The organism is Pseudoxanthomonas sp. SE1 (assembly GCF_029542205.1).
In the GTDB taxonomy this organism is placed as follows: Bacteria; Pseudomonadota; Gammaproteobacteria; order Xanthomonadales; family Xanthomonadaceae; genus Pseudoxanthomonas_A.
In genome coordinates this window covers 598,015-655,685 of sequence record NZ_CP113783.1, presented here as the reverse complement: position 1 = coordinate 655,685, position 57,671 = coordinate 598,015, and the positions used below count along the sequence as shown (strand labels likewise).

Genomic DNA, 57,671 nt, shown 5'->3' with positions numbered 1-57,671 from the left:
GTCCGCGATCAAGCACATCGATACATATCCGTCCCGCTTCTTCCATACGGAGTCTGGTCTCGACGTCGCCGGCATAGTTGAGCGCGTTGTCGACCAGGTTCTGCAGGATTCGACGCAACACCTGCGGATGGGTGTCATGAGACGCAGAGTCGCCGGCAGAGAGCACCACTGCGCGTCCGGCGTCCTGATAGTCGGCCACGACACTTTCCAGGAAGGCCGTCATATCCAGGCGAACCGCCGGACCCAACGTGACCGACGCGCCGCGGGCGTAGCTCAGGCCTTCGCGCACCAACAGGCTGATGTGGTCGATATCGCCCAGCAGCTTCTCCTGCTCAGCGCTGGCGTCCATCGCCTCCACCCGCAGCCTCAAGCGAGTGATCGGAGTCTGCAGATCATGTGAGATTGCCGCGAGGATCTGCGTGCGCTCGGAGACATGGGTCGCCACGCGGGCCTGGAGAGCATTGAGCGCGCTCGCGGCCTGGGCGACCTCCCATGGGCCATCCTGTGGCAGCTGGGTATCACCGCCTGCAAGATCCATGCGCTCCGCCGCTCTGGCGAGGTGGGCAAGAGGGCGGGTTGCCAGCCGTACGGCAACTGCTACGCACAGCAACAGCAGGATGACCTGGGCCGCAAGCACCCAAGGCAGCCATCGTGCGATCGGCATCAGTGATGGCGTCACCTCGATGGTCAGAAGCTGTCCGTCGCGGAGCGTCAGCTCTACCTCATAGCGTTCCGGTGTCGCGGAAACTGCGCGGGGCCGCAAGGCGTACCGATGCCCCAATGCATCATCGATCAACCCCGTCACCTCGTGCGATCGTGCAGTGGATAGTGGCTCGCCCGGCAGTGCTGGCCGCAGGAGATAGCGGTAGGTCCTGCGCTCGAGGCGCGGAATCCACGCGCCACGTTGATCGGCTGGCAGGCTCTCCAGCAGCGCCACGCTGACGGGAATGTCCTCATAGAGATTCCTGAGCATCATCGAGCGCGTGGCATCGGCCCGCTCTTCGAACAGCAGGCCGAATGACAGGGCGTGCGCGAGCAGCAAACCCGCGCCCAGGATCAGGATGAGGCGCGATCGAAGCGTTCTTGGCAGCCATCGCGTGGTGGCGCTGGGCTGGCCACTCATGGTTCTTCACCCTCCAGCACGACAGCCTGGCTGAATACGTAGCCTTCGCTCCGCACCGTCTTTATGTACGTCTGCTCACGCGCTCCGTCGCCCAGGCGCTGTCGCAATCGACTGACGAGAAGATCGATGGAGCGGTCAAAGACCTCCGCGTCCCTGCCCTGGGTAAGGTTCAACAGTTGGTCGCGGCTCAGTACGCGCTGCGGATGATCGATGAATACACGCAGGAGCCGGAACTCGGCGCCACTCAATGGATATGCCGTCCCCTCCTTGTCCAACAAGTGGCGCGCGGTCGTATCCAGCCGCCAGTCGCCGAACCCGATCCACCTGCTGGCCTCGGAGACCTGCAGATTGGGGGGAAGCATGCGTGCACGCCGGATCACCGCATTGATGCGTGCCAAGAGTTCCCGCGAGGAGAAGGGCTTGGTGACGTAGTCGTCGGCTCCCATCTCCAGGCCGATGATCCGGTCGGTCTCATCGTCGCGGGCCGTGAGCAATACCACGGGAACAGCGCGATGCTTTCCTGCGCGAAGGTTCCTGCAGAGCGCCAGGCCATCCTCACCCGGCATCATCACATCAAGCACGACCAGATCCACGTCGCTCGTATCAAGAACGCCGCGCATCTCGCGCCCATCAGCCGCCAGGCTCACGCGCAGGCCGTTCCGCTTCAGGTAGTCACCCACCATCTGGCGGATGTCGCGATCATCGTCGACGACGAGGATGTGATCTGTGTGGGACGACATGCGTCTGGGCTCCGGAGGTTCGACCACGCGTGACCGTGGATCTGTCGCAGCGGATGGTAGCGCCGGCAGGCCGCCGGGCAGCGGACTGGAGGCCACTTGTTTGTATCGGAATGTATCCATGGGGCGTTTTCAAGAAGAGGCCGACAAATCTCCCTGTGTTCGGACACGTCTCGGATACCGGGTGGGCGCGGAATGCGTCCACCGCCGGCGGGACCACCCGTAGGCACCTACCCGAAGGAAACGACCATGAGCAGGACCGAACTCCCCTCTCCCAAGGCTGCCCTGGTCTTTGGTGGCTCCCGCGGCATCGGTGCCGCCATTGCTCAGCGCCTGGCCCGTGAGGGCTACACCGTCGCCTTGACCTACGCCTCGCGCGCCGACAAGGCCGCCGAAGTCGTCGCGGCGATCCAGGCGGACGGCGGTCAGGCCATCGCGCTGCAGGCCGACGCGGCAGATCAGCACGCGATCACTGCCGCAGTCGCCGATGCCACGGCGAGGCTGGGCACGCTGCACGTGGCTGTCGTCAATGCGGGCATCTATCAGGGCGCTCCGCTCGACCGGTTCCCGGTCGACACGCTCGACCAGATGCTTTCGATCAACGTCCGCGGTGTCTTTCTCGCCATCCAGGCTGCCGCAGCCAGGATGGTCGATGGTGGCCGCATCGTCACCATCGGCAGCAACACGGCACAACGCAGCGGCGCCTTGGGTGGCAGCGTCTACAGCATGACCAAGGCTGCCGTGGCCACGCTGGTGCGGGAGCTGGCGCTGGACCTCGCACCGCGCCGTATCACCATCAACAACATCCAGCCCGGCCCCATCGAGACCGATATCACGGCTGGCTTCCTGGACCACCTGATCCAGCGTAATCCGCTCAAGCGCGTCGGCCGCCCGGAAGAGGTCGCGTCGCTCGCCGCATACCTGGTCAGTGCCGACGCGAGCTACATGACCGGTGCCAGCCTCACGATGGACGGCGGCTACTCCATCTGAATCCCCTTGCGGCGCACGCACGCACGCGCGCCGCACTCCCGTCCTGCTCCCTGCAACCACCCTGCTGGAGGAATCACCATGTCCACGATCACCCCATCGCCCACGTCCCCCTTCCGCCGCAGCCTGCGCGGCCTGTCCTTGCTGATGGCTTCCTGGCTGATGCTCAGCGCCACCGCTCTGGCAGAGCCGGCAGCCCGGACCGCGTCACCGGCACTGCCCCCCGAACTGGTCGCCAACAAGCACATCAATGCCGGAGACCTGCGTATCGGCTACGCCGATCTCGGTCCGGCCAAGGGTGAAGTCATCATCCTGCTGCACGGCTGGCCGTATGACATCAACAGCTATGCGGAGGTCGCGCCGCAGTTGGCGGCGCGCGGCTATCGCGTGATCGTCCCGCACTTGCGGGGCTACGGCACCACCACGTTTCTGTCTGCAGACACGCCACGCAATGGGCAACCGGCCGCGCTAGCGTCGGATGTCATTGCATTGATGGATGCTCTCGAGATCCGCCGCGCGACGCTGGCCGGCTACGACTGGGGTGCACGCTCTGCCGACATCGTGGCCGCCATATGGCCGGAGCGGGTCAAGGCCCTGGTCTCGGTCAGCGGTTACCTGATCGGCAGCCAGGAGGCGGCTCGCACGCCGTTGCCTCCGTCAGGCGAACTGCAATGGTGGTACCAGTTCTACTTCGCCACCGACCGCGGCCAGGCGGGGTACACGCAGTACACCCACGACTTCGCGAAGAAGATCTGGGAACTGGCGTCCCCGCAGTGGAAGTTCGACGACGCCACGTTCAAGCGCAGCGCCAGTGCACTGGACAATCCGGACCATGTGGCCATCGTCATCCACAACTACCGCTGGCGTTTGAGCCTGGCCGAAGGCGAGCCGAAGTACGCAGCGCTGGAACAGCGCCTGGCACAGGCGCCGGTCATCACGGTGCCGACCATCACCATCGAAGGCGATGCCAACGGCGCGCCGCACCCGAAGCCCGAGGCCTACGCGACCAAGTTCGTCGGCAAGTACGAGCATCGCACCTTCACCGGCGGCATCGGCCACAACCCGCCACAGGAGTCGCCCGCCGAGTTCGTGCAGGCCGTTGTCGACGCTACCCGCCTGTGAGCGACAGGAAGAGACGACATGAAATCCGTTCACAAACTCCTGTTTGCATCCCTGGCTGTCGGCATGGCCTTCGGACTGGTGAGCGCAGTGCAGGCATACGACAGTCCACGCCCCACCGCACCGATCTACGGCGTGCAGCTTCCCGACGGTTATCGCGATTGGTCCTTTATCGCGCCGGCACAGGAAGCCGCTCCGCTGGACGAGCTGCGCGTCGTTGTCGGAAATCCCAAAGCCATGCGGGCATACCGCGAGAGCCAGCGCCCGTTTCCCGATGGAACGGTGCTGGTGAAGCTGGCCTGGAAACACGAGCAGTCGCCGGACTTCGCACCGGCCTCTGTTCCCGGTGCCGCCACCACGGTGCAAGTGATGGTCAAGGACTCACGCAAGTACGCCAGTACGGGTGGGTGGGGCTACGGACGCTTCATCGACGGGAAGCCCGTGGATGAGGCCCAACACAAGACCTGCCATGCATGTCACGCGGCCCGTGTGAAGGACCGCGACTACGTCTTCACCCGGTACGCCCGCTAGACCAGACCTCTCTCAACTTCTTTCGACTGGAGACATCCCATGAACGCACTCGATACCGTGTTGTACACAGCAAAGACTCACACCATTGGCGGCCGTGAAGGTCATGCCCGCAGCGACGATGGTCAGCTTGACGTTGCCCTCTCGCCTCCCGGTAGCCGACGTCCTGGCACCAATCCCGAACAGTTGTTCGCGGCGGGCTGGTCGGCCTGCTTCGAGGGCGCAATGGGTATTGCTGCGCGCAAACTCGGCGTCGCCCTGCCATCCGGAACCGCCATCGATGCGGAAGTGGATCTCGGCAAGGTTGGCGAGGAGTACCAACTCCAGGCGCGCCTGGCCATCTCGCTGCCTGGAGTTCCGCCGGCCCAGGCCCAGGCCATCGTCGATGAAGCGCACCGCACCTGCCCGTACTCCAAGCTTTCACGCGGCAACATCGAAGTCCGGATCCGCTTGGTCTGATGAGGTTGTAACCGAGCTTGTCCAAAGAGGTATCAGGGCGACCCGGATACAAAGGGCCGGGTCGCCGGACACAGTGCGCTGACACACGCGCGATGGAATGAGCACCTCCATCGCGCTGCGGAATTTCCCATGATCGAATTTGCATTGGCCGCCCTGGCGGGCATGGCCACCATCCTATCTCCCTGCATCCTCCCGATCCTTCCGATCATCCTGGCAACAGGGGCCGGTCGCGATCGTGGGACACCCTTGTGGATCATCGCTGGCTTCGTCGGCAGCTTTGCCGCCAGTGGCATTCTCCTTGGCGTTCTGGCTGCCTCATCGGGCGAACTGCAGGCGAGCATCCGTACCAGCTCGATCGTGGTGCTGATGTTGGCGGGCCTGACATGCTTCTGGCCGGTGCCCTTCGAGCGCTCGATGGCATGGGTGCAGTCGCAATGGCGTCGGGTGAAGCCCGCTGCCCCGACCCTGGCACACGCCAGCGGTCGACCGGGTGCACTGCTGCTGGGTGCCTCGCTCGGGTTGGCATGGACGCCTTGCGCCGGTCCGGTCCTGGCTTCGGTGCTGGCGCTGGCCGCCAGCTCGCAGGCGCCGGCCAAGGCGAGCGCATTGCTCGGTGTGTACGCGCTGGGCGCAGGCATCCCCATGTTGCTGATTGCCTATGGAGGCCGCTGGATCAATTCGCGCCTCTCGTTCCTGCAGAGACATGCCGGTCTGTTGCGAAAGAGCTTTGGCCTCATCGCCTTCGGTGTCGCCGTCCTCCAGTTGCTGCAGTACGACGTCTTTGTATCCGCTTGGGCCACCCAGTGGCTCCCTCCCCTCTCCCAAGGACTCTGAAACCATGAAGAACCTCGCATCTCTCGCGACCATGCTCGCTGCATGCGTCTTTGCCGCCGCCTGCTCGCCGAATGTGCAGGCCGACCCCGTCCAACCCACACACACCGCGCCCGCACCCATGGCGCCCGACTTCAAGGGCATCAACGCCTGGATCAACTCGCCGCCCCAGAGCGTGCATGACCTGCGCGGGAAGGTGGTGCTGGTGGAGTTCTGGACGTACTCCTGCATCAACTGCGTCCGGGTGATGCCGTACGTCAAGCAGTGGCATGCGAAGTACAAGGACCAGGGACTGGTCGTGATCGGCGTGCATACGCCTGAATACGGCCACGAGAAGAGGCTGGGCAATCTGCGCGCCGCGACGCAGCGTTTCGGCATCACATACCCCGTTGCCCAGGACAACGACTATGAGACCTGGAACGCCTACGGCAACCGGTACTGGCCCGCGATGTACCTGATCGACCAGCAGGGTCGCGTCGTGTATCAGCACTTCGGGGAAGGTCAATACAAGGAGACCGAGGCGAAGATTCGTGCGCTGTTGAGCGCTGGAGCCGACCCACAGCGTTCGGCTGGCGCGAGATAGGAGCTCTGGTCATGAGCGTCCTGCATCTTCCCCCTCTGCGGGCTCGTTGGCGCCACGTTCCGAAGGTACGGACGCTCGAATCCTGGAATCCTGTGAGAAGAACATGAAAAAACGTTGGCTTATAACCGGAGGTTCGCGTGGTCTTGGCTTGGCACTCGCTGAGGCTGTCCTGGCAGCGGGTGATCGCGCCGTGGTGACGGCTCGCGACCCATCACGACTTCACCGCCTGGTCGACCGGCATGGCTCTGCGATCCGCACGGCCAGGCTGGACGTGACCGACTCCGTGGCGGCGGCATGTGCCGTGCAGGTCGCAAAGGATGCTTTCGGCGGCCTCGATGTGCTGGTGAACAATGCCGGCTACGGGGACGTCGCCTCGGTCGAAGACGCAACGCTGGATGACTTCCGGCGCCAGATCGAGACCAACCTTTTCGGCACGATCATCATGACGAAGGCCGCAATACCGGCCATGAGAGCGCAACGGAGCGGCCATATCATCCAGCTCTCTTCCGTGGGAGGGCGAATCGGTGCGCCGGGCCGCGCGGCTTACTCCGCGGCAAAGTGGGGCGTGGAGGGCTTCTCCGAGTCGCTCGCTCTCGAGATGGCGCTCGTGGGGGTCAAGGTCACCCTCGTGGAGCCAGGCGGGTTCCGGACGGACTTCGCCGGCGCTTCGACATCGCTGAAAGAGGGTCGCCCGGAATACGACCAGGTCGTGGGCGCCACCGTCAGGAAGCAACGTGCGTACGATGGCAACCAGCCTGGAGACCCGGCGCGTGCGGCCCAGGCGATCATCCGCATCGCCAGCCTGGAGTCGCCACCGTTGAGGATCGCGCTTGGCACTGATGCGTTTGCCGCAATCGAGCATGCCGACAGAACCCGTCTCGAAGAACGCACAAGATGGCGATCGCTAAGTACGTCGACCGACTATCGTTGAGACCGGCTTCCGGTCGATAGCGATCGTCACTGGATGTCAAAGGCACGGCGTCGTGCAGAATCGGCGGCGACGTCGTGCCGCCATTGTCGTGTTCGCTCCCGTGGGCTCAGGGTGCAGGCACGAAGCGCAACCCCACCCCCGGCTCCGTCGCGATGTAGCGCGGTGCGGTGGCATCGTCGTGCAGCTTCTGCCGCAGCTTGCCCACCAGGATGCGCAGGTAGTGGGTGTCGTGCTGGTGGCTGGGGCCCCACAGCTCGCGCAGGATCTGCGGTTGCGTCACCACGCGGCCCGCATGTTGCAGCAGCAGGGCGAGCAGGGCGAACTCCTTGCGGCTCAGCACCACCGGTTCGCCGTCGAGCGTCACTTCGCGGCGGCCCAGGTCCACGTGCAGGTGGCCATCGTCGAACAGCGGCATCGCCGCATCCGCCGGGGCGATGCGTGCGCGTAGCAGGCCGCGGATGCGCGCCATCAGTTCCTGCACGCCGAACGGTTTGGTGACGTAGTCGTTGGCACCGCCATCCAGCGCGGCGACCTTCTCGCCCTCGCCGCTGCGCACGGTCAGCATGATCACCGGCACCTGCGACCACTGCCGCAGCTCGCGCAGCACCTCATGGCCATCCAGATCGGGCAGGCCGATGTCCAGCACCACCAGGTCGGCGCCGTGCGCGGCCAGTTCCGCCAGCCCGGCGTGTCCACTGTCGGCCAGCGCTACCCGGTAGCCCTGCGCGCGCAGGCTGATGTCGAGGAACCGGCGGATCTGCGGTTCGTCGTCGATGACCAGCACGCGCGCCGGCGGCGCGGAGGCAGGGGGCTGTGGTGCGGTGTAGGTCAAACCGGTTCCTGCGGCGTGGGCGTCAGCAGCGGCAGGGTAATCCGGATCACCGTGCCGCGGCCATCCGGCCCCGGCAGCGCCTGCACGCTGCCGCCATGCGCGCCCACCATGCCCTGGCAGATCGCCAGGCCAAGCCCGGTGCCGTGGCGGCCGCGGTCGCCACGTTCCACGCTGTAGAACATGTCGAAGATGCGTGCGCGTTCGTCTTCCGGAATGCCCGGGCCGCGATCCCGCACATCGACGCGCAGCGCGCCATCGACGAGCTTCGCGTCGAGCTGCACCGGTTCGTCCGGCGGCGAGAACTTCGCTGCGTTCTCCAGCACGTTGAACACCGCCTGCTCGATCAGCGCCGGGTGCACCCAGATCGCCGGCACGTCCGCGGCGACCGTGGTCTGCACGCGCACGTCCGGCTGATAGCGCTGCAGGCGCGACACCGCCGACCCCAGCAGTTCGTCCACGCCGATCCAGTCGCGGTTGAGGGTGAGGCCGCTGTGGCCCAGCCGCGTCATGTCGAGCAGGTTCTGGATGTAGCGGTCCAGCCGCTCGCCTTCCTGCTGAATGGTGTCCAGCAGGGTGCGCCGGTCGTCGCCACCCATTGCGTCCCAGTAACTGGCCAGGCTGCTGGCCGAGCCGATCATCGAGGCCAATGGCGAGCGCAGGTCGTGCGAGACCGACGACAGCAGCGCCGAACGCAGCCGCTCGGTCTCGCCACCGACGCGCGCGTCTTCCAGTTCGGCCACCAGCCGCGTGCGCACCACCGCCTGGGCGATGTCTTCGGCCATCGCCTCGGCCAGGCGGCGCTGCTCCGGCAGCAGCCGCACGTCGTCGTCGAAGCGCAGCCCCAGCACCCCCAGGCTGCCACGGTCGCCCCGCAGCGGCAGGAACCAGCGCCCCGCGCCGGCCAGCGTGTCGGTATGGCGTCCGGTAGGCTGGCCATGCTGCTGCGCCCAGTCGGCGGCGGCGCGGTCGATCTCACTCAACGCGACGCCGTCCGGTTCCTCGCGCCCCTGCACGCGCAGCCACGCCTCGGCGGACAACGCGCGCGCCAGCGCCTTGCGACCGGCAGCCAGCACCTGCCCCAGGTCCGCCGCACCGGCCAGGTCGCGGGCCAGCGCCTGTAGCGCGGTGGCCTGCGCATTCGCCGCGCGCAACGCCACCACCTGCATGCGCAAGCGCGAGGCCAGGCGTCCGGCGACCAGCGCGGCCACCAGGAACAGGAACACCGTGGTCACGCCCTGGCGTGCGCCGATGTTGAAAGTGAAGCGCGGCTCGATGAAGAAGAAGTTGTAGGCCAGGAAGCTCAGCAGTGCGGCTACCACTGCGGCGGTCATGCGCGTGCGCGCCGCCACCAGCACCACCGCCACGATGAACACCATCGACAGATCGTCCAGTCCCACCCAGCGCTCTGCCACCGCCGCCACGCCGACTGCCAGCGCAGAGGCCACCACGGCGAAAGCCAGGTCGTCCCGGCCCAGCAACTCCGACAGGCGTGTCCCGCCGCGACGCGAACGCGCACGCGCACGCGCCTCCGGCGTGCTGATGATGACCAGTTCGTAGTGCGCGCCGCGTTGCAGCAGCTGCTGGGTCAGCGTGCGGTTGAACATGCGCGCCACCGGCCGCTCGCGCGTGCGTCCCAGCACCAGCGTGGAGGCGCCATTCTGGGTGGCGTGGTCGAGCAGCGCATCGGCGATGCGCGTGCCGCGCAGCACATCGGTCTCCGCCCCCAGTCGGCGCGCGAGGGCGAACGCCTGGTCGATCTCGCGCTGGCGCGCCTCGTCCACCGCATCGGACACCTGCACCGTCACCACGCTCCATGGCGCGTCGCGGCGTTCGGCAATGCGGCGCGCGGCGCGCACGAGGTACTCGGACTGGCCCAGCCCGTCGATCGCCACCAGTACGCGCCGGCGCAGCGGCATGCCCGGCAGGCCGCGGGCGGCCTGATCTTCGCGCAGGTCGGCGTCGACGCGGTCGGCCGCGGTCTGCATGGCCAGTTCGCGCAACGCGATCAGGTTGGACGGCGAGAAGAATGCCTGCAGCGCCTGCGATGCCTGTTCCGGCAGGTAGACCTTGCCCTGGTGCAGGCGTTCGATCAGCTCGCGCGGCGGCAGATCGACCAGCACGATATCGCGCAGGCGGTCGAACACGGCATCCGGCACGGTCTCGCTGACGCGCACGCCGGTGATTCGGTGCACGACATCATTGAGGCTCTCCAGGTGCTGGATGTTGATCGTGGTATGCACGTCGATGCCGGCGTCGAGCAGTTCGATCACGTCCTGCCAGCGGCGCTCGTGGCGGCTGCCGGGCGCATTGCGGTGGGCCAGCTCGTCCACCAGCGCGATCTGCGGGCGCCGCGCCAGCAGCGCATCCAGGTCCATCTCTTCCAGCCAGCGGCCCTGGTAGGCCACGCGCTTGCGCGGCAGGATGTCCAGCCCCTCGGTCAACGCCGCGGTCTCGCCCCGGCCGTGCGTCTCCACGATGCCCACCACCACGTCGCGGCCCTGGCGGCGCAGTTCGCGCGCGCGCGACAGCATGGTGTAGGTCTTGCCCACCCCCGGCGCCGCGCCCAGGAAGATCGTCAGCCGCCCGCCCTGCTCGCGCTGCAGATGGTCGATCAGGGCATCGGCCTGGCGGTGGCGGGGGTCGGTCATGGGGATAGTGTGCTCTCAACTGTTATATGAAAACGGAAACGCAGGCGGACGAGCAACGTCCGTCGCGACACGGGAACCGCCCTTGGCATCAGCGCCCTCGCCCCTTGGCCCCGGGAAATCGCCGTCGAGGAAATGTTCCTCGACATCAAAGCAATTTTCCTTGGCCGTGAGGCTTTTCTGTTCCATGAAGCACCTGCGTGCTTCGTCGTCTCACCTATCTGCCTTGGCGTCGCACCTTTCTGGTTCGGGTACGGGATGCTTTTTCCTTGTCAGCGCACCTGAAAGCGTTGCGCGGAAAGAAATATTCCTCGTCGTCTCACTTATCCGCCTCGATGCCGCACCTTTTCGGTGCGTGGGCGAGGAAATTTTCCTTGTCGCCGAGCCTTTGAACCGTGACGCCAGGGAAATTTTCTTCGTCACCTCACCTTTCTGCCTTGATGCCACACCTTTCTGGTTCGCGCGCGAGGGTTCTTCCTGTGTTGTCTCACCGAAGAAGCTCGCAAGCGGGGCGATTCTCCTCGTCGCATCACCCTTGCTCGTAGCAAGCACACCCATGCCTTCTCCCCGCCTGCGGGGAGAAGGTGCCCAACGGGCGGATGAGGGGCGAGCGGAGGCTGGGCTCTGTCCAGTCACGAAGCATCTCCACGTGCGTGCGTGTCGTTTCCCGACACTCGATCCGCCTTGCAATGCCAGCGACCGCGGCTCCGTCTGCCCCTCACCCGCCTTCGGCACCCTCTCCCCGCAAGCGGGGAGAGGGAGGCTGCCGTTGCACATCGCCTGCATACCTCCATCTCCGCGCGCGGGCCGAGGAAGCGTTACATCTCCGCATCCAGCGCAAGATTGAGCTGCAGCACGTTGACCCGCGGCGCGCCCAGTACGCCGAACTGTGGCGCCTCGGTGTGCGCGGCGACGAGGCGCTCGACGTCGGCCGCCTCGATACCGCGCGCACGCGCGACGCGGGCGATCTGGATGCGGATTGCCGTTGGCGAGAGATGCGGATCAATGCCCCCGCCGGACTGGGTCACCAGGTCGCCGGGCACCGCATCGGGCGCCACGCCCTCGCGCGCAGCGACGGCGGCGCGCGCTTCATCGATACGGCTGCGCAGATCCGGATTCGTGCGGGCCTGGTTGCTGCCGGCCAGCGCCATCACGTCGTAGCTTGCGGCGGACGGGCGCGACTGGAAGTAGCGGTCATCGGCGAACGGCTGCGCGACCAGCGATGAGCCGATCACCTGGCCGTCGCGTTCGATCAGGCTGCCGGTGGCCTGGTGGGGAAACAGCGCGCGGCCCAGGCCGGTGCCGGCCAACGAGTACAGCAGGCCGAAGCCGAGCAGCGAGACCGCGGCGAGCATGAGCGACGGGCGTAGCGGGCCGCGTGTGGAAACAGGACGGGAAGCATTCATGGCAAATCCTCAGGCGCCGAACACGGCGGCCAGCAACAGGTCGATGAGCTTGATGGCGGCGAACGGCAGCAGCACGCCGCCCACGCCGTAGACCAGCATGTTCCGGCGCAGCAGCACGGTGGCGCTGGCCGGGCGGAAGCGCACGCCGCGCAGTGCCAGCGGGATCAGCAGCGGAATGATGATGGCGTTGAAGATCAGCGCGGCGAGCACGGCGTTGGTGGGACTGGACAGCTGCATCACGTCGAGCGCGGCCATCGAAGGGATGGCGGCGGCGAACAGCGCCGGCAGGATGGCGAAGTACTTCGACACGTCGTTGGCCAGCGAGAACGTGGTCAGCGCACCGCGGGTGATCAGCTGCTGCTTGCCGACTTCCACGACCTCCAGCAGCTTGGCCGGGTCGGAATCGAGGTCGACCATGTTGCCGGCCTCCTTTGCCGCCTGCGTGCCGGAATTCATCGCCAGGCCCACGTCGGCCTGCGCCAGTGCGGGTGCGTCGTTGGTGCCGTCGCCGACCATGGCGACGAGACGACCCCCGGCCTGTTCCTGGCGGATGCGCGCCAACTTGTCTTCCGGGCGCGCCTCGGCGATGTAGTCGTCCACGCCGGCCTCCGCGGCGATGGCGGCGGCGGTCAGCGGGTTGTCGCCGGTGATCATCACCGTGCGGATGCCCATGGCGCGCATGTGGGCAAACTTCTCCTTGATGCCGTGCTTGACCACGTCGGAGAGTTCCACCACGCCGAGCACGTGGTTGCCATCGCTGACCACCAGCGGGGTGGCGCCGTTGCGGGCGACCTGCTCGACGCGTGCGGTGAGTTCGGCCGGCGCGCTGCCGCCCAATGCCTGCACGTGCTGCAGGATGGCGTCGGACGCGCCCTTGCGGATGCGGCGTGCGCGGCCGGGGCCGTCACCCGCCAGGTCCACGCCGGACATGCGGGTCTGCGCGGTGAAGGCGACGAAGTTCGCGTGCGCCGGTTCCACGAGCGTGGCGCCCTGCTCGCGCGCCAGGCGCACGATGGACTTGCCTTCCGGCGTGGGGTCGGCCAGCGAGGACAGCATGGCGGCATCGCGCAGCTGTGCGTGATCGATGCCGGCCAGCGGGTGGAACAGCGTGGCCTGTCGGTCGCCGTGGGTGATGGTGCCGGTCTTGTCGAGCAGCAGCACGTCGACATCGCCGGCCACCTCCACTGCCTTGCCGGACTTGGCCAGCACGTTGGCGGCCAGCGCACGGTTCATGCCGGCGATGCCGATGGCCGGCAGCAGGCCGCCGATGGTGGTGGGAATGAGGCAGACCAGCAGCGCGACGAGCAGCAGCGGGTCGAGCTTCGCGCCGACGAAGCCGGCGATGAAGGGCAGCGAGACGACGACGATCAGGAACGTCAGCGTCATCGTCATCAGCAGCAGGCCGAGGGCGATCTCGTTCGGCGTCTTCTGCCGGTTGGCGCCTTCCACCAGCGCGATCATGCGGTCGAGGAAGCTGTGCCCGGGCTCGGCGGTGATCTTCACCACGATCTCGTCTGACAGCACCTTGGTGCCGCCGATCACGCCGCTGCGGTCGGTGCCGGCCTCGCGCAGCACGGGGGCGGATTCGCCGGTGACGGCGGACTCGTTGATCGTCGCCAGCCCTTTGACGATCTCGCCGTCGGCGGGGATCTGTTCGCCAGCCGAGACGATGACGTAGTCGCCGGGCTTCAGGTCGGCGGCGGGCATGCGGCGTTCGGCACCGCCGAGCGGCGTATCCACGCGGCGTGCGACCAGGTCCTTGCGGGCTCGCCGCAGCGAGGCGGCCTGGCCGCGGCCGCGCGCTTCGGCAATGGCTTCGGCGAAGTTGGCGAACAGCACGGTGATCAGCAACAGGGCGGTGACCGCCCAGCCGGTGCCGGGCGTCGCCTTGCCAGCCAGCGTGAGCGCAGCGGTAAGCAGCGTGCCCAGCCAGACCACGGCCATCACCGGGTTCCTGAAGGCGTGTTGCGGAGCCAGCTTGGTGAAGGAGGCGATCACGGCAGCGCGGAAACCCGCACGGTCGAGCAGGGCCGGCGCACGGCCGGCGTGGCGTGAGGAGGAGCGGGAGTGGGTCATGTCGGTGTTCTCAGAGCGCGCTCAGGGCCAGGTGGTCGGCGATGGGGCCGAGGACCAGCACGGGCATGAACTGCAGCAGGGTCAGGATGACGACCACGGCGATCAGCGTCAGGGCGAAGGTGGGGGTTTCGATCTGCAGCGTGCCGGGGCCGTCGGGTGCGGCGCGCTTGCGCGCGAGCGAGGCGGCGATGGCCAGCGGCAGGATCAGCGCGGGATAGCGGCCCAGCGCGAGCACCAGCGACGCGGTCAGGTTCCACCAGTACGTGGCATCACCCAGGCCTTCGAAGCCCGAGCCGTTGTTGGCGAACGCGGACGTGTACTCGTAGAACACCTGGCTGATGCCATGGAACGACGGATTGGAGTTGCCGGTGAGCGAGGGCACCGCCAGCGTGAGGGCGGTCAGGCCCAGCAGCACCAGTGGCTGCAGCAGCACCAGCGCGGCCAGCAGCTTCACTTCATGCGCTTCGATCTTGCGGCCGAACAGTTCCGGCGTGCGACCGGTCATCAGGCCGGCCAGGAACACGCTGAGCAGCAGGTAGACGAGGAACTGCTGCAGGCCGCAACCGATGCCGCCCCAGATGGCATTCACCAGCATGTTGCCGAGCGTCACCAGTCCGGTCAGCGGCGCAAGCGAATCGTGCATCGAATTGACCGAGCCGTTCGATGTCTGCGTCGTGAAGGCCGCCCACAGCGCGGACGGCGCGGCGCCGAAGCGAACTTCCTTGCCCTCCATCAGCGCGATGTCGGTGGACGTGCCGGACAGGCTTTCGGACCACACGGCCGCGCCGGCGGAGACCAGCGACATCGTCAGCATGGTGCCGAACACCAGCGCGGTGAATCTGCGGCGCCCGGTGAAGCTGCCGACCATGAAGGCGATGCTGACCGGAATGAGGATGATGGCCAGCGTTTCCAGCAGGTTGGAGAACGGCGTGGGGTTTTCCAGCGGCACGGCGCTGTTGGGGCCGTACCAGCCGCCCCCATTCGTGCCCAGTTGCTTGACGGCGACCATCGGTGCGACCGGGCCGAGGGGGATCTTCTGTTCCGCCATCTGCGCCGAAGCATCGACCGGCGTGGCCACCGGACCACCCTGCAGCGTGGATGGCACGCCCTGCCAGGTCAGCAGCAGCGACCACAGCAGGCACAGCGGCAGCATCACGCGCACGGCCGGACGGAGGACGTCGGCCCAGTAGTTGCCGACGTCGGGTTCGGTTTCCGCCGCGGTGCCGACGGTGTCCTTGCCGCGCCCACCGAACAGTCCACGCAACGTCGCCACCACCAGCGCCAAGCCCATCATCGGCGTGACCACCTGCAGGCCGACGATGCCGGTCATCTGCGCCAGGTACGACAGCTGCGCCTGGCCGGAGTAGTGCTGCTGGTTGGTGTTGGTGAGGAACGACACCATGGTGTGCAGCGCCAGGTCCCAGCGCATGTTGGGCGCGTCGTTGGGATTGAGCGGCAGCCAGGCCTGGGTCATGAAGATGATCCACACCAGCAGGCCGAGCACCAGGTTGCTCAACAGGAAGGCCTTGGCATAGGCCTTCCAGCCCATGCCCTGCGCGGGATCGACACCGAGCACGCGGTAGAGCGGGCGCTCGATCCGGCCGAACAGTGCATCGCCGCGCATCGGCGCACCGCGCATCACCGCGGCCAGGTAGCGGCCCAGCGGCCAGCCCAGTGCGATGGCCAGCGCAAAGACGAGGAGGAATTCAGTCATGGGAGTCATCCATCGGCATGCGCGCACGCCGCGTGATCAGCAGGAACAGGAGGCCGGCGCCGGCGAGCACGCCCGCCAGGGCCAGCAACAGGTGGAGGAAGTCGGTGACCATGGCGGTGCTCAGAACGCGGCTTGCAGTGCTGCTTCCACGCGCGAACCGGCCTGGCCCGGGAACAGGGTCTTGGCGCTGCTGTCGGTGGCGTGCGCAGTCACCCGCAGCTCGAACGGCGCCTTGAACGCCCACACCGCGCCGAGCTGCGCATGTGCGTAACTGTCGTCGTAGACGTCGTGCAGCCAGTAGTAGCCGGCAGCAGCTTCCATACGGAGTTGATCGTTCAGCGGAAACTTCGCGCCGACCTGCGCATACGCACCGGCTTCATCGGTGGCCAATGCTTCGGTGGAGTAACCGAGTTGCGCCCAGTAGTTCTGCTTCCAGGTCAGCGTGCCGATCGCCTCGGTCCAGTCGAGGTCGACGGTGGTGGACGGATAGCGGTAGTGGGTCAGGTTGACATCGAGCGCCCAGTGGTCGGACAGCGCGCCGCCCCAGCCGACGGTGACGTCGATTTCACTGCTGGCCTTGGTTTCCGGTGCGAACTCGACATTCGAGCCCCACACCGCGCCATACAGGCCCTTGTCGGCCGCGGCCTTGAAGCCGGCCTGCACGGCCGGGTCGCCCTGGGTCTGGGTGGTGCCGCGCCAGACATAGTCGGTGGTGAGTGCGCCGGAGCCGGTGAAGGTCGCGGCCTGCACCGTGGACGCCATCGCCAGCAGCAGGCCGGCGGCGACGGTGGAAACGGCGATGCGCGCAGGCATCGGCCTGCGCAGGAGGAGCGAGGAGGAAGACATGGGTGCGATCCAGGCGGAAGACGTTCCGCCGACCGCGAAAGTCTGGTCCCGCCCTGCATAAAGCCGCCATGCGCTTCCCGCGCACCGCCGTAAATTCGGCGTAAAGCGGCGTGCCCTGGCCTCAGCCTGCGTCGCGCGCCTGCGGCGCAGGTGCACCCAGCACGTACTCCGCATCCTGGTCGAAGGTGGGCGCCGCGAATGGCGCTGGCCCGGGCGTGCGACCGAACGCGATCGGCCGGGTGACGCCGCGGTAGCTGCCGACGACGGGATGCGCGATCTCCGCCACCATGTCTTCGGCCAGCACCTGCGGATGTTCGAACATGTCCTCGACGCGACGCGCGGCCGCACAGGGCACCTCGTCGCCGAAGTGCGCTTCCCACTCCATCGCGCTGCGCGCCTGCAACGCCGCATGCAGCTGCGGCACGATCCCGGCGGCGTGCTGGGCACGCTTGCGCACGGTGTCGTAGCGTGGATCGTCCGCCAGTGCATCCAGCCCGGTCAGCCGGCACAGCGCCTTCCAGAAACGCTGCGTGTTCGCGGACAGGTACAGGTAACCCTCGCGGGCGGGATGGATGCCGGTGACGCCGCCGGACCGCATGTCGCGGCCGATGTCCAGGGCCTCGCCTTCGGCCCAGATCATGCGCGCCGACTGCATGGTCAACGCGCTGCGCAGCAGCGACACGCCGACGAACTGGCCAAGCCCACTGCGTTCGCGTTCGTACAGCGCCGACGACACGCCGGCGGCGAGCAGCGCGGCCGCATAGTAGTCCACCACGGAACCGTAGATGATTTCGGGGGCGCCGCCGCGCTTGCCCTGCAGCGTGCACATGCCGGTCATGGTCTGCAGCACCTGGTCGTAGCCGGCCTTGTCCTTCATCGGCCCGTGCTCGCCATAGCCGGTGACCGCGCAGTAGATCAGGCGCGGATTGATCACCGACAGACGGTCGAAGTCGATCCCGAGCCGCTTCGGCACGCTGGGACGGAAGTTGTGCACCAGCACGTCGGCTTCGCGCACCAGCCGCAGCAGCGCGGCGTGCCCGGCGGGCTGCTTCAGGTCCAGCACCACGCCCTGCTTGCTGCGGTTCACGCCGAGGAATGCCCGGCTCTCCTTCTCCAGGGTGGACGGGTACTGGCGCAGGTTGTCGCCGTCCGGCGGCTCCACCTTGATGACGTCGGCGCCCTGGTCGGCCAGCAGCGTGCAGCCGTAGGGGCCGGCGATGTAGGCGCTCAGGTCGAGCACCTTCACGCCGCTGAGCGGCCCCGCCGGACCCTGGCGAAGACGCGAACGGAAGGGAGACGCGTTGTCCATGGAAGAAGCCTCCTTCAGCCGCCGCCGCGACGGCAACGACAAGTCTGTGCCACGCGGCGGGCCGGATACAGCCAGCCGCCATATTTTCTTCTGCCACAAATTATTGCGAGCGCCGGTGTCTTCATGCCGGTGGCAACGCCAGCCAGGTGAGGCGCCATGCACCATCCTCGCGGCCGCCCGCGCGGTAGTAGGGCCAGAACAGCAGGGGCGCGCGATACCCCAGTTGCATGGCGATGCCCGCGCCATCTTCGCCGTCGCTGACGGGCAGCACCTGCAGCCAATCGTCCTGGGGGCCATCCGGCAGCCGGATGGTCTCCTCGGTCTTGAAGCCATCGATCAGTTCGGTGGCGTAGACCAGCGCACCGCGCGTCAGGCCGACGTAGCGCAGGTCCAGCACCTGCTGCCTGACCTCACCCCCGTCCGGCGCGCGCGACTCCTGCACGTTGCGCAGCGCGTGGTGGTGCAGGACCGGCCGCAGCGGGAACACGATGGTCAGCAGGTCGCCCGCGCTCCAGCGCCGTGTCACGCTGGCGAAGGTGCCGGGCACCACGTCCGCGTCCACCGCCTCGCCATTCACGCTGACGGTGGCGCCCTGTGCCCATGAGGGCACGCGCAGGCGCACTTCGAAGCTGGCGTCATGCTCCGGCTCGACGTGCAGCGACACGGTACCGTCGAATGGATACGTGGTGTGCTGGCGCAGCCGCAATGCGCCCGCGCGCGGATGCACCAGACTCGCTTCGCCCGGCCCGTACAGATTGAGGCTCACCGCATTGCCGGCCTGCGTATACGCGATGGACGGCAGTTCTTCCAACGCCATCGCGCCGCTGGACTTGCAGCAACGCCAGTAAGTGGTATGCACGCGCCGTCCGTTCGGGAACGAGTAGTAGCACCAGTCCTCGCCATTGGGCGCGTGGGCACCGAGCAGATCGTTGTAGGCGGTGCGCTCGATCTCTTCGGCGAAGCGCGCCTCGCCGGTGAGTTGCAGCAGTTCGCGGTTGAACTGGGTCCACGACAGCAGCGAGCAGGTTTCCACGTAGGCATTCGGGCTGAAGCTGCCGCGCGCGTTGAACACTTCGCGTGAACGATGGGCGACGCCGCCCCAGGGCCCGCCGCCGAGGGTCAGGTGGTGTTCGCGGATGTTCTGCCAGATGCGCTCCAGCACGTCGCGCAAGCCGGCATCGCCCGTGGCGCGGCACAGCTTGACCAGCGCGACCAGGTTCCACAGCAACTGGTAGGCCTTGCCGGTGGCGATCTCGGAGGCGTCGGCGCCAGCTTCCAGCGCAGGCAGCAGGCGCAGCGCCGGGTGCGCGTTCGCCTGCTCCAGCACCTGGCGCGCCAGCGCGAGGAAGCGTGGGTCGCCGGTCTCTTCGTGCAGTTCCAGGGCCGCGTCCATCAGCACGGTGGCCGACATGCCGTGATGGTTGCCGAGGGTGGTGATGTCGATGCCGGAGGCCAGTGCCTGCGCGCAGAGGTCGGCGATGCGTTCGGCGGCCCGCGTGTAGCGCGGGTCGTGCAACGCGCGCGCGGTTTCGACCAGGCCGAGGATCAGGTAGGCATGCACCCAGATGTCCCAGGTGCGCAGCGCCGGTGCGCCATCCCAGCTCAGCGGCTTCGGCGGCTGAGGATGGGTGAAGCGGCGTTCTTCCGCGTAGGTGCCCAGGTAGCCGTCGGCTTCCTGCACGGAGAGCAGGTAGTCGGCGACACCACGCAGGTTCTCCCCCAACGCCGCATCGCCGCTGCGGGCGTAGGCGCGGGCCGCGGCCGACAGCCATTTGCCGGCGTGCTCGCCGTACCAGTCGCCTTCGGTGTTTCGCGCGCGATGCTCGGGCGAGAACAGCACGATGGCGGGACTGTCCGGCGCGGTGATGAAGTGCGAGAGGCGGCCACGCAGGTTGGCATCGAGGGCTGCGCCGAGGATGCCGCCAAGCACGACGGAGGACGACCCGGCCGCGGTGGTGGTCGTCGTCATGCGGCATCCACCACGCAACGGAAGCCGATACGCCCGGAGCGGTCCTTGCCCGGCGCCATCAGCAGCAGCTTGCCGTGCTGGTCCAGCCGCTTGGCCTGCGGGAAGTACCAGTGCGAGGTGCGCGGCTCGTAGTCGCTGCCGCCGCGCACGATGGCGGCGCGCGTGTGCTCGTCGTGGAACTCGTCGGTCCACTGCCATACATGGCCCACCAGATCCATCACGCCGAATGGGCTGGCGCCGGCAGGATACGCACCGACGTCGGCCGGCGGCGGCAAGGTGCGGCCGCGGAATACCGGCGGTGCGGCATCGTCGCGCCAGGCATCGCCCCACGGATACAGGCGGCCGTCCGTGCCCTGCGCCGCGTACTGCCATTCCCATCCGTGCGGCAGCCGCTTGCCCGCCCACGCCGCATAGGCGCGCGCATCTTCCAGCGACACCCAAGTGACGGGCTTGTTCTCCCAGCCGGCCTGCGGCGAACCGTTGCGCCAGTCGCGCAGGAAGTGCTGTGCGTCGCGCGGCACATAACCGGTGGCGTCGATGAATACTTTGAACTGCGCATTCGTCACCAGGTGGCGGTCGATGTGGAACGCCGCGACCTGCATGCGATGGCGATGGTGGCGACGCGCGGTCGGCTCCCAAGGGAACTGCACGTCGACGCCCTCCCACACCTGTCCTTCGATCTCGATGCCCTGCACGGCGAACAGGAACTCGCCCGCCGGGACCGTCACCATGCCGTCGGGTGCGACAGCGTGCGGCTTGGTCGGCGCGATCTCCTGCAGGGTCTGCGGCAACGCGGTCCATTGCGCGGACAGCGATGCCAGCGGCGTAGCGGCATGCTTCGCCATCTGCGTCAGGAAAGCGTCCAGACTTTCTTCCTGCACGCCGTCGCGCAGCGCCAGCAGCGCGCCGAAGCCGCGGCCTTCCAGCGTCGTCTCCAGGATTGCCTGACCATCGATGATGCGCGGCGACAACGGGATACCGTTCCACAGGTCGATGTAGCGCGTGCCGTCCACATGCGGCACGGCAAGCTGTTCACCCGCGATCACGTACTCGTGGCGATTCACCAGCGTCCACAGCGTGCGGCCCTCGCCCGGGAAGCGGCTGGCGAAGATGCCGGCCTGCAGCGTGCGCTCGTAGGGGCGCCAATCCAGGCTGACCAGCAATGATGGGAAGCGGCGGTAGATCGCGGCGATCCGGCGCAGCGATTCGGCATCGCGCGAGGTCAACTGGTTCCACAGGCCCCAGACGTTCTCCCACGCGTTGTAGCCCACACCGTTGAAGAAGATGTATTGCAGGTCGTGGTTGCGGTCGCGGCCCCAGCGGTTCTCGTAGTTGATCATGTGGCGCGGTTCCAGCCACTTGAACTTCGCCACCGGCGGCACGACTTCGTTCGGCGCCTTCTTGCCCCAGCTCTGCACGTTCCAGATCAGGTGCTCCTCGGCGCTGATCGTGGATTCCGGCTGCACCACCACCGGATGGCCCAGCGCATCGCAGGCGTCGAAGAACGCGCGCGGCACGCCGTTGTAGGTATCGCCGTTGATGCCGTCCGCGCCGACCGCCTTGACGATCTTCGCGATGGCCTGCCAGTCGGGATCGCCTTCGTCGCGGGTGCCGTTGTCCCACGGCATGGTGGTGAGGAACACGCGCACGCCGCGACGGTGGAAATCGTCGATGGCGCCACGCAGCGCCTCCAGCCCGCCGGGCAGACTGCGCGCGAAATCGAACTGGTTGCGGTCATCCACGCCGATGTTGGGATACACGCACCACAACAGCACGCTGTCCAGGCCGCCGAAGCGCGCTTCCAGATCGTCCAGATAGCGATCAACGGTGTAGCGACCGGCAACAGGGTCGTAGAGATACCGATCCTCGACCATGACCTGCGCATGCACGAAGTTGCGCTGCGCCCACTGCAGCTCCGGCCGGCGGTAGTTGGCGTCGTCGTAGCCGATGCGGGTCAGGTGTTCGCGACGCCAGTCCTTCAGCTCGGCCACCCAATCGTCGGCCGAGGCGTTGGCATCGATCTTCCACTGGCCGATGTCGGCGAACGGCCAGCCCGGCGCCTTGCCGGGCGTGGGCAGGTAGCGCTGGGTGGTGACGTGGGAAAACTTGTACTCGGTCTTCACCGGCGATGGCAGCGCGTCGGCGGCGTCCGGTACGTCGGAAGGATCGGGGGACGTGGGGGAGTTCATGGGATGGGTCTTTCAATCGGAATCGGGGATGCCGCAATACGCGGCAAGGGCAGCCTTGTGGTCGGGCGCATCGACCTGCGTGGCCAGCCATGCATCGACCTGGTCGCGTGCCGGGATGCTGGCCTGCGCACCCAGGCGCGTGCATGCCAGGGCCGATGCCGCGCTGGCGAAGCGTAGCGCGTCCGCCAGCGGTGCATGCTGCGCCAGCCGGGCGGCGAGCGCACCGCAGAACGTATCACCCGCGGCCGTGGTGTCGACGGCATCGACGCGGAACGCCGGCTGCAGGAACAGTTCGCCCCCGCGCCTGGCGACACAGCCGCGGGCGCCCAGCGTGGCGACCACGCACGGCACCGGCAGGCGCGACATCTGCGCGACCAGCGTGCCGGGACCGGCAAGCGCGGCGAGTTCGCCTTCGTTGACCACCAGCAGGTCGACGTCCTGCAGCAACAAGGGCGGAAGCGCGGTGGCGGGCGCGGCGTTCAGCAGCACGTGCACGCCGGCGGCGTGCGCCACGTGCGCGAAGCTCGCCACGGCATCCAGTGGCGTTTCGAGCTGCAGCAGCAGGTGGGTGACGCCGAAGAGGGACGGCAGATGGTGCGGACGCAGGGCCGCGTTTGCGCCCGGGGCCACCGTGATCGCATTTTCCGCATCGTCGGACAGGCAGATGAAGGCGGTGCCGCTGGCCACATCAGGCACGGGGACGATGTGTGTTGCCACGCCCGCATCCGCCAGCGCCGCTTCCAGCACGGTGGCGTAGGGATCATCGCCGAGGGCCAGCAGCATGCGCGTCGCCACGCCGCCCGCGCGCGCGCAGGCCACCGCCTGGTTGGCGCCCTTGCCTCCGGGGAAGGTGGCGAAATCGCGGCCAAGCACGGTTTCGCCCGGCGCGGGCACATGCGGCGCGCGGACAACGAAATCCAGGTTGGCCGAACCGGCTACCAGTACCGGCGCCGTCATGGCGACACCGTTGAATGGACCTGCCGGTAGAACGGCGCCGCCATCTTCGGCAGCGCGGGGGCGCCATCCGTCGGCAGGTGCTGCGACATCAGCACGATCACCAGTCCGCGGCTACGGTCGATGGTGAACCAGGTGGACGCCGCGCCGGACCAGCCGAACTGCCCGTGCGAGCCGGGTCGCGTGCTCTTCGCCGTATCGGTGACCACGTAGCCGCCCAGACCGAAGCCCTCGCCCGCTTCCGGGTAGGCGACAGGCGGATCGAAGCGCGCGAGCTGGTCCTGCATCATCTGGTCCACGGTCGATGCCTGGAGCAGGCGGATGCCATCCAGTTCCCCGCCGTTGGCCAGCATGCGCGCAAAGCGCAGGTAATCGGCGGCGGTCGAGTACAGGCCGCCCGCGCCGCTGTGGTAGGCACGCAGCGGAATGCCCGGCTCACGCGCGGAAGGCGTATCCGCCAGCACGCGATGACCCTCGGCGTTGCGCGTGGTCAGCGCCATGATGCGCCCGCGCTGCGATGCCGGCACCTGGAAGCCGGTGTCGCGCATGCCGAGGGGCGCGAAGATCCGCGCCTGCAGGAATACGTCGAACGACATTCCACTGGCCACCTCGATGACCCGCGCCAGTACTTCGCTGTTGACGCCGTCGTACCGGAACCGGGTACCGGGTTCAGCGGCCAGCGGCGCGCGTGCGACACGGCGTGCGTAGCCCGCCAGATCTTCCGCGTCTTCCGGCGCCTGTTGCTGCAGCAATGCCGACGCCACCCGGATATCGTCGCCGCCCGTGGCGAAGCCTGCCGTGTGGGTCAACAGATGGCGCACGGTCAGGGGGCGAAGCACCGCCATCAGGTGCGGCTTCGCTTCGTCGCCACCCGCCACGCGCTGCAGATCGGCGAATTCGGGCAAATGACGTGCGACCGGATCATCCAGCCGCAGTCTGCCCTCTTCCACCAGCATCAACGCCGCCACCGAGGTGATGGGCTTGGTCATGGAATAGATGCGGAAGATCGCGTCTTCGCGCAGGGGTTCCTTCCCGGTCGCGTCGGCATGACCAAGCGCGCCGTGGTAGACGATGACGTCCTTCAGGGACACCATCGCCACCGCACCCAAATAGTCCTTCTCGCCGACGGCACCGGCGAGAAGGGAATCCAGCACGGCGTCGCTTCCGGAAGACGAGGCATGCAGGGGCGTTGTGCAACCTGCCGCGAATGCGACCAGAGTCAGGCCGACAGCGATTCGCACGCCACGCCGCCTCCAGATGGATGCGGCGCGGGCGGACACGGCATGGGGAAAAGCCGGCATCAGTGGATCATGGTTCAGAACGTGTACTCGTAGGTGAAAGAGTACATGCGCCCACGGCCCGCCCAATAATTGCGCCAGCCCGGCACTTGCGACCACGTCAGGATGTATTGCTTGTTGGTCAGGTTCTCGATACCCAGCGAGAAGCGACCGACATTCTGCACTCGATAGTTCATGCCCAGATCGAACAGGGTGTAACCCGTCGTATGCTCTTCATAGGAGAAGTCACGGTTGTCGTATGGCCGTGTATCGCTTCCGGAAAGATCACGCGACAGCAGCGTAGTCGACCCTAGGGTTGCGTCGCCGGCTTCCGAGAACTTCCAGCGCACGGATAGCGCGATTTTGTCCGGGTTCACGTCCAGGGCACCGATGGGCTTGTTCAGCGGACCCGCACCCCAGCGACCTTCCGGATCCTCCGTCCAGAACGACGTCTTGCCGCGGATGCGTGAGTAGACACCGCTGAGCTTCCAGGCGTCATTGACGTTCCAGTCACCGGAAAACTCGAAGCCTTTGATGCGGGTTGGGGCACGGAACAGCATGTAGTCCTCCGTGATCGGATCGATCACGTAGGAGGAGCCCAGCTTCGACCGCGAGTCGTAGTGCGAAGCACTGAACGACGTCTTCGCGCCGCGCCAGTTGATGCCGAACTCGCGGTTGTCGACCACCACGGCCTTCAGTTCCTGGAAGGTGGAGTCGACAGTGGCCAGCGGATCACCGGGGCAGCCATCGGGCTTGGTGTCATTGGGATCGTCAGGGCAGGAGATGTTACGCAGCGGGATACCGACATTGGGCAGGCCGAATCCCTCCCCATAGGCACCGAACACGGACCACTGGTCGGTGATGCGCCAGATCGCGCCCAGGTTGACCAGATTCTCCTGATAGCTCAGCTTGCCGCCTTGTACGAAGCGGCGATCACGATACCAGGTGGTCGTATAGTCGTTGACTGTCAGCTCGCCATCCTCGCGACGGAAGCCGCCGCTCAAGGTCACCGGTCCGATGTCATAGCTCAGCTGCATATAGGGTGCGACGCTTTCGTACTCCATGGGGGGCACCCACAGGCGATTGGTCAGTGCCAATCGCTGGTCGGCCTCGTCGCGCACCCAATCGACCCCGGTGCGCAGCTCCAGGCCTTCGACCCCGAATAGTTCGCCTCGCGTCCACGACGGGCGGAAGCCTACCTTGTCGGAGTTGATTTCGGACTGATCCCAGATCAGGCCATCAGGGCCGTTGGGGGGGATCAGCGGATCCTGACGATCACTGCCGTTCTCCGCCGGATAGCGCATGGCCTGGTCGGCCCAGTAGGCATTCAGACTCAGCGTGCCGCCGAAGAAATTGGCGTCGGTATACAGCACGTTGACCTGCGTGAAGTCATTGAACTCGGCCTTTGTACCGAATAGATGGCCGCGTTCAGAGGTGTTTGGGCTCGGGTTTTCACACCAACCCGGTTCGTAGCGACAACCGTCGACCTGGACGTAGTTTCCATTGCCCTCGATCTTGAAATCGCTGTAGCTGAGCTGCAGGCGCTTCTCCAGATCCTCGCCGAAGTTGATGCCCCCCTTGAAGAACAGGTTGCGCGCTTCGGAGTCGCTGACTGAACCACTCGTGTTCATCCCCAAGCGCAGGCCATTGGCGTCGTAGCCCATGCCGCGATCGATGCGCGAGACGCCGACCACCATGTCGTAGTTGTCCTGCTTGCGTGCGAAATTCATGCCAACCTTCCAGCCGGCGCTGTCGTCCTTGAACTGGGTCGAGTAGCGCGTCAGCAGACGGAACTCGTTGCCTTCCTTGGTTGGCACCGTGGAAATGTAGTTGATGATGCCTCCCGCCGCGCCAATGCCTTCGGACGCCGAGGGCCCGTTGATCACTTCAACGCGCCCAACGATGCCCATGTCGGTGAAGGTGGCGTTGCGACTTCCATCGCGCAGCGGCGAGCCCTGTGGCACACCATCGAACAGGCGCAATGCCACCCGGCCGCGCAGGGTCTCACCGCTATTGCTCATCGCTTGGGACGCCTCGGCGTAGCCCGGCACGGTGCGTGCGAGCACAGCAGTCGCGTCGTCTGTCATCAGCAGGGTGTGCGCGATCTCCTCCTTGGTCACGAGCGAAACTGCGCCAGGGATCTTGTCGACGGATTTTGCCGAACGCACACCCGTCACGATCACCTGGTCCAGGTCGACGGCATCCTTCGCCCGCTCTTCTTCGGCTGGCGCGTCCTGCGGCAGCGGGGTGTTCTGTTGGGCCTGGACGCTGGCGCTGACGGCGGCAGCCAGCAGGAAAACGCCGAATGCGGCGGGTACCTGTTTCATGGTCAGTTCTCGGAATGCTTCGGTGGACGGCACGGCGGCACAGCAGGCGACCGTTCCGTGACAGGGATGTGCGTGCAAGAAAGGCCGCCAGGGACGGCCGGCGTGCCCAGCGTTCCTCCCAGACGCTTGAACCCGACGATGCTCAAAGCCTAGGTGGACGGCCGTCACGGAAGAATCGCCCGCGGATATGTTCACAGGCTAGTTTTTGTAGCGTGCACTGCAACATCGCGCGGCGATCAGGCCTGCCCGGTGGCGACGCGGCTCTCCTGCAGCAGCACGGTGACCAGGCGGATGCGCACCGTGGAACGCGACCACACCATGCCGATCCGCCGGGGTTCACTCGCCAGCGGCAGCGGGATGCGGACCAGATCCAGGCCCTCCGGCCACGGACGCGCCCAGTCCGGCACCAGCGATACACCCAGGCCGCGGTCCACCATCACGGCGATGGCGTTCAGGCCGTTCAGTTCGAAGCGCTCGCGCGGCACGATGCCGGCGCGGCGCAGGTAGTCGTCTGCGACCCGTCCGCCCCATTGATTCCGGTCGTACCGGATCAACGGCTCCTCGCGCAGCAGGTCGTGCGGGTCCCGGCCCGTCATGCGCGCCGGCGCGATCATCACCAGCGGCTCTTCGCGCAGAAGTTGCCAATCACAGGTCTTGGGCAGGTTGTACGGCGCCTGCAATACCAGCGCCGCATCGAGTTCGCCGGTTTCCACCGCGCGGTACAGCTCGGCCGAATAGCCCGGACGGATGTAGACGTTGATCTGCGGGAACTTGTCGACCATCCGCGCCAGGATGTCCGGCAACATGCCGGCGAGCGCCGTGGGGCACGCGCCCAGGCGCAGTTCGCCGGAGACTTCGCTGTCGTTGGCGACGCTGCGCATGTCGGCCACGTCACGCAGCAGGTCGCGCGCGCGCTGCAGGATGCGCGACCCCTCTTCGGTCAGGCTGACGGTGCGGCCGGCACGCGCGATGAGCGGCGCACCGAGTTCGCGTTCGAGGGTGCGGATCTGCTGCGCCACGGCCGCCGGCGTGATGTTGAGCACGCGCGCGGCCGCGGCCATCGAACCGCGGTCGGCCACCACCACGAACGTATTCAGGAACTGGGTATCCACGCGCCTCCCCTTGTCGCCCTCAGGCTACACGAGGGCAGGCCACGCGACGATGGGACATATGGCCCATGCGCCATCAGCGCGTCGCGCCCACCGCATCCTGGCGGTGGATGGTCAGCCCGCTCAGCGACTGCGCCGGTGGGGGGAACAGCCAGCTGGCGGCATAGCCGATGACGATGCAGAGCAGGATCGAAATGCCGAGGTAGAAGTAGGGATGCACCAGGTCCATCGACCAGATCAGCAGCGTCAGCACGATGGCGCCGGCGATGCCGATCGCCACGCCCTGCGCATTGGCGCGCCGGGTGAACATGCCCAGCGTGTAGGCACCCGCGAAGCCACCGCCCAGCAGGCCCGCCAGTTCGATCGACACGTCGAACAGGGAATGGATGTCGTAGCGCGACAGCAGCAGCGCGATGCCGATGCCGAGCAGGCCGACCAGTACGCCCATGATTTCCGCGAACAGCACGCTCTTCTTCGGCGTGGGGTTCCTGGCCAATTTCTCGTAGAAGTCGACCGATGCCAGGGTGGAGACGCTGTTGATGATGCTGGACAGCGTGGACATCGCGGCGGCGAAGATGCCGGCGATGATCAGGCCGGTCACGCCCATCGGAAGCTCGGCGGCGATGAACAGGGGGAAGGTGGCGTCGAGGGGGAGCAGCGGATTCATCCGCTCCGGGTGCGACTGGTAGTACACGTACAGCGCCGTGCCGATGGCGTAGAAGAAGAATCCACCGGGCACCATGATCGCCGCAAAGGTCCAGATGGAACGCCCCGCTTCCTTGTCCGACTTGGTGGACAGCACGCGCTGCATCAGCACCTGGTCCTTCGGGAAGGTCAGCACCACGTCGAACAGGACCAGGAAGATGAAGCCCCAGACCGTGGCCTTGGTGAGGTCGAAGCTGAAATCGAACAGGCGTGTCTTGTCTTCCGCCATGGCGACCTGCACGAGCTCCGGCACGCCTCCATTGAGGTGGTAGATGATGAACCCGATGGCGAAGATCGCGCCGCCGAACATCACGAAGACCTGCACGAAGTCGGTCCAGATGACCGCCTTCATGCCGCCCAGCGTGGTGTACAGGATGGTGAACACCCCCATGATCAGGATGCTCCACACCACGTCCACGCCGGTGATGGTCGCGATGGCCAGCGCGGGCAGGAACAGGATCACGCTCATGCGGCTGCCGATCTGCATGGCGATGCAGAGCGCGCTGGCCAGCATGCGGATGGCCGGGTGGAACCGCTTCTCCAGATAGGAGAACACCGACATCAGGTCCAGCCGGCGCAGCAGCGGCACGATCCAGACCGCGACGAACATCAGGCCGAGCACCGCGATCAGGTTGTTGGTGAGGTACTGCCAGTTCGTCTCGAATGCCTTGGCCGGAATGGCGATGAAGCTGATCGAACTGGTGTTGGTGGCGTACAGGCTCACGCCCGCCGCCCAGAACGGAATGCTGCGCCCACCCACGAAGAAGTCCGCGGTGGAAGCACGTTTCTCCTGCAGGTAGAAGTACATGCCGATGCCGACCATCGCCGCCAGGTAGACCACGATCACCAGCCAGTCCAGCCACGTCAGCAGATGGCTGCGCGCAGAGACTTCCACCATCCGGATCGCGCCAAGCGATGCGTCGGCACCGGCAAAGCCGTCACCCCACGCGGTGACCGGCGCAGGCATCGTGCCGGTCGGCGCAGGCAGGTCCGCCCACGCGCGCGTGACCGTGTGGAAGGTCGCAAGGCGTGGCGCCCGTGCACCGGCCGCATCGGCCTTCAGCAGGTACAGCACGTGCGCCTGGCCTACCGCGCGCGCGCCGTCTGCCGTCAGTACCCTGCCCGGCACCGGCGGCAATGCCTGCCACCCGTGGTCCACGGACCAGCGCCACAAGGCGTCGCCGCTCTCGGCAGCAATGGTGACGACCAGTTCACCGCGCTGCGCGACCAGCGTGTCCGCGGCACCGTCGCCACCCCAGGCCGGTATGGATTGCCAGGCCGTTCCCGCTGCAGCGTCCAGCCTTCGCCGGAACACGTGATTGACGCCCAGTTCGTCCTGCCCCACGACATGCAGCACGCCAGCGCCTTCCGCCAGGCGCAGCCTTGCCAGCGGAAGCGGGAACTGCGGCAGATCACGCAATGCGAGCCGCCCGTCCGCGAAGGTCGCTTCCGCGACCACGCGCACGGCGGATTCACCCGAGGATGGGCGTACCTGGTAGAGCCGCCCGATGGCCGCGTTCTGCCAGCCAGCGGCGTCGGCATCCGGCGGTAGCGCCACGGCGCGCCACTGCTTCTCGGCGGATATCCAGTACCACGCCCCGGCATCCGAGAAGGCCACAAGGTGCGGCCCCACCGTATGCAGCGCGCGTACCTCGGCTGGCGGTGCCGGCACGGAAGACTGGCTCACGCCGGCAAGGCTTTCCGCGTGCGCCGGCAACAACGCGGTGCCGAGCATGAAGAGCGGCAACAGCGCCATCAGCCTGCCCATGCGACGCACCAGCGCCGCCACGCCGGCACCGGTGCCCGCCGCGTGCGTCACGCCCGCCCCCGTTCTGCCATGGCCAGGACCGCGCGTGCGCGCGCCAGGAACGGCGCATCGACCATGCGCCCGTCTACCGCGAAGGCGCCTTCGCCTGCATGCTCCGCAGCATCGACCGTGCGTCGGGCTGCTTCGATTTCGCCTTCGGACGGCGCGAACACGGCATTGGCCCACGCCACCTGGCGCGGATGCACGCAGCTCTTGCCCAGATAGCCGAGCGCACGTGCGCTCTCCGCTTCGGCCCGGAAGCCCGCCTCGTCGTCCAGCCCCGGAAAGGCCGCGTCATAGGCGAATACACCCGCCTCCGCCGCCGCGAGGCGCAATGCGTACTGGGTCGTGTGCACGTTGCGCAGATCATCGCGGCGGATGCCATGGGGCTCGAACAGGTCGCCCAGCCCCAGTTGCAGACCGCGCACGCGGGGATGCGCTTTCGCGATGGCCACCGCATGCCGCAGCGCTCGCGGCGTCTCGATGTTGACCAGCAACCCGACCGCCCTGCGCGAAGGCAGGCGCACCTCGATCGCTTCGATCTCGGCCACGGCCTGCCTGAGCTGTTCCGCCGATTCGATTTTCGGAAGATTGAGCAGGTCGATATCCAGCGGGAGGATCGCGCGCAGATCGGCTTCCCACGCTGCGGTGCTCCACGCATTCACGCGGACGACCACCTGCTTGCCCGCAGCGCGATGCGGCGCATCGCGGAGCAGCGCCACCACCTGCGCGCGCGCTGCCTGCTTGTCGGCCTCGGCCACTGCGTCCTCGAGGTCGAGCGACAGCATGTCGGCATCACTGGCCAGCGCCTTGGCGAACAAGGCGGGGCGGCTTCCGGGGACGAACAGTTTGCTACGCATGGACGGCGCTCATCATGGCGCGCAGTCTGCGGCAAACAGGCGGGGGGCAAACCCCGCGCCGGCATCTTCAAACGATAGTTTTTCCTGCGTCCGGGAATGTCGCAACGCAACATTCCCTGATGCTGCCGGACACTCAGCGCTTCACGTCCAGGCTGTTCTCGCCAAGGAACGCCTGCACGTCGGCGGCGCCCACAAGATTGAAGTCGCCCGGCAGCGAATGCTTCAGGCAGGCCGCCGCCACACCGAAATGCAGCGCGTCGGCGCTTGCCATGCCGGCCAGGCCACCATGCAGCACGCCGGCAGCGAATGCGTCGCCGGTCCCGATGCGATCGACGATGGGCGAGACCTCATAGGCCGGGGTGACATGCAGCGCGCCATCGCGCAACGCGGTGATGGCCGACAACGCGTGATGGTCGACGCTGCGCTGCACCCGGACCGTCGCGGCCATCTGGCGCAGATGAGGAAACGCCTTGAACGCGGCGGCGGCGCCCGCCGCGAAACGTTCCTGCGGCGTCGCCTGCGGGAAATCCAGGCCCAGCACGACCTGCAGGTCGCGGTGGCTGGCGAACAGGATGTCCGCCTCGGCCATCAGGCCACGCAGGATCGTCGGCGCATCACCGCCCCACGCTTCCCACAGCTTCGGCCTGAAGTTGCCATCGAACGAGACCTTCACGCCCGTCGCGCGCGCCGCCTTCACTGCATCAAGGACGCCATCGGCGGCCTGCTGGCCGAGGGCCGGCGTCACGCCCGACACATGCAGCCAGTCCGCACCATCGAGCAATGCAGCCCAATCATGCAGACCGCCGCCGGCGCGCGCGAACGCAGAATCGGCACGGTCATAGAGCACCTCGCTCGGCCGATGGATGGCGCCGGACGTGAGGAAGTACAGGCCCATCCGGCCCGGCGCCTGCTGCACGGCCGAGGTATCCACGCGATGCCTGCGCAGCTCGCCCAGTGCCGCCTCGCCAAGCGCGTTGTCGGCGACCAGCCCCACCATCCCTGCATCATGGCCGAACCTCGCCAGCGACACGGCCACGTTCGCCTCCGCGCCACCGACATGCACGTCGAGGACGGGCGATTGCAGCAACACCTGCCGACCCGGCGCACCCAGCCGCAACAACAGTTCTCCGAAACAGACGATCTTCCCCATCACCCTTTCCTCCCGTTGCGACGACACGCGCCACCTCATCGACAGCCTGTTCCGGCTTGTCCTCGGGACAAGATAATCCGGGTCGGTCGCCAGTTGTTGTTGCAGCGCACACTCTGTTAGCGTTCGTTTTGACCAGCGGTGTCATTTTACCAGCTGGCAGGATCTGTAAGGGAATAAACCGCTTTATTTTCGATCAAAACAGTCGCTACACGCGGCCATGGTCCCTTGAGGAGGGGAGAACATGCCAGTCAGTCATCACCGCCGGAAGACACCGGTTACCTTGCTTGCTGTCTCGATCGGCCTGGCGCTGCAGATGAGCGCAGCCGCACATGCCCAGGAAGCAGCGCAATCCACCGAATCGAGTGAAGCCGCCCCGGCCCAGGCTGATGTTTCCACTCTGGATACCGTCAGCGTCACCGGCTACCGCGCCAGCGTCGAAAAGGCGCTCGACATCAAGCGCGGCGAAGCCGGCGTGGTCGACGCGATCGTCGCCGAGGACATCGGCAAGTTCCCCGATCTCAACCTGGCCGAATCCCTGCAGCGCATCCCGGGCGTGGTCATCACCCGCGATGCCGGCGAAGGCCGCAACATCTCGGTGCGCGGCCTGGGCCCGGATTTCACCCGCGTGCGCATCAACGGCATGGAGGCGCTGACCACTGTCGGCTCCACCGATCAGAACGGCGGCTCCAACCGTGGCCGCGGTTTCGACTTCAACGTGTTCGCCTCGGATCTGTTCTCGCAGCTGATCGTGCGCAAGACGGCGCAGGCGGATGTCGAAGAAGGCTCGCTCGGCGCCACCGTCGACCTGCGCACCGCGCGTCCGTTCGACTATGACGGCTTCACGCTGGTGGCCAGCGGCCAGGCCAGCTATGCCGACATGGGCAGTACGACCGACCCGCGCGTGGCCGGCCTGATCGCCAATACGTGGGCCGACGGCAAGTTCGGCGCGCTGCTGTCGGTCGCCTACTCCGAGCGGCAGGCACTGGAAGAAGGCAGCGGCAGTGGACGCTGGGCCGGTGGCACCAGCAACAACGGCTTCAACCCGGCATCACCGTACACGCCGGCCCTAGCCGCCAACACGTATCACCCCCGCTTCCCGCGCTACACCCTGATGGAACATGACCAGAAGCGCACAGGCGTGACGGCGTCGCTCCAGTTCAAGCCGACCGACCGCACCCAATTCGCCTTCGATGCGCTCTATTCGAAGATCGATGCCGTGCGCGACGAGAAGTACATCGAGGCGATCTCGTTCAGTCGCGGCGCTTCGCAGGGCGGCAAGCCACAGACCATCGTGCGTGATGGCGCGGTGGAGAATGGCGCACTGGTCTACGGCCTGTTCGATGACGTGGACATCCGCTCGGAGAGCCGCCACGACGAATGGAACACGGTCTTCACCCAGTTGGGACTGGAAGGCGAGCACGAGTTCACCGACAACTTCAAGATCTCCGGCAAGCTCGGCACGTCGAAATCAGAGCATGAGAATCCGATCCAGACGACGATCATCATGGACAAGCTGAACGTCGACAACTACAGCTACGACTACCGCGGCGACCCCTACAAGCCGGTAATCGACTACGGCATCAGCCCGACGGACCCCACCGGCTGGACGCTGGCCGAGATCCGCATCCGCCCGCAGTACGTCGAGAATGATTTCGACGTCGCCCAGCTGGATTTCAACTGGAACATCAGCCCGGGCTTCCGCCTGAAGGGCGGCGTGCAGGCGAAGGACTACAGCTTCTCCACCCGCGAGCTGCGCCGCTCGACCGAAGGACTGACCGGCGTACCGATGTTCACGGACGGCACCCGCATCGTGCCGACCGACCTGACCGAACAGGCCAGCCTGAGTGGCGTGAGCGGATCTCCGGGTACGTGGGTGATCCCCGACTACCAGGGTATCGCCGACTTCTACGACATCTACAGCAACAGCGGTCCGTTCGCCCTCAACGAGCGCGCGGTAAACACGCGCAGCGTCGAGGAGGAAGATCGCGGCGTCTACCTGATGGGCGAGTTCTCGGCCGATCTTGGCGCGATTCCGGTGTCCGGCAACTTCGGCGTGCGTTACGTGCGCACCAAGCAGTCCTCGACGGGCATCGCGACGGCCAGCGGCACGCCGGTCGCCACGACGGTCTCGCGCGAGTACAGCGACACCCTGCCCTCGATGAACCTGGTGGCCGAGATCACGCCGGACTTCCTGATCCGACTGGGTGCGGCCAAGGTGATGACGCGTCCCGGCCTGGGCAGCCTGACGCCCGGCGTGACGGTCAACGTCAGCGGCGGTGCGCGCACCGTCAGCGGCGGCAATCCGAACCTGGATCCGATCCGCGCCAAGACGGTCGACCTGGGTTTCGAGTGGTACTTCGATGAAGGCGCGATGCTGGGCCTGGGCCTGTTCTACAAGGACATCGAGAGCTTCATCCAGACCACCCGCGTGGTGCAGCCGTACTCGTCGAGCGGCCTGCCCGCCAGCCTGCTGGACGGCACCGGCGCCGGCGTGAACGACGACTTCGTCTTCAGCGTTCCGCTCAACACCCCGGGCGGCGAACTGACCGGTTTCGAAGCCAACTACACGCAGCCCTTCACCTTCCTGCCGGGCAAGTTCGGCAATCTCGGCGTGCAGTTGAACTACACCTACGTCGATTCGCAGATCCAGTACCTGACCTCGACCGGCGCCAACTCGTTCAAGACCGACCTGACCGGCCTGTCGAAGCACTCGTGGAACGCGACGCTCTATTACGAAGGCGATCGCTTCTCCGGCCGTGTTTCGGCGACCAATCGCGACGACTTCCTGCTGCAGGTACCCGCGACCGAGGCCGGCTTCGACGTTCATGGACAGACGGGGACCACCACGGTCGACGCCTCCGTGCGCTGGAAGATCAACGACAAGCTGGAACTGAGCCTGGAAGGCATCAACCTGACCGACGAACCGCAGGAGTCGTGGGTGGCCAACTCAGGCGGCCAGCTTCCGCTGGACTACAGCGAGACCGGGCGTCAGTACCTGCTGGGATTGCGTTACAAGTTCTGATCGCGTGAGTACGCGGTGCCCCGTTGAACGGGGCGCCGTCGAAGCCCAGCCGACTCTCCCGGCTGGGCTTTTTTGTTTCCGGAGATCAGCCTCCCAGCCAGGAAAGCGACTGCATCGCCCACCCGCTGTCTACGGGACATTTCTTGTTTCCAATCAATCACTTGTTGCTGCACCGCACACTCTGTTAGCGTCTTTGACCAGCGGTGTCATCACGGCCACACCGCCATCGATCCACTGGGGAAATCACGTCGTCGTCGGCGCTCGCTGACACACAAAAACGGTTGGCCGCCCTTGGGAGGGGGATGTCATGAAGCGCAATCTGAAGAATCGGAAGACACCGGTTACCGCACTCGCATTCTCGATCGCCGTCGCACTGCATGCGCCGGCTTTCGCACAATCGCAGGAGACTTCACCAACGCCGCCCATCGCCACGGACCTTGATCGCGTCGAGGTGGTCGGCACGTTCCGTGCGAGCCTCGAGAAAGCGCTGGAAGAAAAGCGCTACAGCGCCGAACAGATCGACGCCGTCGTTGCCGAGGACATCGGCAAGTTCCCTGATCTCAATCTTGCCGAAGCGCTGCAGCGCATTCCGGGCGTGGCGATCGATCGCGATGCCGGCGAAGGCCGCTCGATCACCGTCCGCGGCCTGGGACAGGATTTCACCCGCGTACGCATCAACGGGCTGGAAGCGCTCGCCACGACGGGCGGCACGGACAGCTCGGGCGGCGCGAACCGCGGGCGCGGCTTCGACTTCAACGTGTTCGCCGCAGAACTCTTCAGCAAGCTGACGGTGCGCAAGACGCAGTCGGCCCAGATCGACGAGGGCTCGCTCGGTGCCACCGTCGATCTGCGCGCCGCGCGTCCTTTCGACTACGACGGCTTCACCAGCACGGTGACCAGCCAGATGGGCTACAACGATCTGTCTAAGCAATGGGATCCGCGCTTCTCGGCACTCATCAGCAACACCTGGGCAGACGGCAAGTTCGGCGCACTCCTCTCGGCCGCCTACAGCGAGCGACATTTGCTGGAGGAAGGCTACAGCGCAGTACGCTGGGACAACGGACCATCCGCCAACGGCTTCTGCAGCCCGGTCGGCTACACGCCGCAGAACAACACCAACAATAGCGGACGCGGCACCACCGCGTTGAACTGCTCCACCGGCAATCCGCGCCCCGCCAATACCCAGGCCAACCACGATGCGTACCGGCTGGCATCGGCGGCCACCACCTTCCATCCGCGCCTGCCACGCTACGGCCGCCTGACCCACGAGCAGGAACGGCTGGGCGTGACCGCCGCATTGCAGTTCCAGCCCAGCGACCACACGCTGCTGAACTTCGATGCGATGTACTCGAAGCTGGATGCGACGCGCCAGGAAGACTTCCTGGAGACGATCTCCTTCAGCCGTTCGAACGCGCAGGGCGGCAAGTACGAGACGCACGTCCTCCAGGCCGAGGTGGATGATCACGGGAACCTGGTCTACGGCGTGTTCGACAATGTCGACGTGCGTTCGGAATCCCGTTTCGACGAGCTTTCCACGGAGTTCAGCCAGTACAGCCTTAGCCTGGAGCAGGACATCACCGACCGCCTAAAGCTCAACGCGATGGTCGGCACGTCCACGTCGGAATTCAAGAATCCCGTGCAGACCACGGTGACGTTCGACATCCAGAACCTCGACGGCTACAGCTGGGACTATCGCGGCAACAGTCGCCTTCCCGTGATCACCTACGGCAACCTCGACGTCAACAGCCCGACATCATGGCGCTGGATCAGCAGCCCGGCGGCGAACACCACCGGCTCCGAGATCCGAATCCGCCCGCAGGGGGTCGACAACACATTCGACACCGGCAAGCTGGATCTGGACTTCGTCATCAACGAGACATTCACGCTGCGCGCCGGCATGTCTTACAAGAAGTTCGGCATGGATACGTGGGAGTTCCGCCGCAGCAGCGAAACATCGGTGCCCGCCCTGCCCGCCGGCACGACGCTCGGCGACCTTTCATCTCTGGTCACCGGCTTCGGCCGTGGCCTGGACGGGCGGGCGCCCAACGCGTGGCTGATCCCGGACCTCGATGCGATCGCGGGCCTTTTCAACATCTACTGCAACTGCAACACCGGCGTGCCGGGCGGCGACTTCACCCTGAGCAGCATCACCAACGGCAATGCGCGCGGCAACAACCGCAGCATCAACGAGGAGGACTGGGGCGGCTACCTGCAGTTGGACTTCAATGCAGACTTGGCGGGGCGCCCGCTGCGCGGCAACATGGGTGTGCGCTACGCCACCACCGACGTCGATGCCAGCGGCTATACATCGGTCGGTGGCGGCAGCCCGGTCACGGTCAGCAACGATTACAAGGACTGGCTGCCATCGTTCAACCTTGCCTGGGACGTCACCGATGATCTGGTGCTGCGCTTCGGTGCCGCCAAGGTCATGGCGAGGCCGCAGCTGGGCAACCTGTCACCCGGTGCCGGCATCACCACCACCGGGTCCCCCAACATCCGCGTGGGCAACCCGTATCTCGATCCGTTCCGTGCCAAGACCTATGATTTCAGCGCGGAGTGGTACTTCGCCGAAGACTCGGTGCTGTCGCTGGCGCTGTTCTACAAGGACATCGAGACCTACATCCAGGAACTGCGCGAGAACATCGCCTACCGCGACACCGGTCTTCCTCTGGAATGGGTGCCGTCCACGTTCTGGGACGTGCCGTTCGATGTGCGGACACCCATCAACACCCCTGGCGGTCCGCTGAAGGGCTTCGAGCTGAACTACCAGCAGCCATTCTCGTTCCTGCCGGGAGCTTTCCGTCATTTCGGCGTGCTGCTCAACTATACGCATGTGAAATCGGACATCGACTATGCGGTTCCGGGAAGTTTCCCCGTGACCTACATCGCCGATGAGCTGGTCAACCTGTCGCCGAAGTCCTACAACGCGACGCTCTACTACGACAACAACAAGTTCAGTGCGCGCATCTCCACGTCGTTCCGCGACGACTACCTGCAGCGCGTTCCGGGACAGAACAACAACGACGTGGAAGGGAAGCGCAGCGCACGCAGCGTGGATTTCTCCATGTCGTACAAGTGGGACAAGCACTTCACCCTCACCTTCGAGGGCATCAACCTGACCGACGAGTTCAACGACCAGTACGTGGATTCCGTCGGCGATCGCGCGTCCGTGTACCACCACACGGGACGTCAGTACTACGTCGGCGCGCGGTTCAACTTCTGACCGCGCTTGGCGGCCGCCCTGATCGGGGCGTCCGCCCTGCTTCCCCCCTCCGGATGCCACTTGGTGCATCCGGGTACTGTCGTGATCGACGGGTGCTCTCGTGACGTATCGGCTTGCCGACAATCCACATGCGCTGCACGCACCGCGCGCGCGGTGCCGTGAACGGAAAACCCGCCTGTCGGCGGGCTTTCCGTATGGCGCTTCGGCGCCGAGGCTTTCGCTGTCGAATGCGTCAGCGCAAGGGTTCGCCGCGGGGATAGCCGGCGATGGGTTCCATCACGTCGAGGTTCCATTCGCTCTCGACGAAGGGCTTGCGGGCTTCCTTGTATTGCGGGTAACCGCCGACCTGCTCCTGGCTGTCGATGATTTCGCCGCGTCCTTCGATGACGTCGGCGACGATGCGGCGGTCGATGAGGTCGCGGTTCCAGGGCGTGGCGCCCGCGTTCTCGATCACGGCATCCTGCACCTCGACGGACGGCAACAGCGTGACGCCGAACGGCAGCGCAGGCGCATTCTTCACGCGATTGAGCTTCACCGGCGCGGTGGTGTAACTGCCGGTCTCCTGGATGCTCTTGTTGCCCACGCGATCGACGATGAGGTTGTCCTGCGCGTACACGTCGAGATCGCCGGATCCGCCGATCATCAGGAATGCGAGCGGCTCGGTGGACTTGCCGGCGCGCATGACGTTGCCGCGCACGACCATCTCACCCTTCGAGTACGGATGGCCGAGCCACTCTTCGGCGATCAGGTTGTAGTGGATGGCGCGCTGTCCCGGGTTGTAGATCAGGTTGTTGATCACCTGGCCACGCGCGCCACCCTTGAACAGCGGGCTGCGCTCATAGTTGTGCGCGTACAGGTTGCCGACGATCAGGACCTCGTTGACGTGGTCGTGGATCAGCGAGCCCTTGGAGTGTTCGCCCTTGGCGTGGATCGAATTGGCCAATCCCTCACTGACGATATTGTTGCTGTAGGTGATGCGGCGCGATGCATTGGCCATCCATTCGGCTTCGTTTTCCCCGTGAAAGCGCGTGCTGGATGCGCTCAGGTTCTCATCCGTGGCCCAGGTGAGCGAGCAGTGGTCGACGATCACGTCATGCGCGCCGCGCACCGTGGTGATGGCATCGATGTCGCCCGAACGCTTGGGCAGGCCGCCGTCGCCGGGCCTGACGCGGATGTGGCGGATGACCACATCGTGGGTGGCGATGGTCAGGCCGCCCTTGACGAGGGTCACGCCGGGATGCGGTGCGGTCTGGCCGGCGATGGTCAGGAAGGGCTCGTTGATGCGCAATTCCTTCATGCCAAGGTCGATGACGCCACCGACCTCGAATACGACGATACGCGGCCCCTTGCCCGTCACGGCTTCCTTGAACGAGCCCGGGCCGTCGGCCGCCAGCGTGGTGACGCGGACGATCCTGCCGCCGCGCCCGCCGTGCGTGTGCGCCGCCGCGCCCTGCGCGCCAGGGAATGCAAGTGCGGGCGCGTCGGCGGCGAGGACCGGCGTCATCGTGGACGCCATCAGCAGTGCGGCCAGGCCGCAGGTCAGCCCGAAGGCCCGCGCAGGAAAACGGATATGAAGCATTGGCTCCCTCCCAGGAGTGGATCGACGCATCGTGGCATCGGGATGGGTTTTGCGGCAGTGCACATTGTCAATGACACCGGTTTACCATATACAGGCCATCAACCTGCACTGTCACTCGGCGGTGCAACAAAACACTGCGGGGAGAGCCCTCTTGAGTACTGACCACAGCGCGCCGTCCGACGCACGCATGGAAGCCCCGGAACTGGCCGCCATCGCGGACAGCTTCGTCAGCGCGAGGCGCCAGGGCCGTGCATTGCCGGGATTCCCGGGCACCATTCCCGATGACCTGGTGACTGCGTATCAGGTGCAGGACCACGCGATAGCGCAGTGGCCCGACCGCGTGGTCGGCTGGAAGGTCGGCTTCATCGCACCGGAGCGACGGGATGCATCCGGTGATGAGCGCCTGCTGGGCCCCATCTTCGCCCGCCAGGTCAAACTGACCACCGGTAGCCAGGAAAGCTTCCAGGTATTCGCCGGCGGCTTCGGCGCCGTGGAAGCCGAGTACGTCCTGCGCCTGGACGCCGATGCCCCGGCCGACAAGACGCACTGGACCCCGGAAGAAGCCGCCGCCGTTCCGTCGACGCTGTTCACCGGCATGGAAGTGGCCAGCAGTCCGCTGGCGACGATCAACCAGCTCGGCCCGCGCGTCGTCGTTTCGGACTTCGGCAACAACAATGGCCTGGTGATGGGCGTCGAGATCCCGGACTGGGCCGAACGCAGCGATGCTTCGCTGACCTGCACGACCTCGATCGACGGCCGGCAGGTTGGCAAGGGCGGCGCCACCACGCTGCCCGGCGGCCTGCGCGCGGCGTTCGCGTTCGCGCTGTCCCGCTCGGCGCGCCGCGGTCGCCCGTTGAAGGCGGGCGACCTGATCGCCACCGGCAACGCCACGGGCATCCACGACATCCTGCCGGGCCAGCAGGCCCTCATCGAGTTCGATGGCCATGGCAGCATTGCGTGTGTCGCGGCAGCCGCGACGCCGAAGGACGAAGGGGATTGGCGCGCATGATGAACCGTCGTCGTTTCCTGGGCACCAGCCTCGGCGCCGCGGTCGCCCTTCCGCTGGCGGGGAGTCGCGCCCTTGCCGACGATGGGCGGCACGTGCTGACGGCCACCGATGTGCACGTGAAGGACTATCCCACCGTCGAAGCCGTGCGCTGGATCGGCGAAACGATGGCGCGCGAGACCGGCGGCCGCGTGACGCTGCGTCAGTACCACTCGGGCCAGCTCGGCCGCGAATCCGAAGCCATCGACATGGCGCGCTTCGGCGCCATCGACATGACCCGCGTGTACGCCGGCGCGCTGAACAATGCCTTCCCGCTGACCCAGGCGCTGTGTCTGCCGTACGTATTCGATTCGGTGGCGCACATGCGCCGCGCGATGGACGAAGGCGTGGGCGAGGCGGTGCTGGAAGGCTTTTCACGCCGCGGACTGGTCGGCCTGGCGATCTACGATTCCGGGGCGCGCTGCTTCTACAACACCAAGCATGCGATCCGTACGCCGGAAGACCTGCATGGCCTGAAGGTCCGCGTGCCGGTGTCGGACATCTTCATCCGCATGCTGCGCCTGTTCGGTGCCAATCCCACGCCGCTGTCGTTGGGCGAGGTGTTCTCCGGACTGGAGACGCGGATGATCGACGGCGCGGAGAACAACATCCGCAGCTTCCATTCCAGCCGCCATTTCGAGGCGGCGCAATACTGGTCGCAGACCAACCATTCCTACGCACCGGACGTGCTGCTGGTGTCGCAGCGCACGCTGGATGGCCTGCAACCGCGCGACCGCGAGCTGCTGGTCGAGACTGCCCGCCAATCGGTGGGCGTGATGCGCTCGCTCTGGGACGCTTCGGAAGCAAAGGCGCGCGATGCCGTGTTCTCGGCGGGGGTGGAGCACAACGAGGCCGACCTGGCCGCGTTCGCGCGCGCCTCGCAGCCGCTGTTGTCCGAGTACCGCAGCGACCCGGCGATCGACGCGCTGTACCGCCGCATCCGCGACCTGGCCTGAGGACCGACGATGTCAGAAGAAACCACGCCGTCTCCCTCCACGCCCGTGCAACGCGGCATGGACCTGCTGTCCAACGCCGCCATCGCGATCGCCGTCGCCGCCCTGCTCGGGCTGGTGGTCGTGCAGGGCTGGCAGGTAATCGCCCGCTACGTCATCAACGACTCGCCCAGCTGGACCGAGCCGGTCACCGTATTGCTGCTGACCACCGCCATGAGCCTGGGGGCTGCGGCGGGCGTGCATACGAACCGCCACTTCGGCTTCTTCTTGCTGGCCGATGCGGTGGGCCCTCGCCTGAAGAAACTGCTGCACGCGGTATCCCCGCTGGTGATCGCCGCAATCGGCGCGGTGATGGCGTACTGGGGCGCGGTGCTGCTGTTCGACGGGCTGGACATCCGCATCGCCGGTGCGCCGATGCCGCAGAGCATCGGCTACCTGCCGTTGTCGCTGGGTGGCGTGCTGATGGTGGTGTTCGCCCTGTATCGACTGCTCCTGGTGCTGCGCGCGCCGCTGACCGACGAGGCCCGCTGACCCATGGCGATCACCCTGCTGTTCTCGATCTTCGCGATCCTGCTGCTGATCGGCGTGCCGGTCGCCTACGCATTGGCCGCCGCATCGCTGGCAACACTGCTCTACCTGGACCTGCCCAGCATTGTGCTGGTGCAGCAGATTTCCTCGGGCACCGGCTCGGCCTCGCTGATCGCGATTCCGCTCTTCATCTTCGCCGGCGAGATCATGCTTCGCGGCGGCATTTCCGAGCGCCTCATCAGCCTGGCGGCTTCGCTGGTGGGACGCCTTCGCGGCGGCCTGGGCCAGGTGAGCATCCTGTCTTCGCTGTTCTTCGGTGGCGTGTCGGGCTCGGCCATCGCCGACGTCTCGGCCGTCGGCGGCACGATGATCCCGCAGATGGTCAAGCGGGGTTACGACCGCGACTTCGCCGTCAATGTCAGCATCACCGCTGCGCTGGTGGCGCTGCTGGTGCCGCCGTCGCACAACCTGATCCTGTTCTCGGCCGCGGCCGGCGGCGGCCTGTCCATCGCCGATCTTTTCGCGGCCGGCATCGTGCCCGCGCTGCTGATGACGGTCGTGCTGATGTTCACGGGCTGGGCGGTGGCGTGCAGGCGCGGCTATGGCACGGAACCGTTCCCGGGCATGCGGGCGGTGCTGCTGCGGCTGGTTTCCGCGCTGCCGGGGCTGGGCCTGGTGGGCCTGATCTTCTTCGGTATCCGCGCCGGCATCTTCACGGCGGTGGAAAGCGCCGCCATCGCCGTGGTCTACGCACTGCTGGTGACCAGCGTGCTGTACCGCCAGCTGTCGCTGAAGGAATTCTTCGCAACGGTGACGCACGCCGCGCGCACCACCGGCGTGATCCTGTTCGTGATCGCCACGGCGGCGGTGTTCGGCTGGCTGCTCGCCTACCTGCAGGTGCCAGCGGCAGCCGTCGAAGCGCTGCAGTCGATCGCCCACAGCAAGTACACGGTGCTGCTGCTGATCATCCTGGTGCTGCTGGTGCTGGGCACCTTCATGGACCTGGCGCCGATGATCCTGATCTGCACGCCGATCTTCCTGCCGGTGGCGAAGGCCTACGGCATCGACCCGATCCACTTCGGGCTGGTGCTGGTGCTGACGGGCGGCATCGGCCTGGTGACGCCGCCGGTGGGGTCGGTGCTCTTCATCGGTACCGCCATCGGCAAGATCACCATCGCGCAGAGCATGCGCACGATCTGGCCGTTCTGGCTGGCTGGCCTGGCGGTGCTGCTGATCGTGGCGCTGTTCCCGGAGCTCTCGTTGTGGCTGCCGAAGGCGATCAAGTGACCAAGCGCCAGCCCGCGCGCCTGCTCTGCGCCATCCTGCTTGCGCTGGTCGGCCCTGCGGGTGCGCAGGCGCCGGCGGAAACGCCATCGCTGGCCGGTTTCGAGGACGCCATCCATCACTGGCGCAACGTGCACGGCGACAAGTATCCGCGCCATGCGCCAGATGACGTCGCGAAGATCGCCGACAACATCCTGCGCTACCAGCGCCTGGAGGGTGGCTGGATCGAGAACCAGGATCCGGCACGGATCCTGGATGATGCGGAGAAAGCGCGCTTCGATGCCGAGGCGCGAAAGTCCGGCGGCAGCTTCGACAACCGCAACATCTACACGCAGCTCGACTATCTGGCCACCGCGTATGCGCTCACCGGCGATACGCGCTATCGCGACGGCAGCCTCAAGGGCATCGCGTTCACGCTCGCCCAGCAGATCCCGTCGTGCGGCGGCTGGCCGCATACCGTGCCGGCCACGCAGTCCTACCATCCGCACATCACCATCGCCGACGACGTCACTGCCGGCGTGCTCGGCACGCTGCGCAAGGTCGTCTCGGACACGCGCCGCTATGCCTTCGTCGATGCCGCGTTGCGCGCGCGCGTGCAGGCGGCCATCGATGCCGGCGATGCCTGCCTGTTGCGCCTGCAGGTACGCCAGGGCGACACGCTGGCCGGCTGGGCGGGCCAGTACGACGCCAAGACGCTGCAGCCCGCGCAGGGCCGCAAGTTCGAGCTGCCGTCGATGGCCGCGCAGGAATCAGTCGGCGTGGTGCGTTACCTGATGTCGATCCCGCAGCCGTCGGCCGAGGTGATTGCTTCGGTGGAAGGTGCGGTCGCATGGTTGCGCAAGGTCGAGATCACCGGCTGGCGCATCGAGACGTTCGACGCGCCGGCGGAGCAGTTCCAGTACCACAGCAGCACCAAGGATCGTCGGCTGGTCGCCGATTCCGGTGCGACCGGCCTGTGGGCGCGCTTCTACGACGTGACCGACAACAGCGTGGTGCTGGCCACCCGCGACAGCCAGCGCGTGGCGCGCTACCAGGACATCCCGCGCGAACGCCGCACGGGGTACGAATGGTACGGCAGCTGGCCCAAGCGGCTGTTGGCGAAGGAATACCCACAGTGGAAGGCGCAACACGCGCCGTCGAAGTAGAGGAATCCGGATGGGAATCAAGTCATTCTTCGTGGCCGCGTTGTGGCTGCTGGCGCCCGCGATCGCACACGCAGGCGATGCGGCGGCCGTGCCGGTCTGGAAGCGCGGCGTCGAGCACCAGCGCCAGGCGGACCTGGGCGATGGCACGTTCCTCAATCCCGTGCTCGCGGGCGACCGGCCCGATCCTTCGGTGCTGAAGGACGGTGATGACTACTACCTCACGCTGTCGTCCTTCACTGCCTATCCCGGCCTGCCGCTGTGGCATTCGCGCGACCTGATCAACTGGCGGCCGGTCGGCCATGCCATCACCAAGAACGTCGGCTCGATCTGGGCGCCGGACCTGGTCAAGCACAAGGGCCGCTACTACATCTACTTTCCCGCGCGCGTGGGGGGCACGGAATCGCCGCGACGCAGCAACTTCGTGGTGTGGGCCGACGATATCCGCGGACCCTGGAGCGAGCCGGTCGACATCGGACTGCCCGGCCACATCGACCCCGGCCATGCGGTCGGCGAAGACGGCAAGCGTTACCTGTTCCTCAGCGCGGGCGACTATGTGCAACTGGCCGACGACGGGTTGAGCACCGTCGGCGAGGTGAAGCACGTCTACGACGGCTGGCGCTATCCGGAATCGTGGGACGTGGAGGGCTACGCGCAGGAAGGCCCGAAGATCACCTTCCGCAACGGCTGGTACTACATGATCACCGCCGTGGGCGGCACGGCCGGTCCGCCGACCGGCCACATGGTGATTGTCGCGCGCTCGCGTTCCATCCACGGCCCGTGGCAGAACGCGCCCAACAATCCGGTGGTGCGCACCACCTCGCGCGACCAGTACTGGTGGTCGCGCGGCCACGCCACGCTGGTGGAAGACGCCGGTGGCCAGTGGTGGATGATCTACCACGGCTATGAGCGCAACTTCTGGACGCTGGGCCGGCAGGCGCTGCTCGATCCGATCGCGTGGACCGACGACGGCTGGTTCGTCGCGAAGGGCGGCGACCTGAGCCAGCCGCTGCCCAAGCCGGCGGGCAAGGCGCTTTCGCCGCACGGCATGGCGCTGTCGGACGATTTCCGCGGCGGCAGGCTGGGCCCGCAGTGGGCGTTCTACGATCCCGCACCGGACGAAACCGCCCGACTGAGCTTCGGCGACGGCGTGATGTCGCTGCAGGGCAAGGGCACGTCGCCCCGCGACAGCTCGCCGCTGGGCATCATCGCCGGCGACCTGGCCTACCAGTTCGAGGTCGAAATGGAGGTCGAGCCCGGCGCCCAGGGCGGCGCGGTACTGTTCTACAACGATCGCCTGTATGCCGGCGTGGGCAGCAACGGCGAGCAGTTCGTCATGCACCGCTACGGGCTGGAGCGTCCCGGCAAACTCGCCCCCAGCGCGAAGGGCGGCAAGCTCTGGCTGCGGGTCAAGCACGACCGCCACATCGTCACGATCCACACCAGCACCGATGGCAGCACCTGGACCAAGTACCCGGTGCAGATGGAAGTCTCCGGCTACCACCACAACGTGGCGGGCGGGTTCCTGGCCCTCAAACCGTCGCTGTACGCCGCCGGCCAAGGCAAGGTTCACTTCCGTAATTTCCGCTACCGCGCGCTGGACTGACCCCCAGCCGCTAGAATCCCCACGACAGACGAACGGACCCGTACCCACTCCATGCCCGCGCGCAAGAAGCCCGAAAGCCCCGCCTCCCTGCCCACCGGTGGCAAGGCGGCGACCATCAACGACATCGCACGGCTTTCCGGCGTCTCGAAGAAGACCGTTTCGCGCATCATCAACCACTCCCCGCTGGTCCGTAAGGACACCCGCGAGAAGGTGGAGACCTTGATGCGGGAAGTCGGTTACGTGCCCGATCCGATGGCGCGCGGCCTGGCGTTCCGCCGCTCGTTCCTGATCGGCATGGTCTACGACAATCCGACCGCGCAGTACATCGTGAACATGCAGTACGGCGCGCTGGATGCGCTGCGCGACTCCGGCTTCGAACTGGTCGTGCATCCCTGCGACAGCCGCAGCCCCGGCTACATCGACGGCGTGCGCCGCTTCGTGCAGCAGCAGAAGCTTCACGGCGTGATGCTGGTACCGCGTGCCTCGGAAGACCAAGCGCTGGCCGACATGCTGGCCGAGATCGGCTGCCGTTACTCGCGCATCGCGTCGGTGTCGATGGACACGCCCGCGCGCATGGTGGTCACGCACGACCGTGACGGTGCGGCCGAGGCGGCCGAGTACCTGCTCTCGCTCGGCCATACCGACATCGCACTGATCACGGGTCCCAGTGCCTATCGCTCCTCGATCGAGCGCACGGACGGTTTCGTGCAGGCGCTCGCCAAGCGCGGCCTGGAGATTCCGAAGTCGCGCATCATCGAAGCCGGCTACACCTTCGAATCCGGCGTGGTCGCCGCCGAGAAGCTGCTGTCCGGCAAGAACCGGCCCACCGCCATCTTCACCGGCAACGACGAAATGGCCGCCGGCGTGTACAAGGTCGCCATGCGTGCGGGCATCAACATCCCGCGCCAACTGTCGGTGGTCGGGTTCGACGACAGCCCGCTCGCCTCGCGTCTGTGGCCCTCGCTGACCTCGGTCCGCCGCAACACCCGCGATACCGGCCGCACCGCGGCCGCCATGCTGATCCAGCCGGAAGGCACGCCCGTGCTGGCCGCGGCCAGCATCCGCCCGCACCTGATCATCCGCGACTCTTCCCAGCCCCCGGAGTAATCGGGCCGAAAGCCCAGGCCAAGTGCCGCACCGCAAAATGACACCGGTTACCAAAGTCCCGTAGAATCCGCCACACCCCCTTACCGACGCCGCCGCACGGCGCGTCCGCATCCGACGGAGCCCCGCCCATGTTCTGCAAGACCTACCACGCCACCCACCCGGACATGATGGACGGCGCCACCAACGACCAGCTGCGCGACCGTTACCTGATCGGCAACCTGTTCGTCGCGGACACGGTGCAGATGAATTACTCGCACAACGAGCGTTTCGTGATCGGCGGTGCCGCCCCGGTGTCGAAGAAGGTCGACCTGCCCCGCCAGACCGAACCCGCCTCGGCCGCCGGCAAGCCGTTCCTGGAGCGCCGCGAACTGGGCGTGATCAACGTGGGTGGCGGCGCCGGCAAGGTCACCGTCGACGGCACGACCTATGCGCTGGGCCCGAAGGACGGCCTGTACGTGGCGATGGGCAGCGCCGACGTCGCGTTCGAATCCGATGACGCGGCCAACCCCGCCAAGTTCTACCTGACCTCGACCCCGGCGCATGCGCGTTTCGAGACCAAGCAGCTGTCGATCAAGGATGCCGTCGCGCTGGAGCGCGGCGCGCTGGAAACCAGCAACGAGCGCACGATCTACCAGTTCATCGTGCCGGCGACCTGCCAGTCCTCGCAGCTGTTGCTCGGCCTGACCGTGCTGAAGACCGGCAGCGTGTGGAACACCATGCCGCCGCACCTGCACGACCGCCGCAGCGAGGTCTATTTCTACTTCGACCTGGCCGAGAACGACCGCGTCTACCACTTCATGGGCGAACCGGAAGCGCAGCGCCACATCGTCCTGCAGAACGACGAAGCCGTGGTGTCGCCGCCGTGGTCGATCCACATGGGGTCGGGCACCAGCAACTACGCCTTCATCTGGGCGATGGGCGGCGAGAACCTGGACTACACCGACATGCACGTGCTGGACATCTGCCAGCTGAAGTAGCAGACGTGCCGTAGAGCCGAGCTTGCTCGGCTCCACGCATCAGCGGAACACAGCGTCAACAGCAGCGGAGCAAGCTCCGCTCTACTCCATTCGAAGCCGATGCACCAAGCGCAGCGGAGCAAGCTCCGCTCTACCAGAAGCGCACCACACCGAGGGAATCCACGATGGCAAGCAATCCGTTCAGTCTTGAAGGCAAGATCGCGCTGGTCACCGGCGCCAACACCGGCCTGGGCCAGGGCATCGCCGTGGCGCTGGCCGAAGCCGGTGCCGACATCGCCGCGGCTGGCATCGTGGAAGCCGCGGAAACCGGCGAGAAGGTGCGCGCCCTCGGTCGCCGTTTCCTCAACCTGGAAGCCAACCTCATCAGCATCGACCCGGTCGAGCGCCTGGTGAAGGAAACCGTCGACGGCCTGGGCGGACTGGACATCCTGGTCAACAACGCGGGCCTGATCCGTCGCGCCGACGCCGTGGATTTCAGCGAGAAGGACTGGGACGATGTGATGAACGTGAACATCAAGTCCGCGTTCTTCATGTCCCAGGCCGCGGGCCGCCATTTCATCGCGCAGGGCAGCGGCAAGATCATCAACATCGCCTCGATGCTGTCGTTCCAGGGCGGCATCCGCGTGCCGTCGTACACGGCCAGCAAGTCGGGCATCGCAGGCATCACCCGCCTGCTCGCCAACGAATGGGGCGCCAAGGGCATCAACATCAACGCCATCGCGCCCGGCTACATGGCCACCGACAACACCGCGCAGCTGCGCGCGGACGAAGACCGCAACAAGGCAATCCTCGACCGCATTCCCGCCGCCCGCTGGGGCGAACCGTCGGATCTGGGTGGCACCGCGGTGTTCCTGTCGTCGCGCGCATCCGACTACGTCAACGGCGCCGTCATTCCCGTCGATGGTGGCTGGTTGGCGCGCTGACGCGTGCCTTCGCAAAGGCTTTTGTGGGAGCGACGTCAGTCGCGAAGCGGACATCCGGATGCATCATCGCGACTGACGTCGCTCCCACAAGGAACGGGCTGAGGAGATCCTCGATGTTGCGCCCGCTTGTCATCGTGATGCTTTTCACCTGTTGCGTGTCGGCCATCGCCGCCCCCCCCCGCCAGGTCTTCATCGCCGGCGACTCCACCGCAAGCCACTACGGCCCCGAGCGTGCGCCGCGCGAGGGCTGGGGCCAGCAGCTGCAGGGCTTTCTGGATGACGATGCCTACGTGGTCCGCAACCACGCCCAGAGCGGGCGGAGTTCGCGCAGCTTCGTCTCCGAAGGCTGGTTCGACGGCATGGCGAAGGCGATGCGTGCCGGCGACGTGCTGCTGATCCAGTTCGGCCACAACGACGAGAAGATCGAAGATCCCACGCGCTACAACGAACCACGGCAGGCGTTCCCCGGGTGGTTGATGCGCTACGTCGAACTGGCGCGCGAGAAGGGCGCCACGCCGATCCTGGTGACGCCGGTCGCGCGCCGCAAGTTCGATCATGGACAACTGCTGGACACGCACGGGCTGTACGCGCAGGCGGTGCGTGATCTTGCGTCGCGGGAGAACGTGGGCCTGATCGACCTGTCGGCCGCCAGCATGGACTGGCTGCGCGCGGCGGGCGACGAGGCCAGCAAGGCGTACTTCATGCATGTGCCGGCACAGGGCCAGCGGGACGACACCCATTTCCAGCAGCGGGGCGCGGTGATGGTGGCCTGCCTGGTGGTGGCAGGATGGAAACAGCTCGACCGCTCGCTCGCGGCCCACGTGAAACGCGATACCGACTGCGGTGCACCCGCGACCGCGCTCGCGGATCGCAAGGCCCAGGCGAATCCATCGCTGATCGTGCACGAGCGCGACATCGCGATGGAACAGCCGGGGCCGCACGGCGGCGCGGGCGACACGACCGCGTATCCCTTCTTCAGGGAAGCACCCGCGCTCGGCTTCGAGTTCCGCAAGCGCGTGTTGCGCCGGGACGCCGGCATCGGCCTGCACCAGCACCACAAGGACGAGATCTACTACGTGCTGAGTGGAAGCGGCATCTACGAACTGGATGGCGAGGCGCGGGAAGTACGCGCCGGTGACGCGATGCTGACCCGGCCCGGCAGCACGCACGCCATCCGCCAGCACGGCGAGGACGACCTTGTGCTGCTGATCATGTACGGGAAGAAGCAGGAGTGAGTGGAGAGGAGTGAGGAGTGAGTAAAGGCGTGCTTCGCTCACTCCTCACTCCTCTCCGCTTACTTCCCGCTTGCAGGTGCCGGCCGGTCCCAGCGGCGATACGTGGCTGCGAGCGCACTGCGCAGACGCCGGTACCGCGCGGTGCCGGGTTCGGCCTGCAGGCGGCCGGCGACCGCCTTCCACCCACCTTCGTGGTCGCGCGACCACTCGCGCACGACGGCGCGGCATGGCTGTCCCACGATCTGCGCCAGCGCGCAGGCCATGAAGATGTCGCCAGCGGTCCAGTCCGGTTGCTGCTGCATCGCTTCCACGTACGCACGCGGCACGGTGTAGTAGCGCGCCATCTCGTCGGCGAAGGACGCAGGGTAGCGGCTGGCGTAGTCGTTGATGTCCGCCAGGTGGCGATCCACCGAGGCGTCGCCGGTGGCGGGGGCGTAGGCCGTAGCCTCCTGTGCGGCGACGGGCGCGCACAGTGCGTACGACAGGCAGACCAGCAAGGCAACGGTGGGCAGCGCGCGCTTCACGGCGCCATTGTGCCCCACGACCATGGCCTTCGCTGGGCGCATTCAGGCATCCGGTACCGATTCGATCGTCGCAAGCGCATCCGACAACTGCCCGGCGTTCTCCACCACCCGCAGGCGCGGCGCATCGTGGGCCACGCCATGCTCGGCCTCGAGCGCCCACGTCACGTGGTACGGCATGTGGATGCCCCAGCCGCCGAGCCCCAGGACGGGCTCGATGTCCGACCGCAGCGAGTTGCCGACCATCGCGAACCTCGACGGCTCGACCTCCAGTTCGCGCAGCACGCGCGCATAGGTCGGCTCGTCCTTCTCGGATACCACTTCGATGCGATGGAAGAGGTCGGCCAGGCCGGATTGCGCGATCTTGGCTTCCTGGTGGAACAGGTCGCCCTTGGTGATCAGCACGATCTCGTGGTCGGCGGCGATGCGCTCGACGGCTTCGCGGATGCCCGGCAGCAGATCGACCGGATGCAGCAGCGTGGCACGCCCGATCTCGATCACGCGGTGCAGGTCGCGCGCGCTGATGCGTTCGTCGGTCAGCTGGATGGCGGTCTCCAGCATCGACAGCGTCATGCCCTTCACGCCGTAGCCGAAGATCTTCAGGTTGCGACGCTCGACGTCCAGCAGGTGCTGGTGCGTGCGTGCATCGGCGAGGTCCACATAAGTGCCGAGGATGGCCTCGAAATCGACTTCGGCCCGCCGGTAGTAATCCTCGCTCTTCCAGAGCGTGTCGTCGCCGTCGAAACCGACCCATCGGATGCGCGCCATCGGACCCCTGCCCTGCATTCCCAACGAAGGCCGCGAAGGATAGCAGCCCGCTCAGCCATCAATGAAACGGCCGCCATGCGACATGGCGGCCGTGGGGCGTTACGGGAGGACGCCGCTGCGTCGTGCACTACCCACCGCTGCTGGCGGGCGGCGTGCTGTCGTCGGCGGGCGGCGTGGTTTCCGGCGCATTGGGATTGGCCGGTGGCGGCAGGTTCGGATCGGTCTGCGGTACGGCCGGATCGGTCGGAGTGGGAGATGGCGGCACCACGTTGTCGGTGGGCGGCGTGGTTTCCACCGGCTCCGGCGCGCTGGGCGGCGGCATCTCTTCCGGCTCGGGGCCACAGGCCGTCATGAGGCCCGCGCTGAGCAGCGCAAGGCCAAGGCCCAGCGTCAATTTATGGGTCGGATTGTTCATGGGTTCCTCCATGCAGCATGGTTCATGGGATGGGCACGCGACCTCAGGGATTTCCCTGCTGCGCATAGGCCGCGTACTCCTCGGGTGTCAGGCGGCCATCAGCATCCTTGTCGAGCGTGCCGAAGACCTGCGCCAGCGGCGGGTCGACAGCGGCTTCGTCCTTGCTGATGGCACCATCCGCGTTCTGGTCCAGCTCCTGGAACGGACGCGGTGCCGGCGCCGTGGGAGGTGCCGGGCTCGCCTGCGGCGACGATCGTTCCTCGCCTCGCTGCGGGATCTCCTGCGCATATGCGAGCGGCGCAGCGATCAGCGCGATGGCTGCGGTCAGCACACCGAGGCATGACAGCGTCTTCGTGTTCATGGACCTCTCCTCGTCATCGGGTTCCCTCCGGAAGAGAAAGGGCGGCACGACAGGCCGCCCTTCCCGGCGGGTCACGCGCTGGCGTCATGGCGCCGCGATCGACCCGGTGCGACGGGCCGGCTTACTTCTGCTGGTCGCCGTAGTTCTTGCTCACGAACGCCTTGTATTCGTCGGCGGTGAGCTTGCCATCCGCGTCAGCGTCGGCCTGGTCGAAGACCTGGCTGAGGCCGGCATTGGCAGAGGCCTCCTGCTTGCTGATGGCGCCGTCGCCGTCCATATCCACGTCGGCCCAGCCCTGCTTGGCCTGCGTTGCGGACTGCGTGCTCTGGGTGGGGTCCTGGGTCGCCGCGCCGGTCGCCTGTTCGGCGGTCGGCTCGGTCTGGCCCTGCTGCGTCGCGGCGTCCTCGGTCTTTTCCTGCGCGAACGCCAGCGGCATGGCCAGCGCGGCGCTCAAGGCGACCAGTGCGATCAGCGGCTTGCGGTTGTTCTTCGTCATGTCTGTGCTCCGTTCTGTGGGAGTGCGTCCGATTGCGCACGGCCCCACCTTGCAACGCCGCTTCTGAACGAAACTGGCGCGTTGAAATGAACGTGCACGCACGCTTAACCACAGGCGGATCGGCTTCGGCTAGCCCGGTGTTAGTGAGCCGTGATCGCCTTGTCAGGCGTGCGTGGAATGCGTGACGCCGCGCATTGTTTGCCGTTAGCTATTCGTTTTCCGCGCGCTTTTTCCCGCGGTTCAATCCGGCGTTTTTTTGCTGAACCATTGCCAACCAAGGGCGACGCCACTCAACGCGCCGGCGATCTCCAGCACCACGCGCGAGCCAAGCGACTCGGGATCGTGGATGCCCTGCAAGGCCAGCCGCGCATACAGCGGAGACTCCAGTTTCGAAATGCCCAGGTAGAACATGTTCCAGCTGTCCACCCCGGCACCGATGACCACGGCCGAGACGCAGGCCCAACCGACGGTGTGCCCCATCGACCAGCGCATCCTGGTGCTCAGCCAGTTCCAGAACAGGAAGCACAGCACGCCGAGGACGAAAGCGATCAGGCCCGCTTCGATGGCGCCGAGCACACCGTAGTGCAGGGGCAGGTTCATCGCGCGCGACCTGCCGGAACGCACGATGCAGTGGCGGGAGTCTTGTGGCGGTGCATGGACGGGCATTCCCCGGCGCGAGACGGCGCCTGATGCAACAGGTTAACCGATGCGGTCCGGCACCCGCGCAGGGCTGGCATGATGGCGCCACTGCCGCAACGGGAGCCTCACATGGGTCGTCTTTTGCTGGCCGGCGCGACCGGCCTGGTCGGACAGGCCACCCTGCAGCTCGCACTGGCATCCCCTCAGGTGCATCAGGTGGTCGCGCCAACGCGAAGACCACTCCCTCCACACCCGAAACTGCTCAATCCGGTGGTGGATTTCGACACGCTGCCCCGTGATGCCGAGTGGTGGCGCGTGGATGCCGTGGCCTGCGCACTGGGCACGACGATCCGCGCTGCGGGCTCGCAGGACGCATTCCGCCGCGTGGATCACGACTATCCACTTATGATCGCACGCCACGCCCATGCACACGGTGCACAGTCCTTCGCGCTGGTGTCGGCGATGGGCGCCGATGCGGGTTCGCGGATCTTCTACTCGCGCACCAAGGGCGAGGTCGAGAATGCGCTTGCCGGGATCGGCTTCGCGTCACTCACCCTGCTGCGTCCGGGCTTGCTGGGTGGCGATCGCACGCAGCGCCGGACCGGTGAACGCTGGGCGCTGCGCGTGCTGGGCGCGCTGGATCCGGCCCTGCCGAAGCGCTACAGGATCGTGCCTGCGGAACGCGTGGCGCAGGCCCTGCTGGATGCGGCCATGGATGCGGTGCCGGGGCAGCACGTCATTCCATCGGAGCACTTGCTGGGCTGACACCCGCAGGTCAAGCGTCGGGTTCGTCCACGCGGACCTGCACGCCGTCGGCGACGATGCGGTACTCGACCTCGGCTATCGCGGTTCCTGCGCTGGTTTCTTCAGCGGTATGGTCGCGTGCCGCCGGCGACAATGTCACCCGCGACAGCACGCCGTGCACCTGCGCATCGCCCCGCACGTCCTTGGGCACGTAGAAATCGTGATCGCCCAGCAGCACGCGCGCGCCATGACCGTCGTCCTCGAGCATCACCCAGCAGCCCTTCTTCTGGCAGACATCGACGACACGCCCGCTGAAGACGCGCGCCTGGCCTTCATACGCTGCGGGCTGTGCCAGGGCCTGTGCCGATGGCACCACCGCATCGGCGGGAATGTCGGCACCGTACTTGTCCCAGACCGCATCAGACGCCACGGCGGGCGCCGCGATCACCATCGAGCAGATCATCGCCAACCAACGCTGCATGGGCTTGCCTCCGGGTGAATGACGGCATCTTACCCGCGCCGGGACCCGCAGGTTCAATGCAGGAGGCCATGGTGCACGAGCTGCAGGCGCTGGGTCCCCGTCGCGGTGATGGCCTGGCTTGCGCGTTCGAGCAGGCGTTCGTCTTCATCATCGATCACGACCAGCACCTTGCCGGCGTCGATCTCGGTGCGATAGTCGCGGCGCACCTCGCTGGGCACAGAGGAGCCGGCCAGCGCCGCCGCCCAGCCACCCACGGTCGCGCCCACCACCACGCACAGCAGCACCGCCACCCATGGAATGCCCACTGCCGGGACGGCCATGGCAAGCAAGCCGATGACCAGGCCCACGACCGCGCCCCCGACCAGCCCGCGCACTGCCGCCGGCATGAAGTCGGTCGGCGAGCCTTCCTTGTCGGCATCGGGCATCTGCGTCATCTCGATGTCGGGACGCCCGACAAGGGAGGCGTGATCGGGACGGATGCCCAGGTGCAGGGCGACATGCAGCGCGGCTTCGGCCGTATCGATGTCCGGGGCGCTGAACACGCGTCGCGTCTTCATGGCGTTCTCCTGGCCGGCGCGGAAGGGTCGGCCGTGGGGGTTACGCTAGACCGCCATGGGGAAGCAGTGAGTGAAGAATCCGAACCAGGGCTGACGCGCCGACGCGCGGTGGGCACGCGGCGGATTCAGAGCGCCGGTCGCTCCGGCGCCTGCTTGCGTCCCAACGCCCGCAGATAGAGCTCGTACAACGCGGTGACCTTGGACACGTATTCCTGCGTCTCCGCGTAGGGCGGCACGCCGCCGTAGCGCGACACGGTGCCGATGCCGGCGTTGTAGGCGGCCGCGACCAGCGTCAGGTCGCCCTTGTAACGACGCATCAGCCCACGCAGGTGGCGCGCGCCCGCGTTGATCGATTCGGTGGAGGAATACGGGTCGGCGACACCGTACTCCTTCGCCACGTCCGGCATCAGCTGCATCACGCCCATCGCGCCCTTCGGCGACAGCGCCTTCGCATCGAAATCGCTCTCGGCATGCGCCACGGCACGCAGCCAGGCATCGTCGACCCCCGTCTGGCGTGCAGCCGTCTTGAATTCGGAGGGATAGCGGTCCAGCCGCGGTTTGCCGACGCGGCCCAGGCCGGGATGGGCCGGTTCGCCCGGCGGCGTCTGCACGGTGAACTTCAGGTAAGGCGTGGAGCCCGGCAGGTTGCGGGTGGAGTACACCTTCTGGCCATCCTGATCGCGCTCGTACAGCGTGCCGCTGAAGACGCCCATCGCGCCCCACAGGTTGGGCGTGCTGACGGCGTTGTCGTCGATCTCCCTGGCCGTGCACTTCGATCCCGGCTCCGGCGCGGTGGCCAGGCTGACGGTCCCGCCCTGCACACAGCGATACACCGTGCGCGCCCCCGCCTCGGTGCTGGCCAAGGCCAGCACCGTCAGCAGGAAGCCGGCGGCGCGTCGGAGCGGGTGCATGGGCGGCGGATTCTAGGCCCGGCAAGCTGAAGGACAGCCTGAATCACGCTTTCCGCGCCGACGGCCGGCCAGCCCGGCCCGGTCCCTGCTGCGCCGCAGCAGCCAAGCGCGTAAAATGCCGGCCTCTTTCACCCCACCCCCTCGGAGCACGCAATGGGCCTGGATCTGGTCAGCGCCGGCAAGAACCCGCCGGACGAAATCAACGTCATCATCGAGATCCCCAAGGACGCCGAGCCGGTGAAGTACGAGGTGGACAAGGCCAGCGGCGCGATCTTCGTCGACCGCATCCTCTCCACGCCCATGCGCTACCCCTGCAACTACGGCTACGTGCCGCACACGCTGTGCGGCGACGGCGACCCGGCCGATGTGCTGGTCGTACTGCCGCTGCCGCTGATCCCCGGTTCGGTGATCCGCTGCCGCCCGGTCGGCGTGCTGCGCATGAGCGACGAGGCCGGCAGCGACGAGAAGCTGCTGGCCGTGCCGGTGGACAAGGTGTTCGCGGGCTACAGCCACATCAGCGACATCGACCAGGTCAGCCCGCACTGGCTGGAGCGCATCGGCCACTTCTTCGAGCACTACAAGGACCTGGAGAAGGGCAAGTGGGTCAAGCTGGACGGCTGGGGCAACGCCGCCGAAGCCAAGGCCGTGCTGGTGGACGCCATCGCCCGCCAGGCCGCGCAG

Annotated in this window: 50 protein-coding genes (2 of these 50 only partly in view); 21 read left to right on the top strand and 29 right to left on the bottom strand. The window is 66.7% G+C overall.

Annotated features, from left to right (window positions below; genetic code table 11):
* Both OY559_RS02975 and OY559_RS02970 read right to left on the bottom strand, forming a co-directional pair.
* Positions 1-1,123, bottom strand: partial view of a sensor histidine kinase gene (locus OY559_RS02975; RefSeq protein ID WP_277728641.1) — the 5' portion only. It extends 236 nt beyond the left edge of the window; 1,123 of the gene's 1,359 nt are visible here — the first part of the coding sequence; its start codon is at positions 1,121-1,123; the stop codon falls past the left edge of the window.
* Entirely contained in the window at positions 1,120-1,863 is a 744-nt protein-coding gene (locus tag OY559_RS02970) for a response regulator (RefSeq protein WP_277728640.1), read from the bottom strand. Before OY559_RS02970 ends, OY559_RS02975 begins: the two co-directional genes overlap by 4 nt.
* 246 nt (positions 1,864-2,109) lie before the next feature.
* Between OY559_RS02970 and OY559_RS02965 the strand changes: the two genes are divergently transcribed.
* From OY559_RS02965 to OY559_RS02935, 7 genes are all read left to right on the top strand, one after another.
* Positions 2,110-2,850 carry an SDR family NAD(P)-dependent oxidoreductase gene (locus OY559_RS02965; protein WP_277728639.1) on the top strand — a complete coding sequence of 247 codons (741 nt, stop codon included), beginning with the start codon at positions 2,110-2,112 and terminating at the stop codon, positions 2,848-2,850.
* 78 nt (positions 2,851-2,928) lie between these two features.
* Positions 2,929-3,969 (top strand): alpha/beta fold hydrolase, encoded by a 1,041-nt coding sequence (locus tag OY559_RS02960; protein ID WP_277728638.1) that lies wholly within the window; start codon positions 2,929-2,931, stop codon positions 3,967-3,969.
* Positions 3,970-3,987: 18 nt separating this feature from the next.
* A complete protein-coding gene (locus OY559_RS02955; RefSeq protein ID WP_277728637.1) occupies positions 3,988-4,497 on the top strand; it encodes a cytochrome P460 family protein in 510 nt (169 codons plus the stop codon).
* 39 nt (positions 4,498-4,536) lie between these two features.
* Positions 4,537-4,953 (top strand): organic hydroperoxide resistance protein, encoded by a 417-nt coding sequence (locus OY559_RS02950; RefSeq protein WP_277728636.1) that lies wholly within the window; start codon positions 4,537-4,539, stop codon positions 4,951-4,953.
* Between the two features lie 129 nt (positions 4,954-5,082).
* Complete coding sequence (locus tag OY559_RS02945) at positions 5,083-5,787, top strand: cytochrome c biogenesis CcdA family protein (protein ID WP_277728635.1); 705 nt, start codon at positions 5,083-5,085, stop codon at positions 5,785-5,787.
* 4 nt (positions 5,788-5,791) lie between these two features.
* Positions 5,792-6,367 carry a thioredoxin family protein gene (locus OY559_RS02940; RefSeq protein ID WP_277728634.1) on the top strand — a complete coding sequence of 192 codons (576 nt, stop codon included), beginning with the start codon at positions 5,792-5,794 and terminating at the stop codon, positions 6,365-6,367.
* Positions 6,368-6,470: 103 nt separating this feature from the next.
* Positions 6,471-7,298, top strand: coding sequence for an oxidoreductase (locus OY559_RS02935; RefSeq protein WP_277728633.1), 828 nt, complete (start codon positions 6,471-6,473; stop codon positions 7,296-7,298).
* A gap of 106 nt (positions 7,299-7,404) precedes the next feature.
* On the opposite strand, the gene OY559_RS02930 is transcribed toward OY559_RS02935, so the two are convergent.
* The 17 genes from OY559_RS02930 to OY559_RS02850 all read right to left on the bottom strand — a co-directional run bounded on the left by OY559_RS02930 (position 7,405) and on the right by OY559_RS02850 (position 32,473).
* Positions 7,405-8,130, bottom strand: coding sequence for a response regulator (locus OY559_RS02930; protein WP_277728632.1), 726 nt, complete (start codon positions 8,128-8,130; stop codon positions 7,405-7,407).
* Complete coding sequence (locus OY559_RS02925) at positions 8,127-10,778, bottom strand: ATP-binding protein (protein WP_277728631.1); 2,652 nt, start codon at positions 10,776-10,778, stop codon at positions 8,127-8,129. The genes OY559_RS02930 and OY559_RS02925 overlap by 4 nt, the downstream gene beginning before the upstream one ends.
* 15 nt (positions 10,779-10,793) lie before the next feature.
* The gene (locus OY559_RS02920) at positions 10,794-10,964 is read right to left on the bottom strand and encodes a hypothetical protein (protein ID WP_277728630.1); all 171 of its coding nucleotides are present in this window, start codon (positions 10,962-10,964) and stop codon (positions 10,794-10,796) included.
* A 629-nt stretch (positions 10,965-11,593) separates the two neighbouring features.
* Positions 11,594-12,181, bottom strand: a complete 588-nt coding sequence (gene kdpC, locus OY559_RS02915; protein WP_277728629.1) for a potassium-transporting ATPase subunit KdpC — start codon at positions 12,179-12,181, stop codon at positions 11,594-11,596.
* Between the two features lie 9 nt (positions 12,182-12,190).
* Positions 12,191-14,257, bottom strand: a complete 2,067-nt coding sequence (gene kdpB, locus OY559_RS02910; RefSeq protein WP_277728628.1) for a potassium-transporting ATPase subunit KdpB — start codon at positions 14,255-14,257, stop codon at positions 12,191-12,193.
* 10 nt (positions 14,258-14,267) lie between these two features.
* A complete protein-coding gene (kdpA, locus tag OY559_RS02905; RefSeq protein ID WP_277728627.1) occupies positions 14,268-15,971 on the bottom strand; it encodes a potassium-transporting ATPase subunit KdpA in 1,704 nt (567 codons plus the stop codon).
* 120 nt (positions 15,972-16,091) lie between these two features.
* The gene (locus OY559_RS02900; RefSeq protein WP_277728626.1) at positions 16,092-16,817 is read right to left on the bottom strand and encodes a TorF family putative porin; all 726 of its coding nucleotides are present in this window, start codon (positions 16,815-16,817) and stop codon (positions 16,092-16,094) included.
* 121 nt (positions 16,818-16,938) lie between these two features.
* Positions 16,939-18,126 carry a CaiB/BaiF CoA transferase family protein gene (locus tag OY559_RS02895; RefSeq protein ID WP_277728625.1) on the bottom strand — a complete coding sequence of 396 codons (1,188 nt, stop codon included), beginning with the start codon at positions 18,124-18,126 and terminating at the stop codon, positions 16,939-16,941.
* 121 nt (positions 18,127-18,247) lie between these two features.
* Positions 18,248-20,095: a glycoside hydrolase family 127 protein gene (locus tag OY559_RS02890; RefSeq protein WP_277728624.1), complete on the bottom strand. Its 1,848-nt coding sequence runs from the start codon at positions 20,093-20,095 to the stop codon at positions 18,248-18,250.
* Positions 20,092-22,284, bottom strand: a complete 2,193-nt coding sequence (locus tag OY559_RS02885; protein ID WP_277728623.1) for an SUMF1/EgtB/PvdO family nonheme iron enzyme — start codon at positions 22,282-22,284, stop codon at positions 20,092-20,094. The genes OY559_RS02890 and OY559_RS02885 overlap by 4 nt, the downstream gene beginning before the upstream one ends.
* A 12-nt stretch (positions 22,285-22,296) precedes the next feature.
* Complete coding sequence (locus OY559_RS02880) at positions 22,297-23,241, bottom strand: ribokinase (RefSeq protein WP_277728622.1); 945 nt, start codon at positions 23,239-23,241, stop codon at positions 22,297-22,299.
* Entirely contained in the window at positions 23,238-24,392 is a 1,155-nt protein-coding gene (locus OY559_RS02875) for a serine hydrolase domain-containing protein (RefSeq protein WP_277728621.1), read from the bottom strand. The genes OY559_RS02880 and OY559_RS02875 overlap by 4 nt, the downstream gene beginning before the upstream one ends.
* 161 nt (positions 24,393-24,553) lie before the next feature.
* Positions 24,554-26,842, bottom strand: a complete 2,289-nt coding sequence (locus OY559_RS02870) for a TonB-dependent receptor (RefSeq protein ID WP_277728620.1) — start codon at positions 26,840-26,842, stop codon at positions 24,554-24,556.
* A gap of 236 nt (positions 26,843-27,078) precedes the next feature.
* A complete protein-coding gene (locus tag OY559_RS02865; RefSeq protein WP_277728619.1) occupies positions 27,079-27,954 on the bottom strand; it encodes a LysR family transcriptional regulator in 876 nt (291 codons plus the stop codon).
* 73 nt (positions 27,955-28,027) lie between these two features.
* On the bottom strand, positions 28,028-30,475 hold the full coding sequence (locus tag OY559_RS02860) for a sodium:solute symporter family protein (protein WP_277728618.1): 2,448 nt from the start codon (positions 30,473-30,475) through the stop codon (positions 28,028-28,030).
* On the bottom strand, positions 30,472-31,323 hold the full coding sequence (locus OY559_RS02855; protein WP_277728617.1) for an HpcH/HpaI aldolase/citrate lyase family protein: 852 nt from the start codon (positions 31,321-31,323) through the stop codon (positions 30,472-30,474). The genes OY559_RS02860 and OY559_RS02855 overlap by 4 nt, the downstream gene beginning before the upstream one ends.
* Positions 31,324-31,456: 133 nt before the next feature.
* Positions 31,457-32,473 carry a sugar kinase gene (locus OY559_RS02850; protein WP_277728616.1) on the bottom strand — a complete coding sequence of 339 codons (1,017 nt, stop codon included), beginning with the start codon at positions 32,471-32,473 and terminating at the stop codon, positions 31,457-31,459.
* Between the two features lie 241 nt (positions 32,474-32,714).
* On the opposite strand from OY559_RS02850, the gene OY559_RS02845 reads away from it, so the two are divergent.
* Together OY559_RS02845 and OY559_RS02840 are read left to right on the top strand one after the other, a co-directional pair.
* Positions 32,715-35,495 carry a TonB-dependent receptor gene (locus OY559_RS02845; protein ID WP_277728615.1) on the top strand — a complete coding sequence of 927 codons (2,781 nt, stop codon included), beginning with the start codon at positions 32,715-32,717 and terminating at the stop codon, positions 35,493-35,495.
* 307 nt (positions 35,496-35,802) lie between these two features.
* A complete protein-coding gene (locus OY559_RS02840) occupies positions 35,803-38,718 on the top strand; it encodes a TonB-dependent receptor (protein ID WP_277728614.1) in 2,916 nt (971 codons plus the stop codon).
* Positions 38,719-38,950: 232 nt separating this feature from the next.
* Here OY559_RS02840 and OY559_RS02835 read toward each other — a convergent pair whose 3' ends face one another.
* Positions 38,951-40,297 (bottom strand): pectate lyase family protein, encoded by a 1,347-nt coding sequence (locus OY559_RS02835; protein ID WP_277728613.1) that lies wholly within the window; start codon positions 40,295-40,297, stop codon positions 38,951-38,953.
* A gap of 187 nt (positions 40,298-40,484) precedes the next feature.
* On the opposite strand from OY559_RS02835, the gene OY559_RS02830 reads away from it, so the two are divergent.
* The 10 genes from OY559_RS02830 (at position 40,485) to OY559_RS02785 (ending at position 51,097) form a co-directional block, all read left to right on the top strand.
* On the top strand, positions 40,485-41,306 hold the full coding sequence (locus OY559_RS02830; protein WP_277729899.1) for a 2-keto-4-pentenoate hydratase: 822 nt from the start codon (positions 40,485-40,487) through the stop codon (positions 41,304-41,306).
* Positions 41,303-42,298, top strand: a complete 996-nt coding sequence (locus OY559_RS02825) for a TRAP transporter substrate-binding protein (protein WP_277728612.1) — start codon at positions 41,303-41,305, stop codon at positions 42,296-42,298. The genes OY559_RS02830 and OY559_RS02825 overlap by 4 nt, the downstream gene beginning before the upstream one ends.
* 9 nt (positions 42,299-42,307) lie before the next feature.
* Positions 42,308-42,826, top strand: a complete 519-nt coding sequence (locus tag OY559_RS02820; RefSeq protein WP_277728611.1) for a TRAP transporter small permease — start codon at positions 42,308-42,310, stop codon at positions 42,824-42,826.
* A gap of 3 nt (positions 42,827-42,829) precedes the next feature.
* Complete coding sequence (locus OY559_RS02815) at positions 42,830-44,110, top strand: TRAP transporter large permease (RefSeq protein WP_277728610.1); 1,281 nt, start codon at positions 42,830-42,832, stop codon at positions 44,108-44,110.
* A complete protein-coding gene (pelA, locus tag OY559_RS02810; RefSeq protein WP_277728609.1) occupies positions 44,107-45,252 on the top strand; it encodes a pectate lyase in 1,146 nt (381 codons plus the stop codon). The genes OY559_RS02815 and pelA overlap by 4 nt, the downstream gene beginning before the upstream one ends.
* 10 nt (positions 45,253-45,262) lie before the next feature.
* On the top strand, positions 45,263-46,855 hold the full coding sequence (locus OY559_RS02805) for a family 43 glycosylhydrolase (protein WP_277728608.1): 1,593 nt from the start codon (positions 45,263-45,265) through the stop codon (positions 46,853-46,855).
* Positions 46,856-46,906: 51 nt separating this feature from the next.
* Positions 46,907-47,962 carry a LacI family DNA-binding transcriptional regulator gene (locus OY559_RS02800; protein WP_277728607.1) on the top strand — a complete coding sequence of 352 codons (1,056 nt, stop codon included), beginning with the start codon at positions 46,907-46,909 and terminating at the stop codon, positions 47,960-47,962.
* A gap of 128 nt (positions 47,963-48,090) precedes the next feature.
* Positions 48,091-48,939, top strand: a complete 849-nt coding sequence (gene kduI, locus OY559_RS02795; protein ID WP_277728606.1) for a 5-dehydro-4-deoxy-D-glucuronate isomerase — start codon at positions 48,091-48,093, stop codon at positions 48,937-48,939.
* Positions 48,940-49,103: 164 nt separating this feature from the next.
* Positions 49,104-49,862, top strand: coding sequence for a 2-dehydro-3-deoxy-D-gluconate 5-dehydrogenase KduD (kduD, locus tag OY559_RS02790; protein ID WP_277728605.1), 759 nt, complete (start codon positions 49,104-49,106; stop codon positions 49,860-49,862).
* Between the two features lie 113 nt (positions 49,863-49,975).
* On the top strand, positions 49,976-51,097 hold the full coding sequence (locus OY559_RS02785; protein WP_277728604.1) for a GDSL-type esterase/lipase family protein: 1,122 nt from the start codon (positions 49,976-49,978) through the stop codon (positions 51,095-51,097).
* A gap of 59 nt (positions 51,098-51,156) precedes the next feature.
* On the opposite strand, the gene OY559_RS02780 is transcribed toward OY559_RS02785, so the two are convergent.
* The 6 genes from OY559_RS02780 to OY559_RS02755 all read right to left on the bottom strand — a co-directional run bounded on the left by OY559_RS02780 (position 51,157) and on the right by OY559_RS02755 (position 54,258).
* Positions 51,157-51,663: a hypothetical protein gene (locus OY559_RS02780; protein ID WP_277728603.1), complete on the bottom strand. Its 507-nt coding sequence runs from the start codon at positions 51,661-51,663 to the stop codon at positions 51,157-51,159.
* On the bottom strand, positions 51,664-52,386 hold the full coding sequence (locus tag OY559_RS02775; RefSeq protein ID WP_277728602.1) for an HAD family hydrolase: 723 nt from the start codon (positions 52,384-52,386) through the stop codon (positions 51,664-51,666).
* 127 nt (positions 52,387-52,513) lie between these two features.
* Positions 52,514-52,801: a hypothetical protein gene (locus OY559_RS02770; RefSeq protein ID WP_277728601.1), complete on the bottom strand. Its 288-nt coding sequence runs from the start codon at positions 52,799-52,801 to the stop codon at positions 52,514-52,516.
* Positions 52,802-52,844: 43 nt separating this feature from the next.
* Positions 52,845-53,162 (bottom strand): EF-hand domain-containing protein, encoded by a 318-nt coding sequence (locus tag OY559_RS02765; protein ID WP_277728600.1) that lies wholly within the window; start codon positions 53,160-53,162, stop codon positions 52,845-52,847.
* 121 nt (positions 53,163-53,283) lie between these two features.
* On the bottom strand, positions 53,284-53,658 hold the full coding sequence (locus tag OY559_RS02760; protein ID WP_277728599.1) for an EF-hand domain-containing protein: 375 nt from the start codon (positions 53,656-53,658) through the stop codon (positions 53,284-53,286).
* A gap of 240 nt (positions 53,659-53,898) precedes the next feature.
* Positions 53,899-54,258, bottom strand: a complete 360-nt coding sequence (locus tag OY559_RS02755) for a hypothetical protein (RefSeq protein WP_277728598.1) — start codon at positions 54,256-54,258, stop codon at positions 53,899-53,901.
* A 168-nt stretch (positions 54,259-54,426) separates the two neighbouring features.
* Here OY559_RS02755 and OY559_RS02750 point away from each other — a divergent pair, with 168 nt between their 5' ends.
* On the top strand, positions 54,427-55,062 hold the full coding sequence (locus tag OY559_RS02750; RefSeq protein WP_277728597.1) for a Rossmann-fold NAD(P)-binding domain-containing protein: 636 nt from the start codon (positions 54,427-54,429) through the stop codon (positions 55,060-55,062).
* Positions 55,063-55,072: 10 nt separating this feature from the next.
* Here the strand turns inward: OY559_RS02750 and OY559_RS02745 are convergent, their stop codons facing one another.
* The 3 genes from OY559_RS02745 to OY559_RS02735 form a co-directional block, all read right to left on the bottom strand.
* Positions 55,073-55,522 carry a DUF4920 domain-containing protein gene (locus OY559_RS02745; protein WP_277728596.1) on the bottom strand — a complete coding sequence of 150 codons (450 nt, stop codon included), beginning with the start codon at positions 55,520-55,522 and terminating at the stop codon, positions 55,073-55,075.
* Between the two features lie 53 nt (positions 55,523-55,575).
* On the bottom strand, positions 55,576-56,079 hold the full coding sequence (locus OY559_RS02740; RefSeq protein WP_277728595.1) for a DUF1269 domain-containing protein: 504 nt from the start codon (positions 56,077-56,079) through the stop codon (positions 55,576-55,578).
* Positions 56,080-56,204: 125 nt separating this feature from the next.
* Positions 56,205-56,990 carry a lytic transglycosylase domain-containing protein gene (locus tag OY559_RS02735; protein ID WP_277728594.1) on the bottom strand — a complete coding sequence of 262 codons (786 nt, stop codon included), beginning with the start codon at positions 56,988-56,990 and terminating at the stop codon, positions 56,205-56,207.
* Between the two features lie 153 nt (positions 56,991-57,143).
* On the opposite strand from OY559_RS02735, the gene ppa reads away from it, so the two are divergent.
* On the top strand, positions 57,144-57,671 hold the 5' portion of the coding sequence (ppa, locus tag OY559_RS02730; RefSeq protein ID WP_055937232.1) for an inorganic diphosphatase. The gene runs 27 nt beyond the window's last position; the window shows 528 of its 555 coding nt (coding positions 1-528); the start codon lies at positions 57,144-57,146; its stop codon lies off the right edge, out of view.

What these genes read in the sequence shown, in the direction of transcription:
- OY559_RS02955 (WP_277728637.1), top strand. Translation starts at nt 3,988, where the DNA reads ATGAAATCCGTTCACAAACTCCTGTTTGCATCCCTGGCTGTCGGCATG.
- OY559_RS02850 (WP_277728616.1), bottom strand. Translation starts at nt 32,473, where the DNA reads ATGGGGAAGATCGTCTGTTTCGGAGAACTGTTGTTGCGGCTGGGTGCG.
- OY559_RS02935 (WP_277728633.1), top strand. Translation starts at nt 6,471, where the DNA reads ATGAAAAAACGTTGGCTTATAACCGGAGGTTCGCGTGGTCTTGGCTTG.
- OY559_RS02855 (WP_277728617.1), bottom strand. Translation starts at nt 31,323, where the DNA reads ATGCGTAGCAAACTGTTCGTCCCCGGAAGCCGCCCCGCCTTGTTCGCC.
- OY559_RS02815 (WP_277728610.1), top strand. Translation starts at nt 42,830, where the DNA reads ATGGCGATCACCCTGCTGTTCTCGATCTTCGCGATCCTGCTGCTGATC.
- OY559_RS02760 (WP_277728599.1), bottom strand. Translation starts at nt 53,658, where the DNA reads ATGACGAAGAACAACCGCAAGCCGCTGATCGCACTGGTCGCCTTGAGC.
- OY559_RS02970 (WP_277728640.1), bottom strand. Translation starts at nt 1,863, where the DNA reads ATGTCGTCCCACACAGATCACATCCTCGTCGTCGACGATGATCGCGAC.
- OY559_RS02765 (WP_277728600.1), bottom strand. Translation starts at nt 53,162, where the DNA reads ATGAACACGAAGACGCTGTCATGCCTCGGTGTGCTGACCGCAGCCATC.
- OY559_RS02880 (WP_277728622.1), bottom strand. Translation starts at nt 23,241, where the DNA reads ATGACGGCGCCGGTACTGGTAGCCGGTTCGGCCAACCTGGATTTCGTT.
- OY559_RS02835 (WP_277728613.1), bottom strand. Translation starts at nt 40,297, where the DNA reads ATGCTTCATATCCGTTTTCCTGCGCGGGCCTTCGGGCTGACCTGCGGC.
- kdpB (WP_277728628.1), bottom strand. Translation starts at nt 14,257, where the DNA reads ATGACCCACTCCCGCTCCTCCTCACGCCACGCCGGCCGTGCGCCGGCC.
- OY559_RS02740 (WP_277728595.1), bottom strand. Translation starts at nt 56,079, where the DNA reads ATGAAGACGCGACGCGTGTTCAGCGCCCCGGACATCGATACGGCCGAA.
- OY559_RS02895 (WP_277728625.1), bottom strand. Translation starts at nt 18,126, where the DNA reads ATGGACAACGCGTCTCCCTTCCGTTCGCGTCTTCGCCAGGGTCCGGCG.
- kduD (WP_277728605.1), top strand. Translation starts at nt 49,104, where the DNA reads ATGGCAAGCAATCCGTTCAGTCTTGAAGGCAAGATCGCGCTGGTCACC.
- OY559_RS02890 (WP_277728624.1), bottom strand. Translation starts at nt 20,095, where the DNA reads ATGACGACGACCACCACCGCGGCCGGGTCGTCCTCCGTCGTGCTTGGC.
- OY559_RS02770 (WP_277728601.1), bottom strand. Translation starts at nt 52,801, where the DNA reads ATGAACAATCCGACCCATAAATTGACGCTGGGCCTTGGCCTTGCGCTG.
- OY559_RS02885 (WP_277728623.1), bottom strand. Translation starts at nt 22,284, where the DNA reads ATGAACTCCCCCACGTCCCCCGATCCTTCCGACGTACCGGACGCCGCC.
- OY559_RS02750 (WP_277728597.1), top strand. Translation starts at nt 54,427, where the DNA reads ATGGGTCGTCTTTTGCTGGCCGGCGCGACCGGCCTGGTCGGACAGGCC.
- OY559_RS02845 (WP_277728615.1), top strand. Translation starts at nt 32,715, where the DNA reads ATGCCAGTCAGTCATCACCGCCGGAAGACACCGGTTACCTTGCTTGCT.
- OY559_RS02780 (WP_277728603.1), bottom strand. Translation starts at nt 51,663, where the DNA reads ATGCGCCCAGCGAAGGCCATGGTCGTGGGGCACAATGGCGCCGTGAAG.
- OY559_RS02900 (WP_277728626.1), bottom strand. Translation starts at nt 16,817, where the DNA reads ATGTCTTCCTCCTCGCTCCTCCTGCGCAGGCCGATGCCTGCGCGCATC.
- OY559_RS02870 (WP_277728620.1), bottom strand. Translation starts at nt 26,842, where the DNA reads ATGAAACAGGTACCCGCCGCATTCGGCGTTTTCCTGCTGGCTGCCGCC.
- OY559_RS02920 (WP_277728630.1), bottom strand. Translation starts at nt 10,964, where the DNA reads ATGGAACAGAAAAGCCTCACGGCCAAGGAAAATTGCTTTGATGTCGAG.
- OY559_RS02830 (WP_277729899.1), top strand. Translation starts at nt 40,485, where the DNA reads ATGGAAGCCCCGGAACTGGCCGCCATCGCGGACAGCTTCGTCAGCGCG.
- OY559_RS02825 (WP_277728612.1), top strand. Translation starts at nt 41,303, where the DNA reads ATGATGAACCGTCGTCGTTTCCTGGGCACCAGCCTCGGCGCCGCGGTC.
- OY559_RS02735 (WP_277728594.1), bottom strand. Translation starts at nt 56,990, where the DNA reads ATGCACCCGCTCCGACGCGCCGCCGGCTTCCTGCTGACGGTGCTGGCC.
- OY559_RS02940 (WP_277728634.1), top strand. Translation starts at nt 5,792, where the DNA reads ATGAAGAACCTCGCATCTCTCGCGACCATGCTCGCTGCATGCGTCTTT.
- OY559_RS02775 (WP_277728602.1), bottom strand. Translation starts at nt 52,386, where the DNA reads ATGGCGCGCATCCGATGGGTCGGTTTCGACGGCGACGACACGCTCTGG.
- kduI (WP_277728606.1), top strand. Translation starts at nt 48,091, where the DNA reads ATGTTCTGCAAGACCTACCACGCCACCCACCCGGACATGATGGACGGC.
- OY559_RS02745 (WP_277728596.1), bottom strand. Translation starts at nt 55,522, where the DNA reads ATGCAGCGTTGGTTGGCGATGATCTGCTCGATGGTGATCGCGGCGCCC.
- OY559_RS02785 (WP_277728604.1), top strand. Translation starts at nt 49,976, where the DNA reads ATGTTGCGCCCGCTTGTCATCGTGATGCTTTTCACCTGTTGCGTGTCG.
- OY559_RS02820 (WP_277728611.1), top strand. Translation starts at nt 42,308, where the DNA reads ATGTCAGAAGAAACCACGCCGTCTCCCTCCACGCCCGTGCAACGCGGC.
- kdpC (WP_277728629.1), bottom strand. Translation starts at nt 12,181, where the DNA reads ATGAATGCTTCCCGTCCTGTTTCCACACGCGGCCCGCTACGCCCGTCG.
- OY559_RS02950 (WP_277728636.1), top strand. Translation starts at nt 4,537, where the DNA reads ATGAACGCACTCGATACCGTGTTGTACACAGCAAAGACTCACACCATT.
- OY559_RS02945 (WP_277728635.1), top strand. Translation starts at nt 5,083, where the DNA reads ATGATCGAATTTGCATTGGCCGCCCTGGCGGGCATGGCCACCATCCTA.
- OY559_RS02925 (WP_277728631.1), bottom strand. Translation starts at nt 10,778, where the DNA reads ATGACCGACCCCCGCCACCGCCAGGCCGATGCCCTGATCGACCATCTG.
- OY559_RS02840 (WP_277728614.1), top strand. Translation starts at nt 35,803, where the DNA reads ATGAAGCGCAATCTGAAGAATCGGAAGACACCGGTTACCGCACTCGCA.
- OY559_RS02800 (WP_277728607.1), top strand. Translation starts at nt 46,907, where the DNA reads ATGCCCGCGCGCAAGAAGCCCGAAAGCCCCGCCTCCCTGCCCACCGGT.
- OY559_RS02965 (WP_277728639.1), top strand. Translation starts at nt 2,110, where the DNA reads ATGAGCAGGACCGAACTCCCCTCTCCCAAGGCTGCCCTGGTCTTTGGT.
- OY559_RS02755 (WP_277728598.1), bottom strand. Translation starts at nt 54,258, where the DNA reads ATGAACCTGCCCCTGCACTACGGTGTGCTCGGCGCCATCGAAGCGGGC.
- OY559_RS02960 (WP_277728638.1), top strand. Translation starts at nt 2,929, where the DNA reads ATGTCCACGATCACCCCATCGCCCACGTCCCCCTTCCGCCGCAGCCTG.
- kdpA (WP_277728627.1), bottom strand. Translation starts at nt 15,971, where the DNA reads ATGACTGAATTCCTCCTCGTCTTTGCGCTGGCCATCGCACTGGGCTGG.
- OY559_RS02805 (WP_277728608.1), top strand. Translation starts at nt 45,263, where the DNA reads ATGGGAATCAAGTCATTCTTCGTGGCCGCGTTGTGGCTGCTGGCGCCC.